At 38.4% G+C, this 57671-nt stretch carries 58 protein-coding genes and 1 pseudogene (2 of these 59 cut by a window edge); 41 read left to right on the top strand and 18 right to left on the bottom strand.

The features are described 5' to 3' along the window. Both MK805_RS01590 and MK805_RS01595 read left to right on the top strand, forming a co-directional pair. A protein-coding gene (locus tag MK805_RS01590) for a hypothetical protein (protein ID WP_240873438.1) crosses the window boundary here: on the top strand, positions 1-112 show its end. Its footprint begins 185 nt before the window's first position; 112 of the gene's 297 nt are visible here — the last part of the coding sequence; the start codon falls outside the window, past its left edge; it ends in the stop codon at positions 110-112. Positions 113-158: 46 nt separating this feature from the next. After that, positions 159-572 (top strand): NUDIX hydrolase, encoded by a 414-nt coding sequence (locus tag MK805_RS01595; protein WP_240873439.1) that lies wholly within the window; start codon positions 159-161, stop codon positions 570-572. Positions 573-681: 109 nt separating this feature from the next. On the opposite strand, the gene MK805_RS01600 is transcribed toward MK805_RS01595, so the two are convergent. Together MK805_RS01600 and MK805_RS01605 are read right to left on the bottom strand one after the other, a co-directional pair. Continuing rightward, positions 682-1962, bottom strand: a complete 1281-nt coding sequence (locus MK805_RS01600) for a BaiN/RdsA family NAD(P)/FAD-dependent oxidoreductase (RefSeq protein ID WP_240873440.1) — start codon at positions 1960-1962, stop codon at positions 682-684. Between the two features lie 119 nt (positions 1963-2081). Further along, positions 2082-3359, bottom strand: coding sequence for a vWA domain-containing protein (locus MK805_RS01605; protein WP_240874246.1), 1278 nt, complete (start codon positions 3357-3359; stop codon positions 2082-2084). A 292-nt stretch (positions 3360-3651) separates the two neighbouring features. On the opposite strand from MK805_RS01605, the gene MK805_RS01610 reads away from it, so the two are divergent. From MK805_RS01610 to MK805_RS01620, 3 genes are all read left to right on the top strand, one after another. Continuing rightward, positions 3652-3933, top strand: coding sequence for a hypothetical protein (locus MK805_RS01610; protein WP_240873441.1), 282 nt, complete (start codon positions 3652-3654; stop codon positions 3931-3933). Positions 3934-4190: 257 nt separating this feature from the next. Continuing rightward, a complete protein-coding gene (locus tag MK805_RS01615) occupies positions 4191-5033 on the top strand; it encodes a hypothetical protein (protein WP_240873442.1) in 843 nt (280 codons plus the stop codon). A 31-nt stretch (positions 5034-5064) separates the two neighbouring features. Beyond that, positions 5065-5991 carry a hypothetical protein gene (locus MK805_RS01620; protein ID WP_240873443.1) on the top strand — a complete coding sequence of 309 codons (927 nt, stop codon included), beginning with the start codon at positions 5065-5067 and terminating at the stop codon, positions 5989-5991. 127 nt (positions 5992-6118) lie between these two features. Here the strand turns inward: MK805_RS01620 and MK805_RS01625 are convergent, their stop codons facing one another. Next, positions 6119-6442, bottom strand: a complete 324-nt coding sequence (locus tag MK805_RS01625; protein ID WP_240873444.1) for a hypothetical protein — start codon at positions 6440-6442, stop codon at positions 6119-6121. Between the two features lie 725 nt (positions 6443-7167). On the opposite strand from MK805_RS01625, the gene MK805_RS01630 reads away from it, so the two are divergent. From MK805_RS01630 to MK805_RS01650, 6 genes are all read left to right on the top strand, one after another. Continuing rightward, positions 7168-8556, top strand: a complete 1389-nt coding sequence (locus MK805_RS01630) for a helix-turn-helix domain-containing protein (protein ID WP_240873445.1) — start codon at positions 7168-7170, stop codon at positions 8554-8556. Positions 8557-8842: 286 nt separating this feature from the next. Continuing rightward, a complete protein-coding gene (locus tag MK805_RS17765; RefSeq protein ID WP_255724446.1) occupies positions 8843-8971 on the top strand; it encodes a hypothetical protein in 129 nt (42 codons plus the stop codon). Between the two features lie 56 nt (positions 8972-9027). Beyond that, positions 9028-9504 (top strand): lasso peptide biosynthesis B2 protein, encoded by a 477-nt coding sequence (locus MK805_RS01635; RefSeq protein ID WP_240873446.1) that lies wholly within the window; start codon positions 9028-9030, stop codon positions 9502-9504. A gap of 12 nt (positions 9505-9516) precedes the next feature. Then, positions 9517-11205, top strand: a complete 1689-nt coding sequence (locus MK805_RS01640) for an asparagine synthetase B family protein (protein ID WP_240873447.1) — start codon at positions 9517-9519, stop codon at positions 11203-11205. Then, positions 11168-11440 carry a PqqD family peptide modification chaperone gene (locus MK805_RS01645; protein WP_240873448.1) on the top strand — a complete coding sequence of 91 codons (273 nt, stop codon included), beginning with the start codon at positions 11168-11170 and terminating at the stop codon, positions 11438-11440. Before MK805_RS01640 ends, MK805_RS01645 begins: the two co-directional genes overlap by 38 nt. A 21-nt stretch (positions 11441-11461) precedes the next feature. After that, positions 11462-13180, top strand: a complete 1719-nt coding sequence (locus tag MK805_RS01650) for an ABC transporter ATP-binding protein (RefSeq protein ID WP_240873449.1) — start codon at positions 11462-11464, stop codon at positions 13178-13180. Positions 13181-13291: 111 nt separating this feature from the next. Here MK805_RS01650 and MK805_RS01655 read toward each other — a convergent pair whose 3' ends face one another. Continuing rightward, positions 13292-14404 carry a Gfo/Idh/MocA family protein gene (locus MK805_RS01655; RefSeq protein WP_240873450.1) on the bottom strand — a complete coding sequence of 371 codons (1113 nt, stop codon included), beginning with the start codon at positions 14402-14404 and terminating at the stop codon, positions 13292-13294. Between the two features lie 133 nt (positions 14405-14537). Between MK805_RS01655 and MK805_RS01660 the strand changes: the two genes are divergently transcribed. The 11 genes from MK805_RS01660 (at position 14538) to MK805_RS01710 (ending at position 24270) form a co-directional block, all read left to right on the top strand. Then, entirely contained in the window at positions 14538-14918 is a 381-nt protein-coding gene (locus tag MK805_RS01660; RefSeq protein WP_240873452.1) for a winged helix-turn-helix transcriptional regulator, read from the top strand. A 28-nt stretch (positions 14919-14946) separates the two neighbouring features. Further along, the gene (locus tag MK805_RS01665) at positions 14947-15747 is read left to right on the top strand and encodes an AAC(3) family N-acetyltransferase (protein ID WP_240873453.1); all 801 of its coding nucleotides are present in this window, start codon (positions 14947-14949) and stop codon (positions 15745-15747) included. Positions 15748-15781: 34 nt separating this feature from the next. Continuing rightward, positions 15782-16363 (top strand): class IV adenylate cyclase, encoded by a 582-nt coding sequence (locus MK805_RS01670; protein ID WP_240873454.1) that lies wholly within the window; start codon positions 15782-15784, stop codon positions 16361-16363. A gap of 45 nt (positions 16364-16408) precedes the next feature. After that, positions 16409-17281: a diacylglycerol/lipid kinase family protein gene (locus MK805_RS01675; RefSeq protein ID WP_240873455.1), complete on the top strand. Its 873-nt coding sequence runs from the start codon at positions 16409-16411 to the stop codon at positions 17279-17281. Positions 17282-17387: 106 nt separating this feature from the next. Further along, positions 17388-17720, top strand: a complete 333-nt coding sequence (locus tag MK805_RS01680; RefSeq protein WP_240873456.1) for a hypothetical protein — start codon at positions 17388-17390, stop codon at positions 17718-17720. Positions 17721-17882: 162 nt separating this feature from the next. Continuing rightward, positions 17883-19484 carry a glutamate synthase-related protein gene (locus tag MK805_RS01685; RefSeq protein WP_420833036.1) on the top strand — a complete coding sequence of 534 codons (1602 nt, stop codon included), beginning with the start codon at positions 17883-17885 and terminating at the stop codon, positions 19482-19484. Between the two features lie 337 nt (positions 19485-19821). Then, a complete protein-coding gene (locus MK805_RS01690) occupies positions 19822-20994 on the top strand; it encodes an MFS transporter (RefSeq protein ID WP_240873458.1) in 1173 nt (390 codons plus the stop codon). 99 nt (positions 20995-21093) lie between these two features. Then, positions 21094-21798, top strand: a complete 705-nt coding sequence (locus MK805_RS01695) for a FadR/GntR family transcriptional regulator (protein ID WP_240873459.1) — start codon at positions 21094-21096, stop codon at positions 21796-21798. A gap of 212 nt (positions 21799-22010) precedes the next feature. Continuing rightward, positions 22011-22214 carry a hypothetical protein gene (locus MK805_RS01700; protein WP_240873460.1) on the top strand — a complete coding sequence of 68 codons (204 nt, stop codon included), beginning with the start codon at positions 22011-22013 and terminating at the stop codon, positions 22212-22214. Positions 22215-22980: 766 nt separating this feature from the next. Next, positions 22981-23913 carry an ADP-ribosylglycohydrolase family protein gene (locus MK805_RS01705; RefSeq protein ID WP_240873461.1) on the top strand — a complete coding sequence of 311 codons (933 nt, stop codon included), beginning with the start codon at positions 22981-22983 and terminating at the stop codon, positions 23911-23913. Between the two features lie 168 nt (positions 23914-24081). After that, positions 24082-24270, top strand: a complete 189-nt coding sequence (locus MK805_RS01710; protein ID WP_240873462.1) for a hypothetical protein — start codon at positions 24082-24084, stop codon at positions 24268-24270. Between the two features lie 195 nt (positions 24271-24465). On the opposite strand, the gene MK805_RS01715 is transcribed toward MK805_RS01710, so the two are convergent. Beyond that, on the bottom strand, positions 24466-25665 hold the full coding sequence (locus tag MK805_RS01715; RefSeq protein WP_240873463.1) for an FAD-dependent monooxygenase: 1200 nt from the start codon (positions 25663-25665) through the stop codon (positions 24466-24468). 16 nt (positions 25666-25681) lie between these two features. Continuing rightward, entirely contained in the window at positions 25682-26335 is a 654-nt protein-coding gene (locus tag MK805_RS01720; protein WP_240873464.1) for a TetR/AcrR family transcriptional regulator C-terminal domain-containing protein, read from the bottom strand. A gap of 581 nt (positions 26336-26916) precedes the next feature. Here MK805_RS01720 and MK805_RS01725 point away from each other — a divergent pair. Further along, positions 26917-28215, top strand: a complete 1299-nt coding sequence (locus MK805_RS01725) for an MFS transporter (RefSeq protein ID WP_240873465.1) — start codon at positions 26917-26919, stop codon at positions 28213-28215. A 65-nt stretch (positions 28216-28280) separates the two neighbouring features. On the opposite strand, the gene MK805_RS01730 is transcribed toward MK805_RS01725, so the two are convergent. After that, positions 28281-28793, bottom strand: coding sequence for a DUF3189 family protein (locus tag MK805_RS01730; protein WP_240873466.1), 513 nt, complete (start codon positions 28791-28793; stop codon positions 28281-28283). Between the two features lie 190 nt (positions 28794-28983). On the opposite strand from MK805_RS01730, the gene MK805_RS01735 reads away from it, so the two are divergent. After that, on the top strand, positions 28984-30126 hold the full coding sequence (locus tag MK805_RS01735; RefSeq protein ID WP_240873468.1) for a DUF6155 family protein: 1143 nt from the start codon (positions 28984-28986) through the stop codon (positions 30124-30126). Positions 30127-30210: 84 nt separating this feature from the next. After that, positions 30211-30477: an AbrB/MazE/SpoVT family DNA-binding domain-containing protein gene (locus MK805_RS01740; RefSeq protein WP_240873470.1), complete on the top strand. Its 267-nt coding sequence runs from the start codon at positions 30211-30213 to the stop codon at positions 30475-30477. 22 nt (positions 30478-30499) lie between these two features. Here the strand turns inward: MK805_RS01740 and MK805_RS18095 are convergent, their stop codons facing one another. Then, positions 30500-30658, bottom strand: a complete 159-nt coding sequence (locus MK805_RS18095; RefSeq protein WP_420833037.1) for an IS3 family transposase — start codon at positions 30656-30658, stop codon at positions 30500-30502. A 377-nt stretch (positions 30659-31035) separates the two neighbouring features. Here MK805_RS18095 and qoxA point away from each other — a divergent pair, with 377 nt between their 5' ends. The 8 genes from qoxA (at position 31036) to MK805_RS01785 (ending at position 39226) form a co-directional block, all read left to right on the top strand. Next, positions 31036-31983, top strand: a complete 948-nt coding sequence (qoxA, locus tag MK805_RS01750; protein ID WP_240873477.1) for a cytochrome aa3 quinol oxidase subunit II — start codon at positions 31036-31038, stop codon at positions 31981-31983. A gap of 43 nt (positions 31984-32026) precedes the next feature. Then, entirely contained in the window at positions 32027-33976 is a 1950-nt protein-coding gene (gene qoxB, locus MK805_RS01755) for a cytochrome aa3 quinol oxidase subunit I (protein ID WP_420833044.1), read from the top strand. A 1-nt stretch (position 33977) separates the two neighbouring features. Next, positions 33978-34586, top strand: a complete 609-nt coding sequence (gene qoxC / locus MK805_RS01760; protein WP_240873482.1) for a cytochrome aa3 quinol oxidase subunit III — start codon at positions 33978-33980, stop codon at positions 34584-34586. Further along, complete coding sequence (gene qoxD / locus MK805_RS01765; protein ID WP_240873484.1) at positions 34587-34883, top strand: cytochrome aa3 quinol oxidase subunit IV; 297 nt, start codon at positions 34587-34589, stop codon at positions 34881-34883. It abuts the gene before it with no gap. A 176-nt stretch (positions 34884-35059) separates the two neighbouring features. Then, on the top strand, positions 35060-36361 hold the full coding sequence (locus tag MK805_RS01770; RefSeq protein WP_240873485.1) for a homoserine dehydrogenase: 1302 nt from the start codon (positions 35060-35062) through the stop codon (positions 36359-36361). Next, complete coding sequence (thrC, locus tag MK805_RS01775) at positions 36358-37431, top strand: threonine synthase (protein ID WP_240873486.1); 1074 nt, start codon at positions 36358-36360, stop codon at positions 37429-37431. Before MK805_RS01770 ends, thrC begins: the two co-directional genes overlap by 4 nt. A gap of 17 nt (positions 37432-37448) precedes the next feature. Continuing rightward, positions 37449-38363 (top strand): homoserine kinase, encoded by a 915-nt coding sequence (thrB, locus tag MK805_RS01780; RefSeq protein WP_240873487.1) that lies wholly within the window; start codon positions 37449-37451, stop codon positions 38361-38363. 365 nt (positions 38364-38728) lie between these two features. Then, complete coding sequence (locus MK805_RS01785) at positions 38729-39226, top strand: NUDIX hydrolase (RefSeq protein WP_240873488.1); 498 nt, start codon at positions 38729-38731, stop codon at positions 39224-39226. Between the two features lie 83 nt (positions 39227-39309). Here the strand turns inward: MK805_RS01785 and MK805_RS01790 are convergent, their stop codons facing one another. After that, complete coding sequence (locus MK805_RS01790) at positions 39310-41430, bottom strand: NHL repeat-containing protein (RefSeq protein ID WP_240873489.1); 2121 nt, start codon at positions 41428-41430, stop codon at positions 39310-39312. Between the two features lie 129 nt (positions 41431-41559). Continuing rightward, positions 41560-43299, bottom strand: coding sequence for an adenine deaminase (ade, locus tag MK805_RS01795; protein WP_240873490.1), 1740 nt, complete (start codon positions 43297-43299; stop codon positions 41560-41562). A gap of 160 nt (positions 43300-43459) precedes the next feature. Between ade and MK805_RS01800 the strand changes: the two genes are divergently transcribed. Then, a complete protein-coding gene (locus MK805_RS01800; protein WP_240873491.1) occupies positions 43460-44179 on the top strand; it encodes a lysophospholipid acyltransferase family protein in 720 nt (239 codons plus the stop codon). Positions 44180-44206: 27 nt separating this feature from the next. On the opposite strand, the gene MK805_RS01805 is transcribed toward MK805_RS01800, so the two are convergent. Together MK805_RS01805 and MK805_RS01810 are read right to left on the bottom strand one after the other, a co-directional pair. After that, positions 44207-44812: an HD domain-containing protein gene (locus MK805_RS01805; protein WP_240873492.1), complete on the bottom strand. Its 606-nt coding sequence runs from the start codon at positions 44810-44812 to the stop codon at positions 44207-44209. A 66-nt stretch (positions 44813-44878) separates the two neighbouring features. Next, the gene (locus MK805_RS01810; RefSeq protein WP_240873493.1) at positions 44879-45259 is read right to left on the bottom strand and encodes a hypothetical protein; all 381 of its coding nucleotides are present in this window, start codon (positions 45257-45259) and stop codon (positions 44879-44881) included. A gap of 404 nt (positions 45260-45663) precedes the next feature. Here MK805_RS01810 and MK805_RS01815 point away from each other — a divergent pair. From MK805_RS01815 to MK805_RS01825, 3 genes and pseudogenes are all read left to right on the top strand, one after another. Next, a pseudogene (locus tag MK805_RS01815) lies at positions 45664-45987 on the top strand (ABC transporter ATP-binding protein); the annotation flags it as partial. Between the two features lie 101 nt (positions 45988-46088). Further along, complete coding sequence (locus tag MK805_RS01820; RefSeq protein ID WP_255724448.1) at positions 46089-46781, top strand: FecCD family ABC transporter permease; 693 nt, start codon at positions 46089-46091, stop codon at positions 46779-46781. Positions 46782-46949: 168 nt separating this feature from the next. Then, positions 46950-48149, top strand: coding sequence for an MFS transporter (locus tag MK805_RS01825; RefSeq protein ID WP_240873494.1), 1200 nt, complete (start codon positions 46950-46952; stop codon positions 48147-48149). A gap of 44 nt (positions 48150-48193) precedes the next feature. Here the strand turns inward: MK805_RS01825 and MK805_RS01830 are convergent, their stop codons facing one another. After that, entirely contained in the window at positions 48194-49324 is a 1131-nt protein-coding gene (locus MK805_RS01830; RefSeq protein ID WP_240873495.1) for a cation:proton antiporter, read from the bottom strand. An 827-nt stretch (positions 49325-50151) separates the two neighbouring features. Continuing rightward, positions 50152-51225: a hypothetical protein gene (locus MK805_RS01835; protein WP_240873496.1), complete on the bottom strand. Its 1074-nt coding sequence runs from the start codon at positions 51223-51225 to the stop codon at positions 50152-50154. 424 nt (positions 51226-51649) lie between these two features. On the opposite strand from MK805_RS01835, the gene MK805_RS01840 reads away from it, so the two are divergent. Both MK805_RS01840 and MK805_RS01845 read left to right on the top strand, forming a co-directional pair. Beyond that, a complete protein-coding gene (locus tag MK805_RS01840; RefSeq protein WP_240873497.1) occupies positions 51650-51991 on the top strand; it encodes an EthD family reductase in 342 nt (113 codons plus the stop codon). 327 nt (positions 51992-52318) lie between these two features. Next, positions 52319-52729, top strand: coding sequence for a hypothetical protein (locus tag MK805_RS01845; protein WP_240873498.1), 411 nt, complete (start codon positions 52319-52321; stop codon positions 52727-52729). Between the two features lie 60 nt (positions 52730-52789). Here MK805_RS01845 and MK805_RS01850 read toward each other — a convergent pair whose 3' ends face one another. Then, a complete protein-coding gene (locus tag MK805_RS01850; protein WP_240873499.1) occupies positions 52790-53659 on the bottom strand; it encodes a DUF6612 family protein in 870 nt (289 codons plus the stop codon). A gap of 284 nt (positions 53660-53943) precedes the next feature. On the opposite strand from MK805_RS01850, the gene MK805_RS01855 reads away from it, so the two are divergent. After that, a complete protein-coding gene (locus tag MK805_RS01855) occupies positions 53944-55233 on the top strand; it encodes a CsxC family protein (RefSeq protein ID WP_240873500.1) in 1290 nt (429 codons plus the stop codon). 165 nt (positions 55234-55398) lie between these two features. Here the strand turns inward: MK805_RS01855 and MK805_RS01860 are convergent, their stop codons facing one another. The 3 genes from MK805_RS01860 to MK805_RS01870 all read right to left on the bottom strand — a co-directional run bounded on the left by MK805_RS01860 (position 55399) and on the right by MK805_RS01870 (position 56936). Beyond that, a complete protein-coding gene (locus MK805_RS01860) occupies positions 55399-55848 on the bottom strand; it encodes a DoxX family protein (RefSeq protein WP_240873501.1) in 450 nt (149 codons plus the stop codon). Positions 55849-55980: 132 nt separating this feature from the next. After that, positions 55981-56445, bottom strand: a complete 465-nt coding sequence (locus tag MK805_RS01865; RefSeq protein ID WP_240873502.1) for a phage tail protein — start codon at positions 56443-56445, stop codon at positions 55981-55983. 17 nt (positions 56446-56462) lie between these two features. Next, positions 56463-56936, bottom strand: a complete 474-nt coding sequence (locus tag MK805_RS01870; protein WP_240873503.1) for a GyrI-like domain-containing protein — start codon at positions 56934-56936, stop codon at positions 56463-56465. Positions 56937-57034: 98 nt separating this feature from the next. Here MK805_RS01870 and MK805_RS01875 point away from each other — a divergent pair, with 98 nt between their 5' ends. Then, positions 57035-57671: the 5' portion of a helix-turn-helix transcriptional regulator gene (locus tag MK805_RS01875; protein WP_240873504.1), read on the top strand. 326 nt of this gene lie beyond the right edge of the window; only the first 637 of its 963 coding nucleotides appear in the window; it begins with the start codon at positions 57035-57037; its stop codon lies beyond the right edge, outside the window.

Consider the following 57671-nt stretch of genomic DNA (forward strand, 5'->3'; position numbering starts at 1 on the left):
TGAACCAGACGATAATGATATCATTGTTCACTATGCAGAAGCATTTCAAAAAGTTTATCATAACAGATATGAACTTCTAGACTATGAAAAAAAAGAAAAGAACGCAATTTAGCGTTCTTTTCCCACTTTACTAGAATGATACACAGGAGGGGATTGCATTGATCCAAAAAGTTGTAAGTACAGGTCTACTTATGAAAGACGATAAGGTTTTAGTCATTCAGCGAAGTGAAAGAGAAAAATTTTTGCCAGGATACTTTGAGTTACCAGGAGGAAAGGTAGACTTTGGTGAAGATCCAGCTGAGGCTTTAGCTAGAGAATTCAAAGAAGAAGTTAATTTAGATGTAAAAGTGAGTAATCCTTATCACACTTTCTCCTATATTTCTGAAAGTGGAAACCGTCATACAGTGGAAATTTTATATAAAGTTAATCTAAAAAATGAAACAACTAATCCTAATATAAAACTTAGTGAAGATCACAGCGATTCTAAATGGATTGGACTTGATCAATTGGAACAACTACAGTTGAGTGACGAAATCAAATCATGTATATTAAAAGGTTTCCAATCTATCTAGTGTTAATAACCCCCTTCCCTACCGCTTACTGAAAGCCGAAAACGAAACGTTTCGGTAAATCGGGGCATCCGAGAGGGAGGAGAGGGGGGATTTGTATTTTGATTCAGTTTTAAATTTGGATTGAGGTGTACTCCTCATTTTTTTCAGCTGCATTTTTTCCAGCTACATAGCCTGTACATAACGCAGCAGTAATATTGTAACCACCTGTATATCCATGAATATCCAACACTTCGCCGCAAAAGTAGAGACCCTTCATCAATTTGGAACCCATTGTTTTCGGATTTACCTCTTTGACATGAACACCACCACCTGTGACAAATGCCTTTTCTAGCGGCAATGTCCCATTTGCAGAGAGCGGGAAATGTTTCACGAGTTTTGCAAGTTTTTGGATTTGTTCATTGGAAAAATGAGCAGAAAGTTGATCTTCTTCTATTTCAGCCTTTTGGCATAGAACAGGAATGAGCCTTTCTGGAATCCAGCCTTTCATCAAATTTACGGTATGTTTCTTTGGATGGGCTTTTCGTTTATGCTGTAAATCTTGTTCGATACTAGACAAAGATTGATCTGGAAACAGGTCTATCAACATAGGAATACACTTCTCGCCTGTTTTCTTTTGTTGTTTTAGCACAAATTGACTGCAACGAAGAGCGATAGGGCCTGAAAAGCCGAAATGAGTAAAGATCATATCACCACGATGAGAAATGACAGGTTTTCCTTTTGGATTGAGTACAGAAAGAGTAACATCTCGTAAAGACAAGCCTTGCAATGTTTTGGTGCGAATGAGTGGCTCGTCAGAGGTAATGGGGACTTCTGTTGGAAATAGTTCTGTTATCGTGTGCCCTGCGGCTTCTGCCCAAGCATAACCATCTCCTGTCGAACCAGTATGCGGCACCGACTTGCCACCTGTCGCGATAATGACATTTTTCGTTTTCCAGACTTCTCCATCCATTCCTTCCACACCAACTACCTGCCCATTTTCATATATTAGGCGTTTTACAGCAGTATTTGTTTTCATTTCCACATGCACAGAACGAACTTTTTGCAGTAATGCTTGTACTACATCTTTGGCACTATTTGAAACGGGGAACATTCTTCCGTTGTCTTCTTCTTTTAAAGCGATGCCAAGGTCTTCAAAAAAGCGAATAATATCTTGGTTGTTAAAAGTAGCAAAAACACTATGCAGAAATCGTCCATTTCCGGGAATGAATTTAATCAATTCATCTAAACTTTTATTATTGGTTACGTTACAGCGTCCACCACCGGAGATCGCTAGTTTTCTCCCTAATTTATTGCCTTTATCCAGTAACAGCACTTTTGCTCCATGGATTCCTGCCGACGCACTGGCCATCAATCCAGATGGTCCGCCGCCAATTACGATCACATCAAACATAAGATCCTCCCGATTATCCTAATCCTATTTATCATTAGTTTTATCATCTTTTTCTACTTTATCACGGTTGTCCTATAAACAAAAAGAAACCAGCTTGTATAAAAGCTGGTCATGAAATTCTATTGCTTATATTTATTGGTCATCTGGTCTTTTTCACTTTTAATCTTTGCCTCGATTTCTTGTCTTGCTTGTTCCAATTGGTCTTCTTTGGCTTTTGCCACTCGGTTGATTTCGTCTGAAATCATTTTATATCTTTTTTGGGTGAGGTTATATAGTTCACTATATCTATTTCCGTCTAGAATTCCTTTGTTTTGCAAATAGAGCATTGCTTCGGCATAACGTTTATTTTCTTGGAGAATTTTTTTGATCAATGCTGTTTTTTCATTTGTTCGATCCATCCATTTTTTCGACCACTGCTTTTCAATGCTAACCCAGTTGTTATCTCCCCATCTTGTCCACTTTAGCCAGAGGTCAAATTGAGCCTTCTGCATTTCTCTCTGTAATTCTTCTGCTGTTTTTACATCTACATATGTTCCTCCACCAGCTTGTGAGATCTTTTCTAGAGCTTGTCTGTCTTTGGAAGGGATGTCGAAACCAATAATATTCACAACCGCTTTAATATTGGATTGATGGATCGATTGTGCAGCTTGGACAGGACTTCCGCCACAGGTTTCTACCCCATCACTTACTATGTAGAGGATGTTTTCTGTATCTGTTTCTTTGGTTTGATTAATCTGTGTTTTTGCATCTTCCATCGCTTTGGCAATGGGAGTCCAGCCAGCAGGTTTTGCTTGCTGCAAAGCAGTGGAAAATGCATTGGCATCATAGGGAGCAGAGGGATAGACTACTTCTGTTTGCGAGCAGGATAGTTGTTTGTCGCTATTGCTCCCGCTTCCTTTGTGACCATACAGACGCAAGGAAATATCTGCTCCTTTTTGGAGGGAAGAAGCAAATTGTGTCACGGCTGCTTTCGCTAATTCCATTTTGGTTTTTCCACCGATTTTTCCGTTCATACTTCCACTGGCATCGAGAAGAATTTGCACATGTACCTTCTTCGTTGTCTCTCCTTGGGATTGTGCAGATTCCCCAGGTCGATTTGTATCAAAGGTGTAAGTAGGGCTGATGGCATTAATTTTTTGCAACCCATCTTCGTAATTTTCAGCCAAGTTGTAAACGAGTTGGTTATACATATCTTGAGCAGAAGTATTTTTTGTAAACTTATCCAATACTTCTTGCTCAAATTTCCTTTTTTCATAATTGGTGCCTGCATAAGGACCAGGCCCTTCTTTCAGCATTCCAGAAATATCTGTTGCTGCTTGATGACTTGGTGTCTGGTTTTGTGTTTGTGTATTCGTTGTATTTGATTTCGACGAACACGCTCCGGTGACAGCTAACATTGCTATCAAGATGGTGTATGAAATTTTTCGTATCAGTGTGATCACCTCAGTAGGTATTGTATGAATAAAGCTTATTTTATATTAAGTAGGAAGAATGGGATACACCGAGAAATTAGAAGATTCATAAAGGTGTAAGGAAGAATATCAAAAAAATGAAAGAATAACAGATATAGGATTATTACAATAAAATGGATATCTATCTGTTTAAGTTGAGTTTTCTTCGATTTATACATACAATAGGGACAGTGAGCATAATACGTTCGGAGAATTGGTAAAAGGGGTAGCTCCAATTATGTCCAAAGTAATGGAAATCAGATCAACCTTGATGAAGATGAGAGTAGGAGAAGCAGTTCGCTTTCCGACAAATAAGCCAGATCAATTTGTAGAGATAGACCGAGTATTCACTGGAAAAAAACAGAGTTGGGTTGTTTATGTTGACGGAGAAAGAAAAGTAATGAGAAAGATAGATGAGGTTGTGGAAGTAATTCAAAAAAACTGGAATCCAAGCTTGAAGAAGATCATGGATGAGCAGTTTTCTGAGTTAGAGGAGATCATTGATTTAGGTGAATTTTAATGCATAGGGCTGAATCCATTTGGAGGATTTGGTCCTTTTTGTATTTTTTAAGATTTTTTTCGAATTTTCCCTAAAGAGTATTCCTTTCCAATATCTTGACAATCTGTCTATTCTTGAATTATGTTTAAACAAAATATTATAGTTTTATATTTTTTGAGTATATAAAACTCATATATTTTATGCTTTTATTTTGGATTTTAATCTTATAAGAGGTGTGGAGAGTGAAAATGAAAAAGATAAGAAACATTATTTTTCTAATGGCAATTTTAAGTTTCTTACCTGCTTGTTCTGCTGTGGAATCTATTTTGCCTGCACCAGGTGATGCTCAAAAAGTAGAAGAGGTGCTAAAAAAAGTTGAACCAGTGATGCAAAAGGCTTCATCCAATATCGACTACAAATTTAGTGTGACTTCCACTGCTAAAACCAAAAGGCAAAAAGATGAAGAATATAAAATCCATTACGTCGACGATAATAATCTCCAAATCCAAAAAATAAAAGGAGAATACCAGGACGAAGAACCAATCGTATATATCAATGGCGAACAATGGGTATATGATGACATTCTCGATAAGGTCATCGCACAAGGTAAAGAGGAAAATGCTCTTAAAGCGGAAATGCCTTATCATTATGAAGCAATTTCCAAAACATATTTTATTGAACGTGCTAAAGCAATGGGAGATCAAGTTGCTGTAAAAGATGAGGGGAATTCTATCGTACTTTCTGGTGAACTAAAGGAAAAAAGTTCCCAAAAAGATAATGAAGTGACTGCGTTAGAAAAGTTATTACAACGTGAGAGGAATTATATATTTGATTTACAATTAGCTGATGAGAAATTCGGAACGAATGGAGATCAGCTTGACTCGTATCAGTTCAAGATGTGGATAGATAAAAAAACGTACCGAATCACAAAGGTAGAGAGTATCTTAAATGCGGAAATTATGGTCATTACGAAGCAAACACATGCTGATTATTATGATGAGCAAGAGGGTGTTCCTGTTGTGGTAAAAGAGATTTTAACCTTTTCACCAGCATCTAATACGATTGCCAAACCAAAAGATAAAGTAACAGCAGAAGAGAAAAGTGAAGCAGAATATCACTAAAATATAAAATTAGAGGAGGAGGAAAAATAGATTGAAAAAATTACTTATCTTAGGAATCATAGCCATACTTAGTATGTTTGTAGTTGCATGTTCGTCCGAAACGAAGACTACCACCAATCAATCAAAAGAAAATACTACTACCGAAAGCGCAATGGAAATTATAAAAAAGGCAAAGGAAAAACAGAGTACCATGAAAGGAGAATCCTATACAGAACAGTACAAATTGGAACATACCTTTCAATCCGAAGCAGAAGATGGAATGCCGATTAATTTTACAAATATTCGAGTAGGCAAATACGAACGTGATCGTATATTTAACCCATATGCAGAACATATAACTGGCCAATACGAATCGAGCTTTAGGATTAATATAAAAGGATATAAAGATGATGGTGGAAAAACAAACGTCTTCCAACAAGAGGAATACGATGTAAATGGCAAGGTTTATTACAAAACAAATGAAGATAAAAAGTGGACTATTTCTTCTATGGGCAAAATATCTGGATTTTTTCGAACGAAATTTTTAGACGAATTGATTAAAATCAATAACAATAAAAATATAAAAGTGACCCATGAGAATGGTTTGTATAAACTTGTCTTCGACAAAGCGTATTTCAATGAAAATAATCAACTCTTTGAGTTTTATAAGAAAAATTACTCATACTATCATGCAACGGATTTCGTAGAAGAAAAACTAAAGAAAGATTCTGGACAAACTATTTTGTATGATCAGGCTCAATTTAAAAATCCAATCGTAGAGATATGGGTAGATCAAAATAACTTTATGATCAAAAAGTTTTCCATTATATCCTCTATTCGTATTCCAACCGTATCTACCGAAAAAGGAAAAGATGGAAAAACAAAAGAGTTTCCTCCTTTTTATATAGAACAACAATGGTCAGCGGAAATACACAAAGAATTTACTGGATCAATAAACCCGCCACCTGATGCCAAATAAAAACTCATATATGGAAATAATAAGAGCCCTGTGCAGACGCATAGGGCTTATTTCAAATCTATCTAAATCGTATAGTTTCGACCGGCGACCAACTGACACGTCAGTGGTCGCCTTCCCCTAAGGGATGTCAGCTGTTGCCGCTGCCGGGCCGCTGCTCCAGCAGGTTCGCGAGGGGGATGTTCTCACGGCCCGAGTCCTCCGGAAACACGACCATGGGAACCTCGTTGGGGTTGTCCTTGTCGTATTCGACCTGAGCGCCCTCGGAGTCCGGAACATCGCTCCACTTCGTGAGACCACGCATGCGGAACTCGATGTGGCCGTTAGCCACCCTGGCTTCGAGCCGGAGACTGTCTTCTCCCTTGAGACGGAAGACGTAGAGAATCTGCTCTTCACTCTGCCTTTTCCGGGTCGACTCGAAGATCAGGTAGTTCTCAGCCGGGCCAGCGACCATGATGGCTCTCCTTAGAGGTGCGCAATTAGCGGTTGCCATTGCTTATTATTATCATAGTGGAAAATGTTGTGAATGTACATGAGACGTCTGCTATTTCCAGTTTTATGGAAAGTATTCACTTTAGTTGCTTTTCTAACAAGCTAAATTTGTTTCTAGTATCAGAAAACTGCACCTCCTATTGTTAATAAGTCTAACAATTGGGTGCAGTTAATAATTGGCTTTGATTTATTGAAAGATATAATATTTACTGGCTCCGTGATGGGAATGTATCCTATCACGGAGCCGTGGGTGACTGGGATGGGAGCTCAGTTTCTTAGGGCTGCGCCTTGCTTCCGAATCGGAGGAGGAGGTAGAAACCGAACCCACCCAAGGTGAGACCTCCGATGATCTTCAAGCAGGTGATCATCGTCCTTCCTTCCTAATCACTCAACAGTAACTTTATTTCACTATATCATAAGATGATTTTCATTAGGAGGTATAACCAATTAAATTTAGTCCAGATTACTTCTTATAGTTGTCATACTATTTTGTGAAGAGTATAATACGGATATCGGTAAAATCTAAATATTGTTAAATAAACGTATTTTTACCATCATAAGTGAAATCGAAGTAATTATTGCGTTCATTCGCTATTTTTAAGTAAATATTTACTTTTCGTTGTGTATCCGCTTACAAATAACATCACGGTAGTAAACAACAGGGGAAAAACTTTTTGGAGGACTGGAATGGTGGATTGGAATCGAAAACAGCTTGGGGAGCTGTGTAAGAAACGTCGGGAAGAATTAGGGTTTAAGCAGCATACGTTAGCAGATGAGCGTATTTCTGCTACTACCATCAGCAATTTAGAAAATGGAACCAAGCGTCTTAGCGATGAATTATTGGCTTACTATTTGCAGGAGAAATTAGAGTGGTCGATGGAAGACTTGCCAAAGCTACTGCAAGAAAAGGCTGAGAAAGAGAAACAGGAACGATTTACAATTGGGCTGCGTCTAAGAACGGTGGAAAATGACCTTGACTGTGTGAGCATCCAAGAAGGTTTAAGGATGATTCGTCAAATGGAGCAGGAACTCAAAGGCAAGCGTCCTTACTTTGCTGTATTGGAATACCTTCGCGGAAAGTGTTATTACCACAGTGACAAACTAGAGAAGGCAGTCGCCCATTTTCAGCAGGCTATTCAGATTTTTGATGAGCATCCTTCAATTCATTACACGAATATAAAAGCTTTTTGTTTATACCAACTAAGTCGTAGTTTTCATGTAATGAATAAACTGGATTTAGCTCTTTCTTGTGCACAAGATGGTTTGAGCTCTTTCTTGCCAGAAGGGGATAGAAGATACATCCAATATTCTTTACACATTAGCAAGGTAATCTATTATGAAAAGCTAGAACGCAATAGTGAAGCAATGGAGATTATCGAATGGCTAGAAGAACATTTTGAAGAGTTGGATACGGAAATAAAACTAAATGTATACCAGTTAAAAGCTACATTGTACAATAAAGACAAGAGATATAAAAAAGCAATTCAGTGTGCTGAGACTGGGATTGACATTGCTCGACGAGAAAAGAAATTTGACCGTTGTTTTGAACTTTGGACAACGGCAGGAACCATATACAAAAATATGGGACAGTATGATGCTGCGGAACTTAGCTTTCAAACAGCATCAAAATTTGAGGACAAGGTAAAAAAGAAACAATTAGTTGCACAGAATGGTAAAGAACTTGGACAGTTATATTTGTTACAAGGAAATATAGTTTTAGCGGTAGAGAAGTTACAAAACGCATTGCAATTGAGTAAAAAATCGAAAGATAGCCTGCGTTATTGTGAAGTTCTACAAGCTCTTGGTGAATGTTATTTGCAACAAAAGCATCATAAGGAAGCAATCCAGTATCTTAAACAAGCACAGAAAGTAGCAGAAGAACATTCTTTTTATCCACAGGAAAGAGATATCGTCATTTTGCTAGCAAAATGTTATGAAAAGTCGAATATGATAAAGTATAATCATTATTCAAGTAGATTGTTTCATATCTCATTGAAATTAAAGGAGGAGGTGAGCGAATCCATGCGGTTACATGAGACAAAAAGATGGTTGGCAGGTGATCCTCCTGATGTTTAAAAGATTTTTAAGTTGAGAGAGCTGTTTCCCGCTGGGGAAGCAGCTTTTTTAAAAATTTTTTCGTTAGTTTCCATCAATTTGAATGAAAAAAGATTGAAATTTACCAATTAATTGCTTATTAGGTTCAAAAAAACAGACATTTGCTAGAAAGAACACTACTTTTTTACTCCTAAGAAGCTCTATAGAGTGAATATTTTCATATTTGTCAGAAAAATAAAACTACCCTATAGTGTGATTATCGCTGGATAGAGTGATTCAGCGATTCCAAACGAAAGGAGGGACAACAATGGAGTACAACAGTGAATGGGTAGAGCCAAAATTGATTTACTTAGGCAGCGTAGAAGAGCTAACCGGCCAAGGCGGCAGCAACAATGATGATGGTTGGTATCATTCGAAGTTAGCAAAAGATGAGTAAAACATCTAAGAGACTCAGTAATTTGACTGAGTCTCTTATTCAAAAGGAGGATACACATGAAAGATATGTATACCTTTATGATTACGGGAGAACGAGGTTTCCCAAATATAAAGATACCAATGTCTTTTTTATTACAAAGCCCTTTTCTTGTCTTCAACTTACTTCGAAGATACAAACAGTTGGAAGGGAATAAAAAGTTGCATATGTTAGAAAACATCAAGACAGATTGTTCTATCGATCTACACAATGAAAGAATGAGATATTTATTCGCCAGAAAAATAGCTGGACTAACAATTCTTTGGATCAATCTGTTTCGCCAAGGAGAGGCGCTTTGTTTAGAGCGAGCGATTATTATTTGTATGGTTTTGCGATCCTTTGGATTGTCAGCAAAAGTGATTATTGGAAAGAAACTATCCTTTTCGATGATAGAACGCTTTCCTTTTCATGCTTGGGTGGAACTAGATGGTAAACCGGTGGACGAACATATCGGTGTCCTTGATCAATACAAGCGATTAGATGAAATTCCGTCCTAAAGGAGGAGAAAAATGCTTTTCCGAGAAGAAATTTTAGGTTGTAGCAAAGATGCTGTTACAACTATCCAGATTAATGGCTGGATTTGGCGAGGGAAATCACCTCACGCTGTGCGATTTTTGCAATTGATACAAACAGATCGTCAAGCTGCTATCAAGGAATTTGAAGAGATGCTATTGTTTTCTCCTGAGCAATTATTGCGTTCGATTGAAGGTAATTTTATATTTACTTACTGGAATGCGGAAAAACAGAGAGGTGTTCTATTCAAAAGTCTATTGTGCAAACACTCCCTCTATTATACCAACGATCACATGGGGCTATCTTGGTCTACCAATCCTTTACAGATTTGTTCTCAAAATTACATGGATGCAGTGAAGGAAAAGTATTTGCTAGTTGCCTGTTTAGAAGATAGCATTCCTTCAACAGATTCCTACTACAAGGGGATAAATAGAATTTCAGCAGGGAACTTAGCGATGATTCATATGGATGAATTACAGTTAAAAACCATCGATAGCCTTTCTCCTACTCCACTCAACAAGAAACAAAGATTAGAAGACTTTGCTAGAGAGAGTAGAAAATTGATCGAAACACATGCGAGTAAATGTTTATCTGGATGTAAAAAAGTTGCCGTTATCTTGAGTGGTGGCTTAGATTCCAGTGTTGCAATTACTAGTCTACGAAAACTCGGCTTTGATGTTGTAGGAATACATTGGTTATTTGCAGATATTCCTCATGCGGATGAGAGTAAGTATGCCGAGTGGATAAGTTCGTATCTTCAGGTACCGCTTATTGAAATCGATGCAATGGAAACCATTTCAAACAGTGAATATCTTAAACTGGAATGGGATTTTCACTCTCCTTATCCGCATCCGTTCTATCGCTTATTTGAACAAACATTAGATATTTGTTCTAGGTTGGGAATATCCGTATGTTCTAGTGGATACTTTGGAGATGTCATTTTTGGACCAAATGATCCCTGGAAGGTAGATCTCACTAATGTTTTTCGGAACATTCCCGTTTCCGATGGATTGAAATGGCTATGGGAATATTGGCAAATTCCAAAGTTGAAAAAGCGAAACTTAGCTCATGATAGGTTCTTTTATTACCAATCCTATTTATCAGAAGATAGCAAGCAGCGGATAGAAAACGAAGAGATGAAACAATATCAAAGGGAAAAAAAGAGTTTTATCGAGCAAATGTTGCAGTCCTTTGATAATGAAACAGATAGTGTATTGGAAACCCATCTCTATGAGAAAAAAGGAGTTTTACCTTTTCATTTGTATGCATCGAAAGAGTTGATGGAATTTTCCCTACATATACCATTCGCTTTTAGAATGATGCCAAGTGGGGCACAGGAGTATATTAAACCAATTATGAGACTGATCTATCCAGATATGCCACCTGCTATTCTAATAAGAAATCACCGCCAAATTATGAATGCATTCAATGAAAGCTATGTAATGAAAAATAAAGCTCAAATCTTAGCCCTATTAAATGATGATTCATATTTGGCGAAATACAAGGTGATTGATCCAATAAAACTAATACAGATTTCAAATGATACAAAAACGTGGGCTTCCGCTGCATCAGGAATCATTCGCTGTTGCATGGTGGAGATTTGGATGAGAGGACTGAAAAGAAAAGGTGAGAGGAAGGGAAGGACAAATGTCATACCAATTACACCCAGAAGTAAAGTGGAGTGAAGTACAAGGAGATCATTCTTTGTTAGATAAACGAACAGGGGAATATTTTGGATTGAATAGAACAGGTGGAATTGTTTTTACTAGTTTGTTAACTTCCAAAAGTGATCCAGAAGCATTGGACTTGGTAGCAAAAGCATTACATGCACCGATGGAAGCTGTGGAATCGATGTTTCATTCCTTTCGAGATGAACTTTTGGAAAAAGAAATTTTGATTCAGCCTAAGATCAGAGAATAGTTGAAAGGAGGGATTTATTTGGTGAAGCAACGGAGAAATTCATTAATCGGCTTGCTACTATCGCAGTATAAGCGAATTCTACTTGGTTTGTTTCTCATGCTATTCGTCGTCATCATTCAATTAGTATCTCCATGGTTGATGAAAATGGTGATCGATCAAGCGATTCCGCAAAAAAACTACCAGTTGCTTACTGCGCTTATTTTTACACTGGCACTCCTACCGCTTGTTATTACAATATTAAATGCAATAAGTAACCAAGTAACCTATCAAATTGGTGGTTTTGTGACGGATACCTTTCGCAATCGTCTATTTGACAAGCTCTTAAAGTTATCCCCAAAAACGTATCATCACTTTCAATCGGGAGATATCGCTGGACGAATATATAGTTGTGGAGAAATCGGGGATGCATTCATTTCTCAAACGGTAGTTCCAGCTATTTTTCATGTAGGGATGATTGTTGGGATAGCAGGAGTAATGCTGTATTTAAATATCCAATTGACTTTATTGATATTGGTTTTCTTACCTATTATGTATGTTTTATCTTCATGGTTTGCGAGGAATACAAGTCCGAAAATTAATAAAGTTGTTCAACTACAGCAAGAGTTGAGCAGTTATGCGACGGAATTTGTCACTGGTTTAAAGACAATACAAAAGTTCCATCAACAAGCATCTGAAAGAGAGAATCAGAAACAATGGATCGGTTACTATCGAAAAATCCGAAATAAAGTTGCTTTTTCTGATGACTTGTCAATTTTAATTGTAGACTTTGGGCGGTCATTTGGATTTGGTTTGGTTTTTGTTTATGCTGCTTTGCAAATCATGCAAGGGGATATGACCATCGGTACACTTATCGCGTTTTCCGTTTATTTTCCCCAGCTTTTTTCCTCTATACAAAACGTTCAATCAGCTTATCTGATGGTGGAAGCAGTGAAACCAAAGCTGGAATTGATCTATCAAATCTTACATTTGGAAGATGAAATAAAAGATGAGCCGAATGAAAACGTGAGATTAAAGGGAGAGATTTCATTTGAAGATGTTTCTTTTTCTTATGAAAAAGGAAGAGGAGAACTTTCACATGTGCAGTTTTCGATTAAAGCTGGCGAATTTATTGGCATCGTTGGACCAACAGGAAGTGGAAAATCAACCATTTTAGATTTGATTATACGATTTTATGAGTCTGACACGGGGAAGATTTTAATAGATAGAACAAATATAGTAGATTACACTTATGGTAATCTGCGTTCACAGATCGGACTTGTCTCACAAGATATATTTTTGTGGAACAAATCGATCTATGCCAATTTGCAGTATGCAAACCCAACTGTAACGCAGGAAGATATCAAACAGGTGTGTGAGCGGGCACAAATATTATCGTTTATAGAAAATCTTCCAGAAGGTTTTGATACCGTAATCGGTGAGCGTGGTGTAAAACTGTCAGGTGGAGAAAAACAGCGTTTAGGGATTGCTCAGATGTTGTTACGAAATCCACAAATCGTATTATTAGACGAACCTACTTCTGCTTTAGATGCGAGTACAGAAGCATTATTGCAAGAAAACTTGACCCAATTATTTAAGGGAAAAACAATGATCATAGTAGCTCACCGACTAGCTACCATTCGTCAGGCAGATCGCATTCTTGTGATGGATAGAGGTAAACTCATAGATATAGGAACACATGAGCAACTGATGGAAAGATGTGAAATCTATCAACAGCTTCATGTTGAACAATTTCAAGTATAGGTGAGCCTTGTAAAAGTAGGACACAGGGTAAATTTCATTTACAAAAGGAGTGGAATCTTTTTAGAGGCAGCCTTAAAAACATTTCAAAGCTGCCTCGTGTGTTTTCCTGCCTTATCCACCATACACTTTTTGACTTTTTCCAGTATCTGCGGCTTTTTGAATTACATTAATTAGCTTGTGGACGGATAGTGCTGTATGGAAATTAGGTGCTAAATGAGTGTTTTCTTGCAGATCATGGTAAATCATTCGATATAGACCAGCTACATTATAAGCTGGACCTGATTTTAATTCAGTTGGCTGAACGAAGTATGATGGAGGTACAGGCAGTTCTTCGAACTTGTTATTTTTGGTTCCCTTTACGGTAAAAGAATCAATTTGGAACATGAAGTTTTCGTTTGATTGCAGTACCAAATCCCCCTCGGTCCCATTGATTTCGATGGTAAGGTTGCCGACATGGGTATTGCGGATTTGAGTGGACATAATTGCTCCGTTTTCGAATTTTCCATTGATAACCACATGATCAGGAGCATCTGCATGAACGAATTCACCTGTTTCTACAACTTGTATTCGATTGGACTGTGTTTCCAGAATGGATGAAATCTCTGAAAATGATCCAAACAAGTAGGTTAATCCATCCAATAAATGACCAGCTGTGATGGTTAAATGATTTGCTCCATTGAGCTTATTCAGCAGGTAAGTTCGAGATTGATTGACTTGCTTTGATCGTGAAGGAAATAGAGGCAGTGCATAATTGCAATGGACAGCTAGTATTTTTCCAATATGTTGATCAGCAATTAAGTCTTTCAAGTAGCGAATAGCCGGATTTGCCCGAGACTGCAATCCGACAAAATGACGGACTCCTTTTTCTTCCGCTTTCTGAATCAGATCAACGGTTTCATCTAACGTCCTTCCGAGAGGGAATTCGCAATAGACAGATTTACCAGCATCTAACGCTATTTGTACCAATTTACTATGTTCTGGGACTTTCACCGTGATGGTAACGAGGTCAACATCCGGGTGTGATGCCAGCTCATATGGATCAGTGAACGCGTGAGGGATTCCAAAATGCTGCGCTGTTTTATTTGCGCTTTCTTTACGGGTGGTAGAGACTGCTGTTATTTCGTATTCGGGAAGCGACAATAATGCAGGAATATGCACAAGTCCTCCCCATGTACCATCGAGGCTTGCACCAATAATACCTACTCTCACTTTATTTTTCTTCATGTCAAAAACCTCTCCTAGTTTGTTATGATGAAATAACGAATATATTTATTTACTACTTTAAAATATGTACTAAAAAAACATAAGTAGGCACTTTTTAGTTCGTAGGTGAAATTTGTAAAAGGAGCATATCCGTATGAAGAACGTAACAGCTGCCAAACCAGAAATATCAGTGCAAAAATGCAGTTATATGCGTGTGCTTGAGATTGTTTCTAGTAAGTGGGCTGTTTTGATTATTGCTGCTTTAGCAGATGGAACGAAGCGATATGGTGATTTAAGAAGACGTATTGAAGGCATTTCTCAAAAAATGCTAACTCAGACCGTTCGCCAATTAGAACGCGATGGACTTGTGAAACGCTATGTCCATGACTCTGTACCGCCAAGTGTGGAATACGAATTAACTCCAATTGGACAAACAATACTTCCGCATTTGTTCAGCATGAAGCAATGGGTAAATGAATATTATGCTGAAGTTGAGCGTGCAAGGCAGGAGTATGACAGAACGGATAGGAAGTAGACACAGCAACACAAAGGATGAAGAAAGAATGAGTGAAAAAGATGTTATAGAAATGACGACAACACCACACACCATAGACAGTTTAGCTCATGACTTTCGGAAACTCGGGCTTCAAAGAGGGATGAATATTATTGTCCATTCGTCTCTGAGCTCCATCGGCTATGTCAGTGGTGGTGCGGTGGCAGTTGTACAAGCATTGATGCAGGTCATCACAGAACAAGGTACGATTGTCATGCCTACTCATTCTGGAGATTTATCGGATCCAAAAGATTGGAGCAATCCACCTGTACCCAAAGATTGGCGGCCGCTTATTCGTGACACAATGCCAGCGTTTCATCCAGCTTATACATCAACACGAGGGATGGGACAAATCGTAGAGGTATTTCGCACTTTTCCAGAAGTGTTAAGAAGTTATCATCCCTCTGTCTCTTTTGCAGCTTGGGGAAAACATGCATCATTTATTATACAAGATCATCCGCTTGACAATCCCATGGGTGAAGGTTCCCCATTAGCAAAACTTTATGATCTAGATGGTTCGATTCTCTTAATTGGAGTGGATCATGATAGTAATTCTTCCTTGCATCTTGCAGAGTACAGACAAACGCAGCAAAATAAAACGACGGAATCAGCATCAATTTTATGGGATGGTCAAAGACAATGGGTAACTTTTGAAAGTATCGACTACCAAACAGAGCTTTTTCCTCAAGTAGGAGCAGAGTTTGAAGTTAAACATGGTGTGATACAAGGAAAAGTAGGGAAAGCAGAAGTGCGTCTGATTTCTCAAAAGAAAATGGTAGATTTTGCGGCAGAGTGGCTTAATAAAAGATAAAAAGTGATACAGAAAAAATGGTAGGTTTTAGGAATTGGAACCTGCCATTGTCTTGTGGAAAAAAGATTTGGAGGGGTTATTTTTGGCGATTGAATATGAAGCAAGGGTTTTGGAAGTTGACCCTGAGCAAATCAAACAGAAAATTATTGCATGTGGTGGAGTGGAAATCCGTCAATCTTTGATGCGACGGTATGTGTACTCTATCAATAAGACAGATTTAAGCCGGTTTATTCGTCTTCGTGATACAGGTTTTGAAGTGACCCTTACTTATAAAGAGATCAAACATGATGGAATCGATGGAACCGAAGAAACAGAGCTTGTTGTCGATGATTTTGATAAAACGGATGAGTTTTTAAGTCGGTTGGGATATCAAGGGAAGTGGTATCAAGAAAACTATCGCAATAGCTTTCAACTGGAAGGTGCTAGATTGGAAATCGATCGTTGGCCGATGATACCTCCTTACCTAGAGATTGAAGCTGATTCTTACGAAGAAGTTATCCGAATTGCAGCATTGCTTGGTTATACAAAAGATCAATTGATTGGGGAAAATACACTGAAGATATATACTCACTATGGAATAAACCTAAAAGAGATAAAAGATCTTCGGTTTGTTTGATTTTCAAGCTATACTTAAGAAAAGCTCCTTAGAAGGGGGTAAGCGATGTATTTATTCATAGTAAATCCACATGCCGGTAGAGGAAAAGGTCTTGCAACTTGGAAGCAAGTTGAACTACTTCTCCAGCAAACAAAGGTTGAACATCAAGTGTTATTCACAAGACACAAAGGTGAAGCGATCGAGCTAGCGAAAAATGCAAGTTTAAAGGGAATTTGGACTGCTGTTGTTGCTGTTGGGGGAGATGGGACGGTACATGAAGTAGCCAATGGTTTATATGGCACAGATATCCCGCTCGGTTATATCCCAGCAGGTACTGGAAATGATTTTGCCCGTGAATGGCATATTCCCTTTGACCCTCTATTAGCTTGGAATCGAATCGTCCAACATGAGGTAAAAAAGACTGATGTTCTCATGGAGAAGGATCGAGTGATGCTCTGTTATATCAGCGCGGGTTTTGATGGTTATGTATCTCGGAGAGTGGATGCTTCCAGTTGGAAGAAATTATTAGGGAAAGCGAGTTATTTTGTTGGCGCATTGCTGTCGCTCAGACGGTTCAAACCATTTACGCTAAAGCTGCGTCTAGATGAAACCGATTACGATTTTGAAGATGTCTGGTTGGTGACTTTGTCCAATGGCAAAAGCCTCGGAGGAGGTATGAGGATTACTCCGCATGCAAATGCAGAAGATGGACAAATGGATATCTGTATTGTTCATAAATTAAAGAAACTATCCTTTTTGAAAATTTTTCCTAAAGTATACACAGGAAAGCATGTTGGGCATTCTGCTGTGACTTTTTTGCGGGGGAAACAAGCAGTGGTGCGGACAACACCTAATATGTGGGCTTTCGCAGATGGTGAAGAGATTGGGGATCATCCACTAGATGTATCTATCATATCTCAAGGACTATTTCTATTATAATTTCATTTATAGAGAATTAATTTACAAATTATAATGATTATGTTAATTTGATTAAAACCTATATTCTTAGATTAGAAAAATCTCAACATAAAGGAGGGGGGATATAGTGATTATTTGGCGTGGCTGGGGCATTTTAGTATTGTTGATTGCGGCATTATTTCAATGGTTAGGTTATGCGATTGCTTCTGGCTTGGGTTATGGTCCACTGGAAGGGAATGCACAAATTATCGGTTATCTTCTATTTCTCCCTGCTGCTGTTGTCATTTGGTTTGTAGGAAGATATTTGAATAAACCAAAAGTATATACAGACAAAGCAACAGGGCAACAAACATATTCAAAAGGCGAAAGACATGCTTTATTTTTTATACCGATTGAATACTGGGCATTTATTTATGTCATATTAGCTATTGTTATGACGATTGTTAAGCTGGTGTCCTAAAAAAACTCCCTTTGGCCAATGAGTGCGAAAGGGAGCTTTTCTTTTACATGGAAAGTCAATCCTAAGTGTGATCATATAGAAATAAAAGTGCAATCTTTATTTTCATGTTAATATTATGAGGAAAATCCGTATTTCTTTTCTTTTATGAATGGAGGACTTGTGATGATTTATTTCCTCGTTGCCTTGTTAGTACTTGTGTTCTTGGCAATTGGTTTATTTGTATTGATGCACTTTATTTCTCGAAAACCCCAGCATTCCATTATTCGTTCTCATCCATTTTTGGGTTGGCTCCGCTATTTTCTTGAAAAACTAGGTCCAGAGTTTCGCCAGTATTGGTTTGATGATGATCGATCCGGCAAACCTTTTTCTCGCTATGAATTTATTGGACTTGTCTTTTCGGCAAAGTATCGCACGGATCTTCTCGGATTTGGCTCTAAACAAGATTTCCAAGAGCCTGGCTATTACATAGCAAATTCGATGTTTCCCTTGTTACAGGATGAGTTAACAGTAAATAATGCTGAACTTGTCGACGCAAAGAAGTATCAAATTGAAAAAGAAGGTGTCTTCACCCGTAAAGAGAAGATGATCGACGATAAGACTTATACTTGGGAGTATCCAGAAGAGGATTGTACAATAGTTGGTCCAAATCGCAAGATTCCATGGAAACTCAGTGGTATGTTTGGCGCGTCAGCAACATCTTATGGTTCGATCGGCGAAAATTACATCTTATCAACTGGCTCTGGTGCTGCTATGGCAGGTGGATCATGGATAAACACAGGAGAAGGCGGGGTTATTCATGAACACTTGCAGACTGGAGCAGATGTCGTAGCTCAAATAGGTCCTGGACTGTTCGGATATCGGGATGAAACAGGAAACTTTTCATGGGAAGTGTTTGGAAAAAAAGCAGCAGAGCCTAATATCAAAGCGTTTGAACTGAAATTTGCGCAAGGAGCAAAAATTCGCGGGGGTCACCTCGAAGGAAAAAAAGTAACCGAAAAGATCGCAGAAGTACGTAATGTCCCAGTCGGGAAAACGATCAATTCTCCTAACCGTTTTCCATTTCTAAGAAACCCAGAAGAAGCACTTTTGTTTGTCAAGGAGTTGCAGGAAAAGGGCGGTAAACCAGTAGGATTGAAGCTTGTAATTGGACAGCAGCCTATTCTAAACCAGTTTTTTGAGACGATGATTCGACTGGATATTTACCCCGATTTCTTTACGATAGATGGTGGAGAAGGTGGGTCAGGGGCAACATATAAATCAATGGCAGATTCTATGGGTTTACCTCTTATCCCAGCTTTGATCACTTTTGTGGACACTGCCTATCGATATGGGGTACGGGACCAGTTTAAGATATTTGCTTCCGGAAAACTAATCTCACCTGATAAAGTAGCGATTGCTTTGGCGATCGGTGCAGATGCAGTAAACTCTGCTCGTGGTTTTATGATGGCCAATGGCTGCATCATGGCATTGCAATGTCATACAGGTCATTGTCCAGCAGGTGTAGCGACTACTGATCCAAAATTACAAGATGCACTTGTTCCAGAAGAGAAAAAATGGCGAGTGATGAATTACATCATCAGTATGCGTTTCGGTTTATTTGCACTCGCTGCTGCCAGTGGTTTGGATAGTCCAAAGCGGTTTACGAGAGATCACATCGTCTTTAAACATGAATCAGGGCGTACGGTGACATTGAGTGAACTATTTCCTATTCCAGAGGTAGAACCGATAAAAGCAGTTGTACCACAAGGAGAAAATGTTTCATAGTATAATTTGATTATTAAAAGGATTACTCCAAGGTTTCTAGTGAGTAATCCTTTTTTTTCAAAATGAATAGCAGATGAAATTATAAACATCAGATGATATGATGAATTTGACCCAAATTACTACTATATCCTCCGTACTATGGCTTGCAGGTATTTTCTATAAGAACACATCGCTAGAAAGGATGGATCTTCAAAATGAGATAAATTTCTTAATCATTGCTTTGTTTAACTTTTTTATATGAATTCCAACCTTAAACATCAGATGATATGATGTTTAAGGTTGGAATTGCTTGTTGATAAGTATTACAAAATCCATTTTTTGAAGCGAGGGAAGTTTAATGAATAAAAAAATAAACTCCACTACCTATACGATGGCGTTTGGACATTTATTTTGTGATATGAATCAAGGAGCCTTGCCAGCTATACTGCCTTTTTTGATTGCAAAATATCACTTTAGTTATACTGCAATCGCTGGTTTGATTTTAGCTGCGAATCTCATCTCTTCCATTATTCAGCCATTAATTGGGCATTATTCTGATCGACGTTCTGCAAATTGGATGTTGCCTTTGGGGGTTTTGTTAGGTAGTGGTGGTTTAGCAGCTATCGGAATTCTGTCTAATTATTGGTCCATATTCTTGGCTGTGATGATTAGCGGTATTGGGATAGCGGTTTTTCATCCAGAGGCAGCGAAAACAGTGAATAAAGTATCTGGTCGAAATAAAGCCTCTAATATGAGTGTTTTTTCCTTTGGAGGAACACTGGGATTTGCGTTAGGGCCTGTAATTTCGACTACATCCATCTTAATGTGGGGTTTACAAGGAGTTTTCATTTTACTTGTTCCTGCTGTAATTATGACAATGTTTCTATTTAAGCCTATTAACAAAATGAAATCTGAAGATACGAGTTTTGAGAGTTTCTCTAAGACCATACAACGCAAAGATCAATGGAGATCATTCTCATTGTTAAGTATTATCCTCTGCATTCGATCTATTGTTTTTTATGGATTAAATACTTTCATACCTATATATTGGGTGAGTGTTTTACTTCAATCCAAAAGCACTGGTAGTTCTATGTTAAGTATATTTTTTCTCTGTGGAGCTATAGGTACTTTAGTCGGTGGACGATTGGCCGATCAGTTTGGGTATATCCCTATAATAAAAACCAGCTTTGTAATCTTATTTCCAGCATTATTTTTACTAGGGACAGTAAATAACACAGTAATGGCAACGATTATGCTGATATGTGTTGGTATGATTATATTTTTACCTTATAGTCCAATGGTTGTGTTAGGTCAGAAATATTTACCTAATCGACCTGGTTTGGCCTCTGGTTTTACACTTGGATTAGCTGTCAGTGTTGGTGGCATAGCTGCACCTGTACTTGGAAAAATAGCGGATATTTACGGTGTGCACCAGGTTATGATTGTTATTGCTTGTATTTCAATTGTTTCTACTATTTTTTCTCATACTCTTTCCAATGAAACAGATAAAGTAAAAAGGATTCAAGCTTAGTAGATTATTTCTGGGAACTCTACGGTATTTTGAGTAAATATACTACAACTATTGAAAGGCTATCATTGATATGACATGATGAAAACAGGAGATGATAAGATGAACTCAAAGATTTCCTTTCATGCCATAAATCGGTCAAAACTAGTCGATGATGTTGTTAATCAATTGCAAAAGAAAATTTCAGATGAAGATATTCAAATCGGCGATAAAATTCCTACAGAACCAGAATTAATGGAACAATTTAATGTAGGTAGATCTACTGTACGTGAAGCAGTGAGAGTACTGGTTCATGCTGGTTTATTGGAGAAGAGACAAGGTTTTGGCACGTATCTTATTGCAAATTTAGGTACGCAAGAACCTTTCTCGCAACGATTGAGAAGAGCAGAAATTTTGGAGGTTTATGAAGTTAGAAGAATGTTAGAGCTCGAAATGTCAAGATTTGCTGCTATGCGTCGTGATGATCATGATCTGACAAGCATGCGGGAAGCATTGGATCGACGAATATCAGCATTAAAAAAAGGAGATAGGAATGAGTATATTCATGCAGATGTCTCCTTTCATTTGGCTATAGCTAGGGCAAGTAAAAATAGTGTTGCTATAGATTTGTTCCAATCATTTTCTTCTGTTCTATCAGAAACATTGCAAAAGTTAGCCGAGGAATCTGCTGATGATTCCCAACGTCAACATCATATTCACGAAAACATATACCAAGCAATTCTTCAGAAGGATGAAGATTCCGCTGTCCAATGGACACTTGAAAATTTAGATAAAACAGTCGTAAAGTTAAAAGCTTTACTCAAGTAGAGAAAAACCTGTAATTTTACTGAGTAAACCAACGGTTTGAATTGGCCGTTGGTTTTTTAGGTTAAGACAATTCCAGTATTTTTTTCTAATAAAAATCAAATTTATATCAAAGGAAAATCAAATCTTTATCAAAAGAGAATCAAATTTTTGCCTGGCATAATAAGCATTGTAAGACAATCAAACAAAAAAACATTTCCAAGAAGGAATTCATCATGAATTTCAAAAAAGTATTGTTCAGTTCATTTCTAGGAACAGCGATCGCATTTGGAGCAATTACATCAGTTTTTGCAGCGGAAGCACCTAAAAGTTCAACACATAAAGCACCTACTCCAACAAAAATAGTGCAACCTGTAAAACATGCGCCGAAAAAAGTAAAATCGATCACGCAAGATCAAGCAAAAGCAATTGCACGTTAAATGTTGTGCTCTTTGCCTTTCTTGTAAAAATCATCCTAGATAAAGTGAGAAATCGTAAAAGTATAGTTTTAGAATAATAATATTATTTGATCACTTTTAGTGGTCTTTTTTATTTTGGACGTAAATGTTTCTTTATTTTTCTAGTTTTTTCTTATAAAATTCAGTTTTAACTTAAGAGGAAATGATTAATTCATGGGATTTTTTAAGAAATTTAACGAATATTATTGATAGCAAGAAAAAAATTTAATAAAATATCAATGGGTAGATGGAAGATTGTCCATCCCTTTGTCTGGAGTAATATTTGATGGCTATATTCAAGCGAAACTCGGGAAGCAGCGGCGAAGGAGCTAAGGACCCGCGTGATATGGTGGGACAAAATCCCACTGAGCGAGAGAGGAAGTCCTCGGCTGGTCAGCGTCGCAAGGCAGCGAGGCGGTTGGAAAAGGACTTGGAAGGTACAGAGTACGAGAAGAAGGACGATGAGTAACTCCCTTTAGGCCCTGTAGCCATGACCGACTGGAGTAAAATCGGTCGGTCAGCAGGGGATTAGTTTTCAGAAAAATGGGAAGGATAATAACATTTAGCGATATATAAATGTTGTTGATAATATAAATGATAGAGGGGCCACACCTATTAGAGGAGTGCGACAAGGGGACGGTTCTCATGTCGCATAGCCTCTTTTTTAATAGAGTTAACAATGCAGTTGAAAAATTCATGATAAAATAACTACTAGTGAAGTAAGGGGAAGCGGAAGGGAGAATACCAATTGGAGAAAAGTCAAATTCTTGGAGGTTTGTATGGATTACTGGTAGGAGATGCAGTTGGCGTTCCCTATGAATTTCATGCAGCAAATCAATTGCCGCCAATGGAAGAGATCGATATGACTCCTCCTGCTGGATTTAACCGCGCCCATCGAGGAGTCCCTATAGGTACATGGTCAGATGACGGTGCCCAGGCTTTATGCCTATTGGATTCACTTGTTGAGTGTGGAGAGCTAGATCTCGCAAATTTTGCAGATAAATTATGGGCTTGGTATGACAAGGGCTTATGGGCGGTCGATCATCATGTATTTGATGTCGGGATTCAAACAAGTGTCTCTCTGCAAGCTTATCATCAAGGCATTTCTCCGGAAAATTCAGGATTTGCAAATCCTGAAGGAAAGGGAAATGGTTCACTTATGCGAGTACTCCCGCTTGCACTGTGGCATCAAGGAAGCGATGAGCAATTGGTGATCGATAGCCACAAGCAATCCTTGGTTACACATGGACATCTTACCAATCAAGTAGCTTGTGCTCTGTACTGTTTATGGGTGAGAGAAGTCTCCAAAATACGAGAGATAGAAGAAGCATATCGTGAAGCGGTCGATCGATTACGAGAAATATATGGAGCAAATAGTAAAGAACGTGATGAACTCGATCTTACTATTAAACCTGATCAAGAGCCTGTGAGCAGGGGCGGCGGCTATGTGGTAGAGACGATTCAGAGCGTTCGAATTGCAGTTCAGGAAGCAGACTATGAACAGGTAATCAAAAAAGCGATATCACTCGGGGAAGATACCGATACCAATGCAGCCATTGCAGGCGGTCTGTATGGGGTGAAAGTTGGATTAGAGGGGATTCCTGATAAATGGTATGATCTTTTGCGTGGTAAAAGTGAGGTCGAAAGTCTCATAATGAGGTGGCCAGTAAGTAATTCATAAATATGAAATGAGTTGTCAAATACCAAGTCGTTATAATGATGAAGTTAACAGTATATGAGGGGACGAGGTGTTGAGATCAGGGGATCAGTGTGAACGAGAAATATGGCTAATTAGAATAAAATCAAGTACAATCGATAACAAGCCTTATGCCCTGATGAAAGGAGCAGTATGACTCACTCTGAGCTGGATGGGGCAGCAAACACGGTTACCACGCGCATCTTCCTAGCGATGTGTCTCGGTCAGTGCTCACTTCGCAATCCAAGGGAACAGCAAGATGACTCCGGAAGTTGTGGAGGTTCGCCGATCAGCCCTAACGGTAAAGGGGTAGTCTGCAAAAAGGCTGACTGTGGGATGTAAGTAAGGGACACTGTCCAGAACTTCTCCTGCATGTCCGGGCTGGAATGAATTCAACTCCAGCCGCCTATTTTTTTGTATGAGGAAAAGAGAATTGTTTTCTTTTAGCTAATTTTGTTTATTCTATTTTTTGAGCAACTCGCATGCCCGGTAACACATAATTGGTTCCGTCTGGAAGAGTTGAGAATCAACAGGATCTTAAGTATAGTCTTCAAGGAAAATTGCATTTGCCGCTTGTTCAACTTGATCCAGCATCTTTCCAAGAATAAGTTTTTTTCCCGGAAGGTAAGGTAGAAGTCGGATCATTTGGCTGCGGAAGAATATTTGTGTTTTTGATTTGGGAATAAAATCATCAATGAGATCAAGTGCTAACTGTTGATTTTTTTGCACAAAATTTCGCATTTTACTCTCATAACGTGTGAAAGCCAAATGATGATCTCCTGATGATGACGCTAGTTCACCAGCGAGTACATAAGCTCCAACAAGTGCCATGCTTGTCCCTTGACCAGAAGCAGGCGATCCACAATATGCAGCGTCTCCAAGCAGTACAGTTCTGCCGATAGACCAATGATCCATCTCCACTTGACTCATTGAATCAAAGTAGAAATCTTCTGTATCATCCATGTACATGAGAAGTTGGGGAATTTGCCAACCAACACCAGAAAATGCGTCCGCTAGAAGGCCTTTTTGCTGCTCTTTATCATGGTGATCATAAGATGGCAATGGAGATTTAAAGGCAAAAAAACTTTTTGCTTCAGCCTGTTTTTTTGTACTATAAATACTTACTACTTTTTCAGGAGCATGAAAATAGAGTTCCCATTGATCAAGGTTTAAATAGTTTGGAATGGTGAAGGTAGCAACATAAAATCCAAGATGGTTGATAAACGGTGACTCATCACCAAAGACGAGTTTACGGACATTGGAATGCAGCCCGTCAGCACCTATCACAAGATCGAATGTTCTTGGTTCGCCTTTTTCAAAAGTTACTATTACTCCATCATCATCTTCTGCAATGGAAGAAATAGAATCTCCAAAAATATATTCGACATCATCTTTCGTATGATGATAGAGAATATTCGCCAAGTTCCCTCGCATCACTTCTGCATCGCCTTCACTACGAAGATTAAAGATATCAGCAGACATAGTAGCTAGAGGTTTATTCTCTTTATTTACATAGGTTCCACCGCGCATATTTGTATCGTTTTGCCGTATTTCTTGTATCAATCCCATTTTTTCTATTACTTTTATCGCAACCCCACGAATATCTACTTTATATCCTCCACCGCGAAGAATGGGTGATTTCTCCACAATAGTTGGTTGAAATCCATATTTATGCAGCCAATAAGCCAATGCAGGACCTGCAATACTAGCACCAGATATAAGAATTTTTTTATTCATTTTGTTTCTCCCTCTATTAAGAGTTTTTGGGATCATGTTTTAGTATGTTTTGTAACAATGCTTGTAGTCCAAAATCAAATTCTTGATCAGCATCCCAGTTTTTCAGATCAGAAATCGTTTGATGAAGGAAAGGGTAGTCTTCTTCCAAAAGTTGATTCCATATCGACATATCAGTGGGTCTGGCTGGAATGCTGGCTATGGGTACTGATTCATTGGTAAGTAACTCATGACCGATGATAAAACCTGCCATGCTGTTAATCGCATATAGTGCTTGAAGTCCTGATACATGTGCTTGATGGAGAGCAGCCATAAGGCGTTCCAGTATGGTTAGGGAAGCTAATGTACGCAGTGGACGAGTTGCTACTAATGGCAGTACACGAGGATGAGCACGCAGTATATCTCGATAAGCATGAGCAAAGTTCCATAACTCGTCATAAGGCGTCATGTCAGCTTTAACAGGATAAGGGACTTCAAGCATCAAGTGCTCGATGATGCCATCAAACAATGCATCTTTATTGTCGATATGGTTATAAATCGACATGGCTTCTACTCCAAGGATCGTTCCTAATTTCCGCATGCTAAAGCCTTCTAAGCCTTCCTTATCAATCAATTCCAAAGCGGTGTGTAACACTTTTTGCCGTGTAAGCGACCGAGTTCCTTTTCGTTTCATAAAAATAATCCCCCACTAAACTTACAGTGTATGCTTACATTGTAAGTTTAGTGGGGGAAAATGCGTGTGTCAAGTGAATATTTTCACCATTATGGAAAAGAGGAGGGGATTTTGGACAGGAATATAAAAATACATGTTTTATCTACATGAAACCCACCCATATATAAAAGAGAATAGGGTTCGTGTAATTCAGCATGAAGAGAGCTATGAAGCTATTCATTCTAATCCAATAGAGTTAATAGTAAAAATGATATTGGCAAGAAAAGATTAAAATAATATAATTATAAATAAATATATATTCTTATACAGAGAGTTTGAAAGAGAATGATGATGATTTAAGACTGTATTACTTCGTAATGCTACATTTTTAGCTGTTTGAATAGATGGTCGGCATTTGGTAGATCAATCTTAAGAGATGGCTATTATATCGGATTATTTACAAAATATTACCTAAATCATTAAAACAAAAATGACTTTCAAGGTTGTCCTTTAAAATGAAAACGCTCTCTCTGTGTAAAAATGAAATGTGTATCAGAGCAACAAAAGTTATTTTACTTTAGAACTCCTAGGAGGATGTGACATTGGCTCAAACGAATGGTCAAGTAAAAACACGAAGCATTGCAAGTAACATCTTCAAAGGTTCAGTAGGAAATCTAATCGAATGGTATGACTGGTACGTCTATGCAGCTTTCTCTGTATATTTTTCAGAAGTGTTTTTTCCAAAGGGAGATCCAACAAGCCAGCTGCTTAATACATCAGCAATCTTTGCTGTCGGCTTTCTAATGCGCCCATTAGGGAGCTTGCTGCTAGGTCGCTATGCGGATCGTCATGGACGTCGTGCTGCATTGACGCTTTCCATTACGGTCATGGCTGGTGGCTCCTTGATTATTGCCTGTACACCTGGTTATGGTACCATTGGCGTGCTGTCTCCCATCATTCTCGTTCTAGCCCGCTTGCTTCAAGGGTTGTCACTTGGAGGGGAGTATGGAACATCAGCAACCTATCTGTCTGAGATGGCTAATAAAGGTCGTCGAGGCTTCTACTCGAGCTTCCAGTACGTCACATTGATTGCTGGACAGTTGGTGGCATTAGGTGTTCAAATTATCCTCCAACAAATGCTCAATGAATCTGAAATGATGTCGTGGGGTTGGCGCATTCCTTTTGTCATAGGGGCAATGGGGGCATTAGCCGTATTGTGGCTGCGTCGTTCGATGGACGAGTCCGAGCAGTTCTCGAAAATGAGCACGAAAAATAAGGGGAATGCTGGGACGATTCGCGCACTTATGAAGCATCCTAAGGCAGTGATGGTAGTAGTTGGTCTCACACTTGGAGGAACCGTTGCATTCTACACCTACACCACATATTTACAGAAGTTTATGGTGAATACGGTTGGGCTTCCTAAAGATGTTGTCAGTTGGATCAACTTTATAGCCCTATTTGTATTTGCTTTACTCCAGCCGATTGCTGGGCTTTTGTCTGACCGAATTGGACGCCGTCCATTGCTGATTGGTTTTGGTATTTTTGGAACGCTATTGACAGTGCCGCTATTCCTCCTTATGGAACATATCAAAAACCCTTATGGTGCTTTTCTCCTTATGATGGTAGGTCTTATCATTGTCACAGGTTACACTTCTATCAATGCGATTGTGAAAGCAGAGCTTTTTCCAACAGAAATTCGCGCGCTTGGTGTAGGTTTTCCTTATGGAGTCACCGTTGCAATCTTTGGTGGGACAGCAGAGTTTATCGCTCTATGGTTTAAAAGTATTGGAACAGAGAGTATTTTCTACTACTATGTAGCCGCTTGCATTTTCGTTAGTTTCATCGTCTACTGGCGAATGGGAGAGACATCGAAGGATTCCCACATTGACGCAGAAAAATGATATTTTAACTATACGCGGCAAGGGAACATTTCTCTTGTCGCGTAAATTTTATTCGTGAAGGCAGTTTATTTAAACATTTCATTTTCTAATATAATCACATTTTCTTTGAATGGTGTTTTCCCAACTTTTTTTGTATTTTCCACTAATCGATAAACATTATCACAGCATTGTTTCGCACCTTTTACCAATAAGGGTACACCGATAGAGTCGATTTTCAATCCTCTTGAGAAGAATCCCCCAAATGACATAGCAATGGGAACAGTCGGCGATGTATTGGAGAAAACGATTTTTTCACTAAAATGAAATTTATCTTGCAGCAGTAAGATCATTTCTTTTAATGATGGAACTACAAGCTTATTTCTTTTTCGTCCAATTGTATACACGGCGTTACCATCCTCATCTTTCCCATGAAAAATGAGTTTTCCAAAATCATCTTTTGTTAGTCGATTGAAGTATTTTACATTTAATATTTCTTCTGAAGATAGTTTTCTTTCTGATTGAGGTAATTGTTTTAAATGATAAGCGGCAGCCAAAGCCGTGGTATGTGTCCCTCCATAATCGTTATAAATATAAATCATAGGAATCAACCTTTATTCATTTTATTTGTTTTTATTATGTTCATTTATTCTATTGCCAATTCATTGGCTATGTTTCCTTACTGCATTCGCGTTGATCGTTTGGGAAGGGAAGAAGTAGATAGTGGTAGAAAGTGTGTTTGAGCATGTAGTAGAATTTAGAGATCATTGGATTTTTGGAGATGATTCGTAGATGATCTATCAATTTAAGGTAATGCTTGAAGATAGCAAACCGCCTATTTGGCGAAGATTTCTTGTCGACCGTAATATCACATTTCTTCAATTACATAAGACATTGCAAGCGGTGATGGGATGGGAAGACTATCATTTATTTGAATTCAATTTGTCGGATAAAAGAATTGTTGTTCCAACTTCGGATTCATTAGAAAGTGCACAGAAAGAGTTAGATGCAAACAAAGAAAAAATAGATCAGCATTTTATTTTTGAAGGACAGAAAGCAACTTATATATATGATTTTGGTGATTATTGGGCTCACCATCTGGTTTTGGAAAAAATTTTACTAGACGATGAAGCAATGATAGTTCCTAGTTGTTTAGAGGGACAAAGAAATTGTCCACCTGAGGATTCTGGAGGAATTTCAGGATATGAGTATATGTTGTCTGTCTTATCAAACCCTCAAGATTCGGAATACGAAGATGTTTCTGCTTGGCTGGGTGACTTTGATCCAGATGAATTTCATAAAGAAAAGATCAATCAATACCTGAAACGAAATGCTTCCAAATTAAATCCTAAGCAAGTAATGAAAAAGAAAAAGGCAGTGAAGAAAAAGACTGAAAGTAAGTTAACGATTCCAAAATTAAAGAAGCATTTAAAATCGCTTTCAACCGAAGAGCTGATTCAGTTGGTCACAGAGTGCTATAAGCTGAATAATGGCATAAAAGATTTCCTTACTGTTCAGTTTCTTGGTGACAATGTAATTGAGGAATTATTTTACGCATGCCAAGAAAAAGTGAAAAATGAATTTTTTCCTGAACGCGGTGAGCCGAAATTACGGTTGGGTGAAGCAAAGAAAGCGATCCGGGAGTTTGAAAAAATTACGCAAAATGAAAGATACAGCATCGAATTAAAGCTATATTACGTAGAATTGGGTGTGGAATTTACCAATGCATATGGAGATATAGATGAACGATTTTACAGTAGTATTGAATCCATGTATAAAACAGTGATCCAAATGCTAAATGATGCAAAAAATAGGGAATGGCATGATTTATTTGGTGAACGTGTTCGTGCTGTAGTGAAGAATACAGAGGGTATTGGTTGGGGATTTCATGACAGCTTGGCAGAAAGTTATGATGAGCTTGGAATACCATTTTGATTTGGTTCTTTGGTTAAATTGGTATTGGAGAATAGTTAATCACCGCATATCACAGCTGGAGAGCTGTCAGGAGATAAGCAGCCTATGACTGATAATAACGGACATTGGTCGCTTTTTGTAAATCCTTATTGTACTTGGTTTGATTACCAGCATATAACAGGAGTAAGGATTCCTTACTTTTTGATAGGAGGGTATGCAAAAATGGATAAAGAAAAATCAAACGCATTAGAAACCGCACGTGTAATCAGTAAAGGGCAAATTACAGTGCCTAAAAACATTCGTGAACAACTGGGGATTACCGAAGGGGATCGAATTGCTTTTGTAAAAGAACCATCAGGGAAAATGTACTGAACCCCAAAAGTTGAACTAAAAATTAAGCCGCAAGCTGGTTGGAATGAATCCTGTATTGAACAGGGCTCATACCAGCCAGTTTTTGTTTTATCCGTTTGTTGTTGTAGTACCAATAGATATTTGCGACAAGGGGACGGTTCTCATTGTCGCATAGAACAAAGATGCAAAACGGAGATGGCACCGTTTCTCCGTATAAATACGAGGGAGCAGGGAATCTCGTACAACAAGTTACCGTTTATCCTTTCAAGAAAATTGGTTATTATTTTCTGACAAGAATTAGATTAGTTCTTTGTAACACTTTTTTTAACACAAAATTCCACTATATTCTTCTTCCGTTGTTTAATGTGACAAAGTAAATAATCTAGGCAATGTAAGGGATTACAGTGATGTGATCCCTTTTTGTTGGTAATAATTTAAGTTCATTTATTCACAAACCTGTCACCAACTAGACAACTTTATAAAAGAAATGGTTCTATAATTCAATAGTGAAGGTTGTATGTCTAACTTATTAAAAATTATGGTCAAAAGTATTTGGTAAAGGGAGTAGGTGACCAAAAAATGCGATTGAAAACAAAATATGCAGCGATTTTTTTGACAATGGCCTTATTGCTATCAGGATGTTCCTCCCTAAAATCAGGCGTATTAAATCCACAAGGACCAGTAGCCAAGGAACAGTATGATCTAATTATTTGGTCAATTGTTTTGATGTCTATCGTTTTTATTGCAGTTATCGTTCTTTTTGTGTATATGCTTGTGAAATACCGAGCAAAGTCATCGGATGAAGATTATGTAGAGACTGAAGAAAAAGAAAATAAATGGTTAGAGATTTTATGGACAGCTATTCCTGTTGTCATTATTATCGCACTCTCCATTCCTACCGTAAAATCAACGTTTAAGCTGGAAAAATCACCGAGTCCAAATCAAAAACCAATCACGATTCAAGTCACATCAGCTAACTGGAAATGGATATTTAAATATCCAGAGCAAGGGATCGAAACAGTCAACTATGTGAATATACCTGCAAACGTACCTGTTCGGTTTCAGTTAAATGCGGTTGGACCGATGAACTCGTTCTGGGTTCCTGAGCTTGGCGGACAAGAGTACACGATGCCAGGTATGACGATGTATCTCTGGTTGGAAGCGGATAAGGCTGGTACTTATATTGGAAGAAGTGCAAACTTCTCCGGGAAAGATTTCACGCATATGCAGTTTAATGTCCACTCGCTGGAAAAAGGGAAGTTTGATGAGTGGATAGCAAATGTCAAAAAGTCAGCACCAAAACAAACAACAGATATGTTTAAACAGTTGTTACAACCTGGTGTGGTAAAAGAACAAACCTACTCTTCCTATCCGAATGTGGATGTGAACCGATTGGATGAAAACGGGAATCCCATCATCGCACCAAACTCACATCAACATGGTAAGAGTGATGATACGGAAATGAAAATGGATATGAACATGAATATGGATATGAATTCTAATTCACACCACAATATGAACCACTAGCAAAGGAGGGTAACCCATGAAAGATTTCTTATTTAACTTTAAGATGCCGGAACACTTTTTTATAACAGGAGATCCACTCATTTATGGTGCTTATGTATCGATCATTTTGGTTTCATTAGCAATATTATTTGTACTCACGTACTACAAAAAATGGGTCTGGCTTTGGAGAGAGTGGTTGACCACAGTCGATCATAAAAAAATCGGTATTATGTATTTGGTAGCTGCGTTATTGATGTTATTCCGTGGTGGAGTAGATGCATTGCTCATGCGAATACAGCTCACAGCTCCTAACATGCATTTCTTGGATGCAGAACACTATAACCAGATCTTTACCACTCATGGAACGATTATGATTTTGTTTATGGCTATGCCATTTTTGATCGGTTTGATGAACGTGGCAATTCCATTGCAAATTGGAGCGAGAGATGTTGCTTTTCCAGCTCTTAATGCAGTGAGTTTTTGGATGTTTGCCGCGGGAGCGATGTTATTCAATATCTCTTTTGTCCTCGGTGGGTCGCCAGATGCGGGTTGGACGAGTTATACCCCACTTGCAGGAAGTGCACTTGATCCAGGACCAGGACAAAACTACTATTTGCTCGGATTGCAGATCGCAGGTATTGGGACATTGGTGACAGGGATTAACTTCTTAGTCACGATCCTGAAAATGCGTGCTCCAGGAATGACTTTATGGAGGATGCCTCTGTTTTCTTGGTCAACGTTGATCACCTCTGTGATTATCATTTTTGCTTTTCCAGTATTGACGATCGCCTTAGCACTGCTTACATTGGATCGTGTTTTTGGATTCCACTTCTTTACCTTAGCAGGTGGCGGAAGCCCCATGATGTGGGCTAACTTGTTCTGGATTTGGGGTCACCCAGAGGTGTATATCGTAATCTTGCCTGCTTTTGGGTTGTTCTCTGAAATCTTTAGTACTTTTGCTAGAAAGAAATTGTTCGGATATAACGCAATGGTATATTCCATGCTAGCCATCTCAGCTTTAAGTTTCCTTGTATGGGTTCACCACTTCTTTACAATGGGATCAGGTCCATGGATCAACTCCATTCTCTCGATCAGTACGATGCTGATCGCAATACCAACTGGTGTGAAGGTGTTTAACTGGTTGTTTACCCTGTACAAAGGGCGGGTTGAGTTTAAAACGCCAATGTTATGGGCACTCGGGTTTATTCCTATATTTCTCGTCGGTGGAATAACAGGTGTTATGCTGGCTGTTGCCCCTGCCGATTATCAATATCACAATAGTTATTTCTTGATTGCACACTTTCACTATGTCTTAATCGGTGGAACAGTTTATGGATGTATCGCAGGTCTTATTTATTACTGGCCGAAAATAGTTGGCTGGCTCTTAAATGAACATTTAGGAAAATGGGCTTTTTGGTGGTTTACCATCGGATTTAATCTGTGCTTCATTCCAATGTATATCGTTGGTCTCAAAGGAATGACTCGACGGATGTATACCTATCCTGCTGGTCTTGGATGGGAAACTTGGAATCTGATTGCAACGATTGGCGCATTTGCTATGGGGATCGGTTTTATTATCCTCGTTTGGAACATGTATTATAGTTTTAAACACCGTCAAAATGATACAACAGGTGATCCTTGGAATGGCCGTACGTTGGAATGGATGACTTCTTCTCCAGCAGCAGAGTACAACTTTGCCGTTATTCCACAAGTAAAAGGTTTGGATGCTTTCTATCTGATCAAAAAAGAAAGAGCTGCCGGCGTGAAAGAAGAAGCACCTGAAATAAAACCAATCCACATGCCTAAGCGGGAAGCATTCCCTGTTATTATGTCCGCATTTATGTTTGTTGCTGGATTTGGATTTGTCTTTGAATGGCTGCAAATTGGATTTCTCGGTTTGCTTGGATCAGTAATCACCATGATTTGGCGTTCGTTCAACGATTATGATCGTGACTATTATATTCCAGTAGAAGAAGTCAAAAAGACGGAATTAGCAGCTGGAAGGAGGGTGTAAGATGGAGACAACAACTGCAACAAAAGGTTATCAACCAATGGAATATAAATCAGAAGAAGGCAGATTGAAGATTTTTGGATTTTGGGTATTCCTCAGTGCGGAGATTGTGTTGTTCTCCACGCTCTTCGCTACTTACTTTGTGCTGGTTCACCAGACTGCTGGCGGCCCTGCTGGTAAAGATCTGTTTGAGGTCAACATCTTTGCCATGGAGACTTTCTTCCTATTGACGAGTAGTTTTACGTGTGGTTTGGCTATTTTGTACATGCGAAAAAACTCCATGAAGGGATATCTGATCTGGACCATCATTACTCTCTTATTAGGTTTAGGGTTCCTAATTTTAGAGATTAAAGAGTTTTCTACCTTAGTAGAGATGGGTGCTGGACCAACACATAGTGCATTTCTCTCTGCATTCTTCACCCTTGTTGGTACACACGGATTACACGTAAGCCTTGGGATTGTCTGGGTGACTAGTGTCATGATCCAAGTGATCAAGCGCGGATTTACCCCTGTCACAGCAAGAAAAATCTTTATGACAGGATTATACTGGCACTTCCTTGATGTAGTCTGGATTTTCCTCTTCAGCACGATTTATTTGTTGGGGGTGGCGTAAATGGAACAACATCATAGTGCAAAACCTCATATTGTCGGCTATATCTTTTCTCTGATCTTGACAGTGCTCGCCTTTGTCGACATGCTGTACACTCGATTGCCAATGTCGATGAAAATAACCGTGCTGCTTATCTTAGCAGTGCTACAGTTTTTAGTTCAGCTTATCTACTTCATGCACATCTGGGAAAGCAAAGAAAGAGCCTATCAAGTTATCAGCATCGCATATGGTATTTTTGTCGCCATTTCCATTGTGGCAGGCTCCATTTGGATCATGATTTACAATACTATGCCTATGTAAAGAGAAGACAGGTTGTCTGATTTGATAAGATTGAAATGAAAAATGACTAGATTTTTCCTATAGGCGAAAAAGGATGGTTGAAATCACTCCATCCTGCTATAATAATAGGAATAAAATTCGCTCCTTGATAGAATTTTCAGGAGCGTCTTTTTATATTTGTTCACAGGAGGATAGAAATGGAGAAGAAACTAGTAAAGGTTGGCTTGTTGGGTTTTGGAACTGTTGGAACAGGTGTTTATCGAATTATTCAAGCTCATCAAGAAGACCTTTGGAAACAAACAGGATTGCATATCGAGATTCATCGTATTTTTGTTAAGGATATACATAAGGAAAGAGACATTTCTACTCCTGCAAATATGTTGACAACAAAAATTGAGGATATCCTTTACGATAATGAAATTGATGTAATAGTGGAAGTAATGGGCGGCATCGAGCAGACAAAAGCATATATTTTAACCGCATTAGAACAGAAAAAACATGTCATCACAGCAAATAAAGATTTGATGGCATTGCATGGTGCTCAGATTTTGTCAACTGCTCAAGCTAATGGTTGTGATGTGTTCTATGAAGCAAGTGTTGCAGGTGGAATCCCAATCCTTAGAGCACTCGTAGAAGGACTTTCTTCTGATCGTATTTATAAGATGATGGGCATCGTCAATGGTACAACCAACTATATGCTCAGTAAAATGAGTAAAGAAGGAATGGACTACGATGAAGTGCTTGCAGAGGCTCAAGCACTCGGTTATGCAGAAGCAGATCCTACAGCAGATGTAGAAGGACATGATGCAGCTCGTAAGATGGCTATTCTTTCAACACTCGGCTTTCGGGTGGCGATGAATTTGGATGAAGTGGATGTTCGAGGCATAAGCAGCGTCACTAAGGAAGATATCGCTTATGGTAAATCTCTTGGTTATGAGCTTAAACTACTAGGTATTGCAGAGCGATCAAACAATAAAATCGAAGTCAGTGTACAACCGACAATGATTCACAAATCACATCCGCTCGCTTCGGTAAACGATGTTTTTAATGCTGTCTATATTTATGGTGATGCAGTAGGAGAAACAATGTTCTATGGCCCTGGAGCAGGAGAACTGCCAACCGCTACTTCTGTTGTTTCGGATCTCGTTACGGTTGTAAAAAACATGAAACTAGGGACAAATGGTTTAGGTGTCGTAGCTCCCTATGTAAAGAAACAGCTTAAATCAGATGAGGAGAAATATTCGAAATATTTTCTACGCATGATAGTGGAAGATCAACGTGGTGTGTTAGCGAAAATAACTCAGCTTTTCTCCGATCATAATATTTCTTTTAAACAGATAATCCAGCAGCCTTATAATGGTGGACAAGCAGAGATTATTTTGGTCACCCATACATCATCCAAAGCAGATATGGATCAAGTAATGGAAAAAATGGATTCCACCAAAATGATACACCAAGTGAAAAGCTGTTACCGATTGGAAGGAGAAGCGAAAAAATGAGTACGTTCACTACGAATAAACATCGATTTGGGATTATTGAGCGCTATCGTGATTTTTTGCCTGTAACAGAAAATACACCAAAACTTACTTTACATGAAGGAGATACTCCACTGATTCATGCTACCGCATTGTCAGCAGAATTAGGGATAAACTTGTATGTAAAATATGAAGGGTTGAATCCTACTGGCTCTTTCAAAGATCGTGGGATGGTAATGGCTGTAGCGAAAGCAGTTGAAGAAGGCAGCAAAACCATCATGTGTGCTTCAACCGGAAATACATCAGCTGCTGCTGCGGCCTATGCCGCACGCGCTGGTCTCCGCTGTATTGTCTTGATCCCAAGCGGGAATATTGCACTCGGTAAACTAGCACAAGCGATCATCTATGGGGCAGAGGTGATTGCTATTGATGGTAACTTTGACGAAGCCTTAGATATCGTTCGCGAAATCACCGCGCAGGAACCGATCACATTGGTTAACTCTGTTAATCCTTACCGGATCGAAGGACAAAAGACTTCTGCTTTTGAAATCATCGATGTACTGGGCGAAGCTCCTGATATTTTGGCAATTCCCGTTGGAAATGCTGGTAATATCACAGCTTATTGGAAAGGCTTTAAGGAGTATAAACAAGCAGGTAGAAGCCATCAGCTGCCTCGTATGTTTGGTTTCCAAGCTGACGGCGCTGCTCCATTGGTATATGGAAAGCCTGTACCAAATCCTGAAACAATCGCTACAGCCATTCGCATTGGAAATCCAGCGAGCAAAGATGGGGCATTGAATGCACTTGCAGAATCCAATGGTCATATCGATGCGGTAACAGACGAAGAAATCTTAGCAGCATATCAAAAACTAGCACGTACAGAAGGTGTATTTTGTGAACCTGCTTCAGCAGCATCGATCGCTGGAGTGATCAAACAGCGCAAAGCAGGTAAGATAACTGAGGGTGCGACTGTTGTTTGTGTGCTGACTGGCAATGGTTTAAAAGACCCTAATATTGCGCTGAGTACTATCGAAGGGCAAGCCGAAACCGTACCAGCAACAAGAGAAGCAGTCATGTCGTTGATTTCAAAATAAGAAAGGGTTTCAAATGTATGAGTCAACAGGAAGTAACGGTAAAGGTTCCAGCGAGTACAGCGAATTTGGGACCAGGATTTGATGCTATTGGCATGGCGTTTCAACTATACACAGTGATTCGCATGGAGATAGCATCTGAGACGGAAATTACAGTTTCAGGTGATCATTTAGCAGTACTACCAAAGGATAAATCCAATCTGCTCTACCAAGTTGCAGCACATTTGTTTCAATCTTTAGATAGAGCTGTGCCAGAACTTGCAATCGAAGTCAGTTCTGAGATTCCACTTACCCGGGGATTGGGAAGCAGTGCAGCAGCAGTGGTGGGAGCACTAGTTGCAGCCAATATTTTAGCAGGAAAACCATACACGATGGATCAACTATTCTCGATGTCAGCTCGAATAGAAGGTCATCCTGACAATGTAGGAGCTTCTTTTTTTGGTGGAATAATCGTTTCTACCATGCCAAAAGAAGAAGGAGATGTACCTTTTATTCGCTTTTCTGTTCCGGATTCCTTGCGTGTTTTGGCTGTCATTCCTGATTTTTGGCTATCCACTGACAAAGCGAGGTCTGCATTACCATCTAGTTATGAGAAAAAAGATGTTGTGTTTACCCTTGGACACAGCAGCTTGCTCGTTGCTGCCTTAGCACAAAGTCGTTTGGATTTATTAGCAGAAGCCATGCAAGATAAAATCCATCAATCTTATCGAGCAAGTCTTATCCCTGGCTTATCAGAGATATTATCCGATGCAGTATCCCACGGAGCGCTCGGTGCAGCCCTCAGCGGCGCAGGACCTACCAGCCTCTGTTTTTATGAAACGGATGAGCAGAGAGAATCCCTTTCACGCTTTTTAGCGAAGGTGATGGATGAACATAAAGTCAGTTATCAGTTGCTCGATCTTGTTCCGGATACAGTAGGAGTACAAATATCATAATTACTAAGAATGCACCTTAAAAGTTAGATCAAAATGAAATCTAACTTAAAAGGGTGCATTTTTTACTAGGATTGTGGAAAATTTGCCTTTCATTTTATTGGGGGGAATTTATGCACATGTTGTTGAAAAGGGAAATTTTGCATTCTGTTGTATGGTTTAGGGAGTTGCTCTCTTGCAGTTCGACTTCACTATGCTTTGATTTCCATATAGATACTGTTCTCAGTTCCATTTTGCTGAATGGATGCCAAACCCAAATGAAATCCACTCTTTTGTTTTGGATTTCATGCATTGTTTTCAATAGCATAAAAATATGTTATTAATCAAAGTATGTGCAATGATTTGATCAAATAGAAAAGAAGTGAGAAATGAAAGTTTTACAGTCTTATCAGAATCTATCATGGTTACCTCAACCAAATAGGGTATCCGAAGTTCTATCCTCTGATTTACCACCAAAGAATGAGATAACAACTGTTTTTGGTATCATCACCTATAAGAAGCGAATTCTATTAGCTAACTTGTATCGTGGGTGGGATTTGCCAGGTGGGCATATAGAAGCTGGCGAAAGCCTAGAAGAGACATTGGTGAGAGAAGTGTATGAAGAAACAAAAGTTATAGTGGATAATCCTACTCTTATCGGTTATCAACAAATGGAGGTTTTTGCACCAAAACCGCAACCGTACCGGTATCCATATCCGATGAGTTATCAAGTCCACTACCATGCAGAAATCAAGAAAATATGTGATTTTATCAGTGATGAGGAAACAAAAGGCAGAGGTTTCTTTTCTTATGAACAAATGAAGAAATTGCCCAATTTACAACATCGGTTGGGATTGATTCATTATGTGGTTAAAGTGGGACAATGAAGAAAAAGCCCTTCTGAAAAATAAATCAGAAGGGCCTTTCATCAGTTTGAGAGCTACATACTATAGCTTTCTCATATTGTTGTTTAGAAATCGTTAAAGCGGTATTTGACTTTCGATTTAATTGGAATTTCGATCTTAATGGAATGAGAATCATCTGGTAGATAACGAATCAGGTTTTTTCCAGTAGTGACAGCAGTGCCGTCTTTCATATAGAGACTATTGCCTTGAATGGTCAATCGATATAATCCTGCTGAATATGGTATATACCTGACATACTTTAACAGAGGGTTAATGGAAAATAATAGTCCATCGGTAACAGCATACAAGTGGTGATTTGGGTGCATTTGGATGCCAGCACCTTGTCCGATACCATTTTCTACTACTTGTTGCTGGAATACAGGTATTTTTAACAGTGGATTGAAGGCAAAAATATAGCCGTCCGCAATTCCCCAAATGTTTCCATCTTCTCCTATGGTCAGGGCAGTGATTTTTTTCACGGTTTTCAGAAGCAGTGGGGAGTATTCTCCTACTTTCTGCTTTGTTTTAGGGTCAAAACAAAATAATTTGGCTTCTGTTGCTTTTGGTTTGGTTCCACCACCGCCTTCAATGCTTGTGCCTCCCCAAATTTTTCCGCGGAAAGTGGTTAGGGACGCGATCGATTGATCGGTTACAATATTTCGGTACACAACTGGAGTTTCAGGTTTGTTAGGGTTTACGACGGTTAACGCACCACCATATTTCCCATAATCCGGAGTAGTCCCCATATAAATATTCGTTTGATCTGTGATTACAGCCAGCGGGCGGTTTTGTTCATACCCTTGTCTTAACTTAAACAGCAGTTTTGGGTTTTCTTCATCTTTCCAAGGTTTATTAGGATCATAGACAAGGAGTTTGCCATCTGGATAAGTTCCAGCATACAGTTTACCTTTAAACCATGTCCATCCTTCTACTTGTCCCAATCGTCCTATTTCTTTTACGATATTATGTTGTGCTTGATAGCTACTTATTCGACCATTTAAATAAGCATTTGTATAGATTTTATCTTTTGAATCAGCAATCACATTAAACAAATCAATCGGCTGAGGCGGAAAGGGTAACTGAAAATATTCGAAAACATGGGTTTGGGGGTTGTAACGAAACGCTTTTCCTTCATAATTTCCAGCTAATCCTACCAATGTTTTTCCTGGATAATTTTTTTCTTTAAATTCAACCCAAGTCCAGCCAATTACCGGATTTTTTTGGAGGTCAATGGGTTTTTTCTTGTTATCGACTACAGGAGCATAAGATTTACTTTTGATATCATACCTTAGTAAGAACCCTTTATTGGAATAGTAAACAGAATGTCCATCAGGTGCTAATGGAGAGACTCCACGAGAATCGCTAGGAAAAGAATCGGTTTTCTGTTTAGTAGTAAGGTCTGTTAAGGTATCTACTTCTTCTGTTTCTGGATTTAAAACGATTGTTTGGAAAGCTGAATGTAATTTCACGAACAACTTACCTGAGATATAGTTCAAATCATATGCTTCTGATTGAGTTTGATATTTACTTGGTAAGATTTGCTTCGTAGCTTTTGTATTTATATCCATTTGAATCACTTTTGCTTTGGATGATCCAATTCCGATATAAAGAGCTTTTTTGTCTGGATTATACACTGTATCTTGGGCATATGTATCTCCCGGCGATACCGAATCGAACGATAAGGGCTTGCCGTCTTTGGTATATCCAAATATCTTTGCTTTTCCATAAGATCCACCATAAACAGAACCATCAGGTCCGCTGCTTAGCCCAAATAAAACATCGCTGTCTGCTGATGAACGACCGAGGTCTTTTAGTTCCTCCGTTTTTGGATCATAGCAATAAACATGTCCATTGCGATAACTTCCAACCCAAACTTTCCCATCTGTTGCTACGGTAATAGCCCAGGCACCAGTTGCTGATTCCAATGGGAGAAGTTTGAGTAGTTTCCTTGTTTTGAGATCAACTACGGCTAATTGCGCAGGTTCACCAGTGACCACAGCAAATACAACATCATTTCCTTTTTTGTCTTTGCCAAATGCGGATTCATATATAGTAATACCTTTAATCTGTCCTCCTAAATTCGTAAAGCCTGTATCGCTGTCTGCATGAGAAGCAGGGAGTGGGAAGACACTGTAACAAAAAATGCAAAGAAGGAACAGGAAGGATAGTAATTTCTGTTTTTTCATTTTGACCTCCCTTTATTGGAATTGTCCCTATCTTACAATAATGGAACAAAGTTTGTCCCTTATTTTGCAAATATTTCATAATTACACAGAAAAAAACCGCTTATATAAAGCGGTTTAGCTGTTCTTTCTCTAAGAGACAGACACTGGAATATGTTGAAATGCGGTAACATCAAATAGACCGATATCGGTGAGTTTAATCTCTGGTATGACTGGCAAACAAAGAAAGGCAAGGATAGAAAAAGGATTTAGATGCGCTGGAGCATGTAACTCATCTAAAGCATGATGTAGTTGTTTAAGGTTTTTATTTACATCTGTAAAATTACGAGAACTCATCAATCCTGCAATTTCCAATGGAAGAGAGGCGAGTGTTTTACCGTTTTTCACCACGACTAGTCCGCCTTGCAGACGAGTGATTTCTTCAATTGCAGTCAGCATGTCATCATCATTTGTACCTGCTACGACAAGGTTATGGGAATCATGAGCTACCGTCGAAGCAATAGCACCACTTAATATCCCAAGTCCAGAAACAATTCCTAATCCAATATTACCAGTACGATGATGACGTTCGAGTACAGCAATCTTTAGTTGATCCATTTTTACGGAAGGTACAAAATAGCCATTTGAGACAGTCACATCCGCTACTTTATGTTTGGTGACAAGACTGTTTGGTTGAATTTCGATGACATTTGCCTTTGTACCGTTAATAGGTATTTGTAGATCATGCTTGTCAGGTTTTACAACATGTATCGTTTTCGAGATGGCAGAAGGCATAGCATTCTGTTTATCGATCGATATGATCATCTGTCCATTTTCTGCTATCAATCTACCTGCTTTAAAAACTTGTTGTACTTTTAAGTTCATAAGGTCATCAAATAGTAAAAAGTCTGCTACATATCCAGGAGCGATCGCGCCTTTTTGCTGTAATCCATAACATTCAGCAGCGTTTAGAGTCGCCAGCTGTATTGCCAAAAGTGGATCTAGCCCATGTTGAATCGCTAAGCGAACAGAGTGATCTATACTGCCTTCTGTAATTAACTCATCCAAATGTTTGTCATCTGTACAAAACGCAAATCTTCTCGAATTTTTTTCATTCACGATACGGATAAGAGAAGTGAGGTCTTTTGCGCTCGATCCCTCTCGAATCCAAACATACATCCCTCTCTGTATTCGTTCCAATGCTTCTTCGGCTGAGATACACTCGTGATCGGTTATAATTCCAGCACTTCGATAAACATTGATAGCATCCTTATCCAATCCAGCGGCATGTCCATCGATGTGATTTCGATACTTTAAGGTAGTAGAAATTTTTTTGATCATTTGATTTTCCCCATGTAAAACAGCAGGGAAGTCCATTACTTCTGCAAGTCCGAGCACTCTTGGGTGAGTGAAAAATGGCTCAAGGTCATTTGCTTTTAGGCGAGCACCAGCATTTTCAAACGGAGTGGCAGGGACACTGGAAGGCAGCATCAAGTAAATATCTAGAGGTAGCTCTTCTGAATCTGCAAGCATAAAAGCGATTCCATCGTTTCCTACTACATTCGCGATCTCATGCGGGTCTGTAATGACAGTGGTAATTCCATGCGGCAAAACAACTTTTGCAAATTCTTGAGGAGTAACTAGGGAAGATTCAATATGTACATGAGCATCGATAAAAGTAGGACAAATATATTTTTGTTTTGCATCTAGGACTTGTTTTCCTCGGTAGTTACCGATACCAACAATATATCCATCTGCGATTGCAATATCAGCATGGATAATATTTAGGTTAAAAACATCGATAATCTTTCCGTTTGTAATCACCAAATCTGCCGGTTCGCGTTTGCTGGCGACAGCTATTCTTCTTTGCAGTTGTTCTGGAGATAATTTCAATTTACTTCCATCCTTTCCTTGCCATTTTAACTTATCCAGCAATAAAAAGGGTACATTTCCCGAAAAATATGAATTCTAAATTTGCTATCAGATCGTATGATTGTAATAATATGTATTGATAGAAGTTTGTAAAATATAAATAGAGAGTGAAGATGTCTCTATGAAAGAAATCAAAAAAACGTTCAAGGGAATCAAACAATTGCCGATTTGGATTGTCCATTTTTTGATGGGTGGAAATCTAACTATTACGATTTCAGAAGAGTTGGAAACATATTTAGAGATGAGTCACAAAAAAGAGGGAATGATTCTTGCTATTAATCACTCTAGTTATCTTGATCCGCCTACTGTAAAATTTGCGAGCATGTGTCTAGGTTTTTACCCAAAATTTATGGCAAAGGCAAGTTTATGGACACACCCACTTTTATGGTGGATTTTTCGCTATGGAAACTATATTCCTGTCCGAAGAGACAGTCCACAAGCAAAAGATGCTCTACAAAATGCTTGTGATCATTTAAAAAGCGGTGGTACCATTGCAATCTACTTTGAGGGAGGAATCCCAGAATGGGATGGAATCGAGGATCGGAAACCAAAGAATTGGAAGACCGGTCCTGCTCGTCTACAAAACGAGACAAGAGCAGTGATTATTCCAGTGATCCAGCTTGGATCTCGGCAAGTCATGAGCGGGAGAGGGGTAAAAAGTTTACTTCGGGTAGCGACAGCCTGGTTCCGTCGACCGCGTCGGCATGTACATTTTGGTCCACCTATTAAGCCTGTCCAACAATACCCAATATCAGACAGTATCAAGCGAGATACCAAACGATTACAATCGATCTACGAAGCATTGTGGGATGATCTAAATCCAGAATCTTTGATAAAGTGAGAATCCCTCACCATATGAATGGTGAAGTTATTTGTATCCTTTCTTGTTCTGTTTGATCAGTTTTGTTACTCGATCGATAATCTGCCGGAAATGAGGAACATTGGATAACATAATTTTGCTGACCTCATGTGTATCGCCATATCGCTCAATTACATTTTTTACTCTTTGTGCTAAATTGGTATCTTCCCCATCAGCGGAAGTGTGAAGGTCACAATAACTAACGAGATCAATGAACATCTGATCCTTATCATCCAGCAGGGAAAGATGATGCTCATAAACTTTCCTAATATCAGGTCGTGAGTAGATAACACCTTCGTAAGCACAACTATGAAAAAGAATCGTTGCTACAATATATTTTGGATATCCTTGTTTGGCAGCGAATATAGCACCATCTAGCTGATGATAGTGATATAAATCTAGTTTGGGGCTATAGCCAATATCGTGGAGATAGCAGGCTTGAATCAATAGGGCTTTCCATTCTTCCAAAATATTTAATTGGGTGAGGAGAGATTTCATTTTACGAACAACACCAAGGATATGATGAAATCGAGGGATAGAAGGATCAATATAGTCAGCCAATCTCGTCTCATTAAGATCAGGAACATGTATACCTGCTTGTTCAAATAGATCCAAAAGAGAAAACTCCTCTCTAGGAGAATAATTCCTACTCAATAGAAATTTTCCTTTTTCGAAGCACATTTACGGTAATTGGCCATCAATTAATACTCTTGCACATTTTCGGATATCTAACCATGTATTTTCGTCTTTTTCATTTCCAATGTATCTACAGATACTAGCATTATCGGAAAACCAGTCACATAATTCGATTAGATTTGGTTCTTTTTTTGGAAATTCTTCTGAATAAGATTGGTAGAGAAGGGATTTGAAATCTTTGTAAAATTGAATGGCATAAGAGGGAGTGTGGTTATTTGTGTTTTTATCCCAGATCAATGATCGAAGAAATTTTTGTTTGTCTCTTCTCCAAGTCTGCAAGATCTTTCGCTTGGTAATACTATTTTGGTATTGCCAAATCATAAACTCTGTACGATTGACCCTCAGTCCATTTAATTTTACAACCATATTTTTTATCTCCTTCAAGCAACACTTTTTCCAGTATCCTACCTTTAATAATGATACAAATCTAAGTGTTATTCAATAGTTTTATCGAAATGAAAGCAAGAAAATATGCCTTTAAAGTGGTAGACAATAATATAGATCTTATAAACATATAGGACTACAAAGATCAAAAATGAAGCAGTTCATTTAACCAGAGGACTGCTTTTTATTTTCTTTTCATAAAAAATTAGGTGCTTCGATTTGTAGAAAATGGAAGCAGATTAAAATTCGTTTCGTCCATTTATAAAATGATACTTTCTTTTGTCTATTGACACTATCTTGTCGTAATTATAGAACATAAATGAGTTTGATAATCATTCTCATTTATGCGAGTATACAAAAGAAACAAATCGTCAGGAGGTGAAGAGATGTCGAAACCGAGGTTAATAACAGAAAACTTACATATTTCTTATGGGGATCAAGAGATTGTGAAGGATGTAAGTTTAGACATAACAGATGGGATGATCACGGCCATTATTGGCTCAAATGGTTGTGGGAAATCTACCTTGTTAAAGACGATAGCACGCATTCATCCAACCCGCTCAGGTGCCGTGTTTCTTGACGGGAAAGAAATTCATAAAGAGTCTACCAAAAAAATAGCACAGAAGTTAGCGATTTTACCGCAATCTCCAGATGCACCAGAAGGCTTAACGGTAGCAGAATTAGTGTCTTATGGGAGATTTCCTTATCAAAATCGCTAATCCGAAGCGGGTTGCCGTACTAGCTTCCTCTTATTACTGGCAATGTTTTGTCTCTTGGTATTACCCCGTAGCAGTAGATCGCTGGTGCGGGTTTGATGGTAGTTATTTATGTGATGTACTTTTCTAGCGAGTCTACAAGTTTTATATATATCCTCCCTTTGTTCACTTTCATCGGAGGAACCTTAACGATGATCATGATTTACTTTTTATCCTATAAGCGTGGGGAGGGAATCGAGCCGACACGTCTTATTCTTATTGGAGTAGGAATGTCAGCTGCGATCAACGGTGCTATTTTTACACTCACCGCAAGATTAGAAGATGAAAAGAATGCCTTTATCGCCAACTGGATTGCAGGAAGAATATGGGGAGATGACTGGACGTTTGTGATCGCTCTTTTGCCTTGGATTCTCATTCTTTTACCGATTGTTTTTGCTAAGTCACCTATTTTAAATGTGTTGCAGCTTAATGAAAATGCATCTATCGGATTAGGCGTAAAAGTGGAGAGAGAAAGAAGTATGTTGCTGCTCATTGCAGTAGCACTTGCAGCTGTTTCTGTCAGTGGGGGTATTGCCTTTATTGGTCTCATGGCTCCTCACATAGCTAAGAATTTGGTAGGTCCTCGCCATCAAGCATTTCTCCCTATCACAGCTATTTTAGGCGCTATTCTTCTTCTGATCTCAGATACGATCGGTAGAGGTATTTTAGACCCAAGTGGCATTCCAGCTGGAATCATTGTCACGATTATTGGAGCACCATATTTTTTGTATCTAATGGTAAAAAAATAGTGTTCTTGATAAAACAACTTATTTTATAGATAAGTTGTTTTTCATCATTTGGTTTCTAATAGTTTGAATAAAATGTTAAATTGCATATCATGAAAAGAAGTATTTTAATAGTATATAGATAATATTTATGAAAGGTTTTTTGTATTACATTATAGAAGGTGAAGGAGAATGTATTGGAAACGAGTTTTATGGATATTGTGGCCAGCTAATTTTTTAATATCTGCTGGGATGAGTATGGTGATACCATTTCTCCCTTTATATATTGAAAAATTAGGTGTACACAATTTGCAAAGTGTAGAACATTGGTCAGGTTGGATATTTTCCGCTCAATTTTTGACTTCTTTTTTATTTCAGCCATTATGGGGAACGCTCGCAGATAAATATGGACAAAAATCGATGTTACTTCGCTCAGCTATTGGTATGGGTGTTGTAACTATTTTAATGGCTTTTGTTACTTCCCCGCTTCAATTATTGATCCTTCGGCTGATCAATGGATTGTTTTCCGGGTTTATTTCGATGTCTATTTTGATGCAGGCTTCGGTGACACCAGATGAAAACTCCGGGAAAGTACTGGGTACATTGCAAACGGGTCAGATAGTGGGAACATTGGTTGGTCCTTTGTTCGGTGGTGCACTTTCAGAGCTGGTTGGATATGATGGTGTATTTCTGCTTACAGGCGGCTTAATTTTACTAGCTGGCGTAGTCGTGATGGTGTATATCAAAGAGACAACTCCAAAAAAACGAATGGAAAAAGCTGTTGCAGAACAGCCGAAACCGAATTGGAGATCCCTTCGGATGTTGTTGCCAGTATTCATTGCATCTGCTGTCACCCAATTGGCCATGATGAGCGTTCAACCCATATTGCCCATCTATACCAAAACGATTTACGATGGTTCCCATCTGGCATTGATGGTGGGTCTTGTCAGTGCGATAACAGGAATCGCCAATCTTGTCGGTTCTCCAACACTTGGGAAAATCGGGGATAAGATCGGTCAGCGGAAGATTTTGATTTTCTCCCTCGTGATGTCCGCACTAGCATTTATCCCTCAAGTATTTGCTACGAGCATTACAGAACTATTGATCGGTCGTTTCTTTTTGGGGCTATTTATCGGAGGGATGTTGCCAGCGTTAAACGTATTGGTGAAAAAAATGACGCCAAAAGAACTGCAAGGAACAGCTTTTGGCATAAATTCATCGGCGCGGTTTTTGGGCAATTTAATTGGGCCGCTGGTTGGAAGTTTTGTCGCTACTACTCTGCAAATACAAGATGTGTTTTATTTTACAATCGCATTCTTGCTAATCAATGCAGTGATGATTGTATTTGCCCACAGTTTAGATATCGCAACACGCAAAGTGATAACAAAATGAAAAACAAGGGGGATGTACCATGTCCCTCTTGTTTTTTGCTAGAATCAAGGTGTTTTATAGAAAGTTTTTAATAAAACAGGGGTAATAAGCGTTGTTATCATGACGATGATGAGTATAGAGGAGGCATAAGCAGGATCGATCAGCTTCTTTTCCAATCCTATGGTTAATAAGATAAGTGCCACTTCACCTCGTGACATCATAGCCGCACCAATGCGAATGGCTGATTTGGTAGAGAACGATGTTAATTTTGCTCCTAAAAAAGCACCGAACCATTTGGTTAAGATCGCGAAGAGAGAGCCAATGATAATAAACCAAATGTGGTTTTGTATTCCTACAAAGGAAACAGATAATCCAATCTGGACAAAAAACACTGGGATAAAGATCGTGTAGGCGATCGGAACGATTTTCCTTTTTATTTCCTTTTGACTATCCGTGCGAGAGACGGCTAACCCAGCAGCGAAAGCTCCGATTATACTAGATACGCCAAGCAGATGTGCCAGAGATGCAAAAACGAAGCATATGATCACCGCACTTATGATGTTTTCCGTAGCTTTGAAGGAAGTGCTAATTTTCATAAACCAAGGAATAGCTTTCCATCCAAGCAATGCTATTAGAAGGAAAAACAGTATCTCTTTTCCTAATAAAATCCCAATGTTTACTTTTGTTCCAGTCCATACACCCATCGTGATCGCAAGGATAAACATAACGGTGATATCATCGACTAACGCAGCACCGAGAATCGTTGTACTTTCTCGACTGTTTAATTGACCTAACTCTCTCAATGTCAGAATAGAAATACTAACAGAAGTAGCAGCTAATAATAAGCCGAGAAAGACAGATGGAATTGGTTTGAGACCAAATAAAAGCCCTGTTGCGAATCCTCCAGCCACAGGGAAGAGAAGTCCACCTAAGGCGACGGCAATCGATGATTTCCGATTTTTGTATAGATCAGTTGCATCAGTTTCTAACCCAGCAATAAACATTAAGAAAAGTATTCCAATCTCACTCATATTATGGATAGTTTCCGTAGGAGATACCCAACCAAGTACTGCCGGCCCAACGATAATACCAGCAATTATTTTTCCCAAAATAGTGGTTTGTCCCAAACGAGCACTGAGTTCCCCGCCACATGCAGCTGATACCAAAATGATGAGCAATACGATAATAAAATCCAAGGTTAGCCTCCTTAGTGAAGAATAGCTTGATTTGGAAAAGTAAAGCTTCAGACCTGAGAGAAAAGTTGAAACTTCAACTGTTTTGCAATATTCTTAAGGTAATCTCATCAGCGTTGTCAAGACGATGATGCTACATGGTAACATGAGTCATTCGACTGTGAGAACGAGTCAAGGAGTCAGTGAGACTCGCATGTCCAAGCGTAGACCTGGAAGTTCCACACCTAATCCAAAACCTAATCAGCCCAGACCTTGTAACCCAAACTTGGGAAAGGGATAGTCTGATCACGTTTTTCTTAGTATCAGCGTGATTGGATGAGATGGACTTAGCTCCAAGTCTGACTGACGTCTTGAGCGACACCTTCTACTACAGAACGGTGTCGCTCACGGTAATTTTCACTCCTATAGTTAACATAATTAATCGAAAAAAGTGATCCATTTTAACTGGATCGCTTTTTATTTTTAGAGCATTAGATTACCAGAGTGGCAACATCTTGGGTTTCCCAACCACACAGACACTGCTTTGCACATGTTTACAGAATCCGTTTCTTCATTTAGAGGAATAGAAGAAAAGAGTGTGAGCAAGGTGGAACAAAATTACAAAGAAAATTAAAATAAAATGTCCATTTGCTACCGGCTGGCTAATAATGATTTAAACATATATATTTGAATAAAACTATTACCTAGGAAACGACGAAAAGTGATCCACCTATATCTTGGATCACTCTTCGTTGATTAAAAGTATAAATTAGTACTAAAAGTGGCTATTAAACAGAAGAAATGATATTGGACCGTAAAAATGAATAGAACGAAATAGGAAATCCAATCATTTATTGATCAGTGCTACAGAGTTGTTGAGTTAATTCCAATAACTTTGTTCCAACTTCTGTGCTGCGGCGACCTAAACCACAGGAACAGGCAACATCAACTTGTTGATTACGAACTTCTTCTATATGACTCAAAATCTGTTGAAGCTCTTCTATACTCCGTTTTTCATGGACAAATCCAGCGATAAAACGAATTTCTTCAGGGAGTTGGATTTGCTTAAGCGGTTCATAATAACTTTTCTCTAATGGCGGTGGAGTTTTTGCCTCAGCCAGTGGAAAATGTATGTAGCTTAGCTCATGTGTTTTGGGCCATTTTTTTATCAATTGATTTATAAAATACACCATTTTATTCAGCGTTTTCGCATGCGTGATAGGCAGGTTATTAAGGTCGCCAAAACATAGATGCAGTCCGATTTTACCTATTGGATTAAGTTGCCGGACTAGATCGAATATACTATTTAGAGCGATATTAACCAACGCTTTGGGAAGTTTATACACTAAAGCTAATTCTGCTGGAATTTCTATTTGCACCAGAACATCTTCTCCAGCTTGGTTTAATATTTCGTTTACTTCATAAGCGATTCGAGAATTAAATACCTTATTATACCGAAAAGCATTGATTGGCGACAGCATACAAAAGGTAATACCTAAACCTGTAGGGATGCCAACTTGAAACTTCAAATCATTTAAGCCCTTTTGTTCTCTCAATTTCTGGAATATAGGATAACTGGTCTGGAAATATTCATGATAGCGAAAATTTAGATGTTCTTTCATACGGTTGGGGGAGTGTTTCGGTCGTAGACGATCTAAATTTACATAATTATTGGGGAAACCATTCTCAGCCCGGACTGATTTCTTGGTGATTTCCCAGTTTTCGGTATCTGCTGCGCATATATCGATGGATGACATTACCCAAGCAGCACGTTTTCCCACGGGATATGCCTCTGATTTCTCCCCTATTTCTCCATCTGGTAAAGAGAAAAGTGATTCACCAAGTGTTTCCAAAGCTTGAATCATTGCAGCTTCTTCATTTTCAAACGGTAGGCTTCCAACTAGGAGTGTTTGACGTTTGGACATGAAAATAAAATCCTCCTCTGTAATTATTTGAATGTAACTTAAACTTACTCCTATTATATCTAATTTTTTCGAATAGACACATACAAGAAAATTTTAAATGCATTATAATTGAATAAAAGGTAGACAAAACTATTTTTTAGAAAATTAAAATACTTGTCCAGGAGAAGTTTCAAATTATAACAAATACATCCCAAAATCATTTCCAGTCTGATCAATAGAAAATAATAGAAATTTGCACCAATTTATGCTTGAATATAGGGGATTATCCAGAAACCCAACGTTTAAGCCAGAAAATAGACAAAATTTATTTGTTACGATAGACGAAATGTTGTGCTATTTTTAGTAAAATGTAGCTTAATTCCTTTAATTTTAAGATTCATTCTTTTCTTATCAAAAATATTAAATTAAGGAGAATAGGAAGACTATGTTCTACAAAATAGTTACCATGTATGGGAATATGGAAGACCCTGAAAGTTTTTATCATTTCTACCGCAATACAATGGTCCCCAAAATATTGAGTTTAGAAGGGGTATTGAAAATTAACGTAAATAGGCTCTTTTATGAGACTTTAGGCAAAGAGGAACCTAGTGACTCATATAAACCTAAGTATCATGTTATGGGGGAACTGTATGTAACCGATGTGCATTTATTTATGGAATCGTTTCGCAATAGTGATGCAGGTCAAATCGTTGCTTCCTTTCTTACAAAAGATGCTATTGATTATGCCAGTTTTTACACTGCATTTGAAGAAACATTTGAAAAGTAAATGGAAGAGAAGTGATCCAAATATCTTTACGCGGATCACTTTTTCTTTTGAGGAGATCAATCATGATAGAACTGGAAACAGGAATAGAGGTATCAAAATCAATTGCAAAAATGACTAAAAAATCAAGAAGAAATTTATTCCAAAATTATTTTCTCTTTCAATAAATGTAATGAATTACAATATAATTTAATTGATTTAATATTAGCTTTTTATTCTGTTTTCATATATAATGAGTTTCTAAGAGAGTTATCTCTAATCCATATCATTCATTTCTATTTACCTAGATTTTGTTACCGCTTACACTACAAACACCAGGAGGAAGACAGAATGAATTTAAAAAAGATCGCAGTTCCATTTCTTGGTTCTCTTTTTGCACTAGTGTTACCGCTTTCATCCGCATTTGCAGATTCAGCTGGATGGCAGTTGAAGACTTGGGAACAGGTACATTATAATTCCACTCTTGATTATTATATTACAGGTGTAGATAATGCACATGTCTCAGGGAATGTGTTAATATGCCTTCGCTCTGGCGGGGAAGCATATTTTTATGTGAAGGAATACGACCCAGATAATGCAGATGATTTTGTAACTTATACGTATCTTACCCCTACATCAAGTACCAATTCGACGGCTTGTAAAATGATTGATATCAGTAGTTATCAAGACGGATCTAATAATCAAGCTGAAATTTATGTTCAAACAACTAATAAGAACGCTGTATTTGCTATTTACGACTGATAACAAAACGACCTCTGACTTTTTCTCAGAGGTCGTTTTGTTTCTTTTTACATAAGATGTTCAATTAACTTGATCTTGTGTGGTGAGTGCCTCTTTTGGAACCGTAATCGATTTTGCACCAAATTTAAAATTATGTGTTTGGTACTCATCTGTCTTGATCACATCTCCAGTTTTTGCTGCAGCATCGATCGAAGAAACCTCATGTTGTTCTACTTTCTGTGTAAGAAGGGTGTACTTATCTATCGTCACTTTTATGGTAGAAAGGGGTATTTTTTCTATGACACTGACATCCACAAATCCTTTGCCACCTTTGCCAGAACCCATGATACTTGTATTTTCCTCTTGATTGGTCAAAGTAAGTTCAAGTACATATGCATTTTGTGTTTGTGTGAGCTTTACTTGTTTTTGTTTGGCTTTTAAGTTTGTTAATAAATAGGTTGGATCTAGAAAATTGGGACTTTCATACAACGTTTCGGAAAGGGTGGAATTTGTTGATTTTCCTTTTTCCCAATGATCAGAACCATTTGCGTCCCAATTGAAATAACGTTTATAAAGGGCACCATTTTTTACATATATTTCTGTTTGGGTGTCAGGTTCTTTTTCTTTATCAGTGGTTCGCTCTGCATGAATACGTTCATAGAGATGGTACTGATTGCGATCAATGAAGGTAAAAGATATCGTATCAGCCTTTACGATATGATTGCGATAATCGGAATTTTTATTTTCTTCGTCAGAAGTGTATTTCTTTGTGTACTCTACTTGAAAACTTTTCATCTTTTCCATAGCTGCTGTTGATTTATCAATTGCCTCTGACACGGAAGTGATCGGTTTGGGTGGATTCTTTTTGGGAATAACTGAGGATTTTGCATGAGAAGAACAAGCACTTAACAGGAATAAAATAGCAATGCAAGGTATGGTCCATTTTTTCATCGTGACAGCTACTCCTTTTTTAGGGATAACCCTATTATAGGCATAGCCAGAGGAATTAGTATATAATCATTCCATTTCATTTAGATTTGAAATTGGAATTAGGTGGGATGTAAAAAGAAATCCAATATAACAACAAAAGAAAATGGAACAGAAAGTAGATGTTATCTTTTTGGTATTGAAATTTGCTTTATAAAATAGAGATACTAGCCCTCTCTCTTTTTTATACCAAGAATATACTATCTTAAAATCTTGTAATCTCAATCGGATAGAGAGAGGGAATAAATATGAGAAGATTTGTTCCAAAATGTCATATTGTTCAATTTGAAGTTTGCAATCCAGTACAACCAGCAAAAAAACCACCACCAATGCCACCGCCACCTCCACCACCATCGGGATGTAAAGTAGTTCAGAACCGTATAGAAATGGGCTGCCCTAATGTTGCGACTTTTCCGAAAACGATGAAAGTGCCTGTTGTTCTTGCTGAACTAGAACTACAAATGTGTATAGATGTAGATATTACTTTAGAGCAGCCTGCATTGGAGATTAAGAGGGTAGAAAAAGATGTTTCTTTGGATGAATGCAAATTAGTTCCTACTTCACGCGAGAATCACTTTAAACTTTTTATATCAGGTTTTATTCGCAAGAATATTGAATATGCTACTGCCAGACCTGGTTCCACAAATGCTAGTGCGATTTGTGGCAGTATTCTCCATACTACTGCTCATGTTCCATTCAGTTGTTGTACGGAAGTTACATTTGAGGGAAAACTTTTCCCTGATTTTTTTGCATCAAGTGAATCTGAAGCTAGATTTTTAGATAAGAGTGGTAGGAGGTCTAAGCTTGATCAAAAATTATTCGGTCATTCCGTTCATTATAATGAGCAACCATACTGTGAACTAGAAGCCTTTGAAATTAATGAATTCGATCTTGCGAAATTAAATGCGTCTGCTCCTTTGCCTAATATCCCTAATGAACGTATTTTTATAACAGTCCAAGAAAAGATTGTATTAGATCTACTGATAAAAATTCTACAACGTCAGCAAATTCCTATCCCTTGTAAGCATGAAGAAGAATGTGAGCGATGGGAATGTGAGCATGACCATGATGATGACTGTTGTCATGAGAAAAAGTGTAAGAAGCACAAGAAGAAGTGTAAGCATGACCATGATAATGATGATGAATGTTGTGATCATGATCATGAAGAAGAAGAGGAATGTTGTGATCATGGTCATGAAAAAAAATGTAAAAAAAAGCGTAGGAAGAAGTGCGAGTATGACTGCGATGAAGAAGAGGAATGTGAAAATAGATGGGATTGTGAGTATGACCATGAAGAAGAGGAATACTGTGATCATGGATATGATGTAAAGTGTAAAAAGAATGAGAAAAAGTTTGAGCATGATCATGAAGAAGAAGAGGAATGTTATGATCATGGTCATGAAAAAAAGTGTAATAAGAAACGCGAGATAAAGTCTTATGATGAGAGCGAGAGTAAATGTGATCATAGACATAAAATAAAAAGTAAAAAGAAAGGCGTAGGGAATAGTATAAGGAAATATAGAAAAAAACGTAAATAAGACTGTTGAGATTGTCTCAAGAGTCTTTTGTTTTTATGTTCATGATTGATAACTGTGTCTCGATCATGGTAACAGCGGAAGTCGAAACCAAACGCATTGTCATCATGGGGATAAATGGATAAATTCAGGATTTGAAAAATAAAACACAACTCGTTATTTTTTCAGTTATTGTTTACTATCATGAAGTACTAGATTTTGTTTCTGTGCATGTGTTTCCGTATTACCAAGCAAACTCCCTAAGATGCGGCTTTCTGGTCTCAATGCCCATGAAGCCATATTGAGTGCAGCATAGAAAAGCGGAAGGAGAAAATGAAACCCATAATCACCATAATCGTTAGCAAACACATGAGAGAAAGCCGCACCAGTCATTAAAAAGAAGATACCTGCGTGAGCCCATTCTTTAAGCCGAGGAAAACCTGGAAAGACGATCGCCATGACTCCAAGTATTTTCCAAACTCCAAGAATGTTCATGATGTATAACGGGTATCCAATATTCTTTACTAACTCGACATTTCCTCCTAATTTCATCAGTTGACCAATACCACTTAACAAAATGGATACTGCAAGTAGTGATGTGACGGTCCAATAAGCAGTCATTTTTCCTCTTGTTTTCATCTTTTGATCCCTTCCTTAACTATTGAGTGAAAATTATAATAATTTCTAGGGAGCGAAAGCTATTTTCACTTCGAGAGGAAATAGCTTTCACTCCTTTCATGAACAATAAATGGCTGGATTGTTCCGCTTACTTTAATATTCTCCTTTGATTACAAAAAACGAGCCCCGAATTGTTCCTGCTAGTTTAGACTTTTGTCTAGCAAATTTAAATTTTCCCTCTAACTCCTTTGGTACCTCCATTCCTTCTGAAAGCTTAAAACCAACAGCTCGTTTCTTCGGGTTATCAACGGTATACATAACGTTGATCGCAAGACCATCCTCATAAAAGACGTAGGTAAATTTGATATTTTCTACTTGAAAACTCGACGTTTCTAAAGGTTTGGCTGCAAACTCAATATCACGTTCTTCTTTCAAAATTCGGTTCACATAATCAAGAGTCTCTTGGCTTTCGCTAGCTGGTACAACTTTAAATTCATGCTTGTATTTGTTCATAAAATAACGGGCTTCATTCGCACGTAAACCAGCAAGCGCTTCTGCTACAGGCGAAGACTCTAAACCAACCGTAGAAACATTTTTAAAATCAACGATATAGGACATTTCCAATTCTCCTTTCATTATTTCCTAACAACAGGAATCCACATTTCACCAATAACCAAGCCGTTTCGCTGTCCCATCTCAACCATTGCATTTGGCCCGCCAACATAGGCAAAATTCTTTGCTTCTGGCAGCACTTGACCGAAGGCAAGACCTTCAAGTTTATGATTCAGTTCACTAGCCGTCTTCCCTTCCCCTTTTACTACTAGGTATTCCCCTTTAGGAAATTGGATAATTCTAGCCTCTTCTGGTGCTGATACTGATTCATCTGTCATAACACCGGCATAATACATCATCTTGTTATTCACCGCTTCGTTCACAGCAAAAATGTAGTCATTTGTGGCTATGGCTTTTAACGTGTCGAGTGTTCCATTTTGGCTGACAGCTTGCCAAAAGTCTGCCTTTTTCTTGTCCATACCAGCATAATCTGTAAGCTCTGTTCCAATACCTACAACGGTAAAGCTGTCTTTTTCTTCTAGGGTATAATCTGTCATATTCAATACCTTCCTTTTTTAATGAATTGTTTTCTTTGCTTGATAGGTATATGATAGCTTTAAATCATGTCAAAAAATGATACTGTTTAGGAGTCCCAATGAAAAAAGTTGAACGGATTAATATCATCATGCGGTATATCAACAATCGCTCCCACTTTACCATTTCTGAAATCATGCGGGAATTTAACATCTCTCGCTCGACAGCTATTCGAGATATCAGAGAAATTGAAGCCATGGGGATGCCTCTCGTCTCTGAAGTTGGAAGAGATGGGGGTTATTTTGTCATGCACAATTCTGTTTTGCCTGTTGTTCGTTTTACCGATAATGAGGTCAAAGCACTTTTTATTGCCTTTATGGCCACAAGAAATCAACAACTCCCCTATCTAAAGAGTCGCCAATCTTTAGCTGAAAAATTACTAGGACTCATCTCAGAAAATCAGCAAGATGACCTCGTTCTATTAAATCAAATCTTACTTTTTGAAGGGACTAATCCCCATAATCCTGATCTACTTGAGCTTTCAGACCTCCCTCATCCCATGTTAGAAAAACTCATCCAAATCCTTCTATTGGACAGCTATTTATGGATTACTATCAAAGAAGAGAAGGGAATAAAGTCTTATCCCATTTATCTCTTACACCTTTATCATGAAAAAAGCTTTTGGATGATCGAAGGCGTTGATTTAAAGGAAGAAAAGAAGAAGATATTTTCTGTTGATCATCTTATCGATGTTGAAA

Source organism: Shimazuella soli, from assembly GCF_022511585.1.
In the GTDB taxonomy this organism is placed as follows: domain Bacteria; phylum Bacillota; class Bacilli; order Thermoactinomycetales; family Thermoactinomycetaceae; genus Shimazuella; species Shimazuella soli.

Bases quoted from the DNA above. Each gene is read 5' to 3' on its own strand.
- MK805_RS01600 (WP_240873440.1), bottom strand. From the start codon at position 1,962: ATGTTTGATGTGATCGTAATTGGCGGCGGACCATCTGGATTGATGGCC.
- MK805_RS01605 (WP_240874246.1), bottom strand. From the start codon at position 3,359: ATGTTAGCTGTCACCGGAGCGTGTTCGTCGAAATCAAATACAACGAAT.
- MK805_RS01610 (WP_240873441.1), top strand. From the start codon at position 3,652: ATGTCCAAAGTAATGGAAATCAGATCAACCTTGATGAAGATGAGAGTA.
- MK805_RS01615 (WP_240873442.1), top strand. From the start codon at position 4,191: ATGGCAATTTTAAGTTTCTTACCTGCTTGTTCTGCTGTGGAATCTATT.
- MK805_RS01625 (WP_240873444.1), bottom strand. From the start codon at position 6,442: ATGGTCGCTGGCCCGGCTGAGAACTACCTGATCTTCGAGTCGACCCGG.
- MK805_RS01630 (WP_240873445.1), top strand. From the start codon at position 7,168: ATGGTGGATTGGAATCGAAAACAGCTTGGGGAGCTGTGTAAGAAACGT.
- MK805_RS17765 (WP_255724446.1), top strand. From the start codon at position 8,843: ATGGAGTACAACAGTGAATGGGTAGAGCCAAAATTGATTTACTTAGGC.
- MK805_RS01635 (WP_240873446.1), top strand. From the start codon at position 9,028: ATGAAAGATATGTATACCTTTATGATTACGGGAGAACGAGGTTTCCCA.
- MK805_RS01640 (WP_240873447.1), top strand. From the start codon at position 9,517: ATGCTTTTCCGAGAAGAAATTTTAGGTTGTAGCAAAGATGCTGTTACA.
- MK805_RS01645 (WP_240873448.1), top strand. From the start codon at position 11,168: ATGTCATACCAATTACACCCAGAAGTAAAGTGGAGTGAAGTACAAGGA.
- MK805_RS01655 (WP_240873450.1), bottom strand. From the start codon at position 14,404: ATGAAGAAAAATAAAGTGAGAGTAGGTATTATTGGTGCAAGCCTCGAT.
- MK805_RS01660 (WP_240873452.1), top strand. From the start codon at position 14,538: ATGAAGAACGTAACAGCTGCCAAACCAGAAATATCAGTGCAAAAATGC.
- MK805_RS01665 (WP_240873453.1), top strand. From the start codon at position 14,947: ATGAGTGAAAAAGATGTTATAGAAATGACGACAACACCACACACCATA.
- MK805_RS01675 (WP_240873455.1), top strand. From the start codon at position 16,409: ATGTATTTATTCATAGTAAATCCACATGCCGGTAGAGGAAAAGGTCTT.
- MK805_RS01685 (WP_420833036.1), top strand. From the start codon at position 17,883: ATGATTTATTTCCTCGTTGCCTTGTTAGTACTTGTGTTCTTGGCAATT.
- MK805_RS01690 (WP_240873458.1), top strand. From the start codon at position 19,822: ATGAATAAAAAAATAAACTCCACTACCTATACGATGGCGTTTGGACAT.
- MK805_RS01695 (WP_240873459.1), top strand. From the start codon at position 21,094: ATGAACTCAAAGATTTCCTTTCATGCCATAAATCGGTCAAAACTAGTC.
- MK805_RS01700 (WP_240873460.1), top strand. From the start codon at position 22,011: ATGAATTTCAAAAAAGTATTGTTCAGTTCATTTCTAGGAACAGCGATC.
- MK805_RS01710 (WP_240873462.1), top strand. From the start codon at position 24,082: ATGACTCACTCTGAGCTGGATGGGGCAGCAAACACGGTTACCACGCGC.
- MK805_RS01715 (WP_240873463.1), bottom strand. From the start codon at position 25,665: ATGAATAAAAAAATTCTTATATCTGGTGCTAGTATTGCAGGTCCTGCA.
- MK805_RS01720 (WP_240873464.1), bottom strand. From the start codon at position 26,335: ATGAAACGAAAAGGAACTCGGTCGCTTACACGGCAAAAAGTGTTACAC.
- MK805_RS01730 (WP_240873466.1), bottom strand. From the start codon at position 28,793: ATGATTTATATTTATAACGATTATGGAGGGACACATACCACGGCTTTG.
- MK805_RS01735 (WP_240873468.1), top strand. From the start codon at position 28,984: ATGATCTATCAATTTAAGGTAATGCTTGAAGATAGCAAACCGCCTATT.
- MK805_RS01740 (WP_240873470.1), top strand. From the start codon at position 30,211: ATGACTGATAATAACGGACATTGGTCGCTTTTTGTAAATCCTTATTGT.
- qoxA (WP_240873477.1), top strand. From the start codon at position 31,036: ATGCGATTGAAAACAAAATATGCAGCGATTTTTTTGACAATGGCCTTA.
- qoxB (WP_420833044.1), top strand. From the start codon at position 32,027: ATGCCGGAACACTTTTTTATAACAGGAGATCCACTCATTTATGGTGCT.
- qoxC (WP_240873482.1), top strand. From the start codon at position 33,978: ATGGAGACAACAACTGCAACAAAAGGTTATCAACCAATGGAATATAAA.
- qoxD (WP_240873484.1), top strand. From the start codon at position 34,587: ATGGAACAACATCATAGTGCAAAACCTCATATTGTCGGCTATATCTTT.
- MK805_RS01770 (WP_240873485.1), top strand. From the start codon at position 35,060: ATGGAGAAGAAACTAGTAAAGGTTGGCTTGTTGGGTTTTGGAACTGTT.
- thrC (WP_240873486.1), top strand. From the start codon at position 36,358: ATGAGTACGTTCACTACGAATAAACATCGATTTGGGATTATTGAGCGC.
- thrB (WP_240873487.1), top strand. From the start codon at position 37,449: ATGAGTCAACAGGAAGTAACGGTAAAGGTTCCAGCGAGTACAGCGAAT.
- MK805_RS01785 (WP_240873488.1), top strand. From the start codon at position 38,729: ATGAAAGTTTTACAGTCTTATCAGAATCTATCATGGTTACCTCAACCA.
- MK805_RS01790 (WP_240873489.1), bottom strand. From the start codon at position 41,430: ATGAAAAAACAGAAATTACTATCCTTCCTGTTCCTTCTTTGCATTTTT.
- MK805_RS01800 (WP_240873491.1), top strand. From the start codon at position 43,460: ATGAAAGAAATCAAAAAAACGTTCAAGGGAATCAAACAATTGCCGATT.
- MK805_RS01810 (WP_240873493.1), bottom strand. From the start codon at position 45,259: ATGGTTGTAAAATTAAATGGACTGAGGGTCAATCGTACAGAGTTTATG.
- MK805_RS01825 (WP_240873494.1), top strand. From the start codon at position 46,950: ATGTATTGGAAACGAGTTTTATGGATATTGTGGCCAGCTAATTTTTTA.
- MK805_RS01835 (WP_240873496.1), bottom strand. From the start codon at position 51,225: ATGTCCAAACGTCAAACACTCCTAGTTGGAAGCCTACCGTTTGAAAAT.
- MK805_RS01840 (WP_240873497.1), top strand. From the start codon at position 51,650: ATGTTCTACAAAATAGTTACCATGTATGGGAATATGGAAGACCCTGAA.
- MK805_RS01845 (WP_240873498.1), top strand. From the start codon at position 52,319: ATGAATTTAAAAAAGATCGCAGTTCCATTTCTTGGTTCTCTTTTTGCA.
- MK805_RS01850 (WP_240873499.1), bottom strand. From the start codon at position 53,659: ATGAAAAAATGGACCATACCTTGCATTGCTATTTTATTCCTGTTAAGT.
- MK805_RS01855 (WP_240873500.1), top strand. From the start codon at position 53,944: ATGAGAAGATTTGTTCCAAAATGTCATATTGTTCAATTTGAAGTTTGC.
- MK805_RS01860 (WP_240873501.1), bottom strand. From the start codon at position 55,848: ATGAAAACAAGAGGAAAAATGACTGCTTATTGGACCGTCACATCACTA.
- MK805_RS01865 (WP_240873502.1), bottom strand. From the start codon at position 56,445: ATGTCCTATATCGTTGATTTTAAAAATGTTTCTACGGTTGGTTTAGAG.
- MK805_RS01870 (WP_240873503.1), bottom strand. From the start codon at position 56,936: ATGACAGATTATACCCTAGAAGAAAAAGACAGCTTTACCGTTGTAGGT.